The 56,003-nt window shown below is 72.7% G+C and carries 53 protein-coding genes (2 of these 53 running past the window's edge); 31 read left to right on the plus strand and 22 right to left on the minus strand.

All coding sequences use genetic code 11. The features are described from left to right. The 4 genes from LCN96_RS14260 to LCN96_RS14275 form a co-directional block, all read right to left on the minus strand. Positions 1–1,248, minus strand: the 5' portion of a protein-coding gene (locus LCN96_RS14260) for a phenylacetate--CoA ligase family protein (protein ID WP_225273092.1). It extends 282 nt beyond the left edge of the window; the window shows 1,248 of its 1,530 coding nt (coding positions 1–1,248); the start codon lies at positions 1,246–1,248; the stop codon falls past the left edge of the window. Further along, positions 1,245–2,744 (minus strand): pyridoxal phosphate-dependent decarboxylase family protein, encoded by a 1,500-nt coding sequence (locus LCN96_RS14265; protein ID WP_225273093.1) that lies wholly within the window; start codon positions 2,742–2,744, stop codon positions 1,245–1,247. The genes LCN96_RS14260 and LCN96_RS14265 overlap by 4 nt, the downstream gene beginning before the upstream one ends. Before the next feature lie 426 nt (positions 2,745–3,170). Beyond that, entirely contained in the window at positions 3,171–5,084 is a 1,914-nt protein-coding gene (locus LCN96_RS14270) for a primary-amine oxidase (protein WP_225273094.1), read from the minus strand. Between the two features lie 119 nt (positions 5,085–5,203). Next, a complete protein-coding gene (locus LCN96_RS14275; protein ID WP_225273095.1) occupies positions 5,204–5,809 on the minus strand; it encodes a TetR/AcrR family transcriptional regulator in 606 nt (201 codons plus the stop codon). 217 nt (positions 5,810–6,026) lie between these two features. On the opposite strand from LCN96_RS14275, the gene LCN96_RS14280 reads away from it, so the two are divergent. From LCN96_RS14280 to LCN96_RS14290, 3 genes are all read left to right on the plus strand, one after another. Next, positions 6,027–7,082, plus strand: a complete 1,056-nt coding sequence (locus tag LCN96_RS14280; protein WP_225273096.1) for a TerC/Alx family metal homeostasis membrane protein — start codon at positions 6,027–6,029, stop codon at positions 7,080–7,082. Between the two features lie 369 nt (positions 7,083–7,451). Further along, complete coding sequence (locus LCN96_RS14285) at positions 7,452–8,081, plus strand: RNA polymerase sigma factor (RefSeq protein WP_225273097.1); 630 nt, start codon at positions 7,452–7,454, stop codon at positions 8,079–8,081. A gap of 79 nt (positions 8,082–8,160) precedes the next feature. Beyond that, the gene (locus LCN96_RS14290) at positions 8,161–8,406 is read left to right on the plus strand and encodes an anti-sigma factor family protein (RefSeq protein ID WP_225273098.1); all 246 of its coding nucleotides are present in this window, start codon (positions 8,161–8,163) and stop codon (positions 8,404–8,406) included. Here LCN96_RS14290 and LCN96_RS57385 read toward each other — a convergent pair. Beyond that, complete coding sequence (locus tag LCN96_RS57385; protein ID WP_225273099.1) at positions 8,366–8,770, minus strand: zf-HC2 domain-containing protein; 405 nt, start codon at positions 8,768–8,770, stop codon at positions 8,366–8,368. The genes LCN96_RS14290 and LCN96_RS57385 overlap by 41 nt on opposite strands. A gap of 123 nt (positions 8,771–8,893) precedes the next feature. On the opposite strand from LCN96_RS57385, the gene egtA reads away from it, so the two are divergent. From egtA to LCN96_RS14320, 5 genes are all read left to right on the plus strand, one after another. Then, a complete protein-coding gene (egtA, locus tag LCN96_RS14300) occupies positions 8,894–10,309 on the plus strand; it encodes an ergothioneine biosynthesis glutamate--cysteine ligase EgtA (RefSeq protein WP_225273100.1) in 1,416 nt (471 codons plus the stop codon). Then, positions 10,306–11,598, plus strand: a complete 1,293-nt coding sequence (gene egtB, locus LCN96_RS14305) for an ergothioneine biosynthesis protein EgtB (RefSeq protein WP_225273101.1) — start codon at positions 10,306–10,308, stop codon at positions 11,596–11,598. The genes egtA and egtB overlap by 4 nt, the downstream gene beginning before the upstream one ends. A gap of 1 nt (position 11,599) precedes the next feature. Beyond that, positions 11,600–12,307 carry an ergothioneine biosynthesis protein EgtC gene (gene egtC / locus LCN96_RS14310; protein WP_225273102.1) on the plus strand — a complete coding sequence of 236 codons (708 nt, stop codon included), beginning with the start codon at positions 11,600–11,602 and terminating at the stop codon, positions 12,305–12,307. A 20-nt stretch (positions 12,308–12,327) separates the two neighbouring features. Then, positions 12,328–13,308: an L-histidine N(alpha)-methyltransferase gene (gene egtD / locus LCN96_RS14315; RefSeq protein ID WP_225273103.1), complete on the plus strand. Its 981-nt coding sequence runs from the start codon at positions 12,328–12,330 to the stop codon at positions 13,306–13,308. 167 nt (positions 13,309–13,475) lie between these two features. After that, a complete protein-coding gene (locus tag LCN96_RS14320) occupies positions 13,476–14,762 on the plus strand; it encodes an aminotransferase class V-fold PLP-dependent enzyme (protein WP_225273104.1) in 1,287 nt (428 codons plus the stop codon). Positions 14,763–14,861: 99 nt separating this feature from the next. On the opposite strand, the gene LCN96_RS14325 is transcribed toward LCN96_RS14320, so the two are convergent. After that, complete coding sequence (locus LCN96_RS14325) at positions 14,862–15,569, minus strand: TetR/AcrR family transcriptional regulator (protein WP_225273105.1); 708 nt, start codon at positions 15,567–15,569, stop codon at positions 14,862–14,864. Positions 15,570–15,659: 90 nt separating this feature from the next. Between LCN96_RS14325 and LCN96_RS14330 the strand changes: the two genes are divergently transcribed. Both LCN96_RS14330 and LCN96_RS14335 read left to right on the plus strand, forming a co-directional pair. Then, positions 15,660–16,343, plus strand: coding sequence for an NAD(P)-dependent oxidoreductase (locus LCN96_RS14330; RefSeq protein WP_225273106.1), 684 nt, complete (start codon positions 15,660–15,662; stop codon positions 16,341–16,343). 59 nt (positions 16,344–16,402) lie between these two features. Continuing rightward, positions 16,403–17,626, plus strand: coding sequence for a sialidase family protein (locus LCN96_RS14335; protein WP_225273107.1), 1,224 nt, complete (start codon positions 16,403–16,405; stop codon positions 17,624–17,626). Positions 17,627–17,699: 73 nt separating this feature from the next. Here LCN96_RS14335 and LCN96_RS14340 read toward each other — a convergent pair whose 3' ends face one another. Next, complete coding sequence (locus LCN96_RS14340) at positions 17,700–19,151, minus strand: hypothetical protein (RefSeq protein WP_225273108.1); 1,452 nt, start codon at positions 19,149–19,151, stop codon at positions 17,700–17,702. 182 nt (positions 19,152–19,333) lie between these two features. On the opposite strand from LCN96_RS14340, the gene LCN96_RS14345 reads away from it, so the two are divergent. Together LCN96_RS14345 and LCN96_RS14350 are read left to right on the plus strand one after the other, a co-directional pair. Next, complete coding sequence (locus LCN96_RS14345; protein ID WP_225273109.1) at positions 19,334–20,686, plus strand: hypothetical protein; 1,353 nt, start codon at positions 19,334–19,336, stop codon at positions 20,684–20,686. A gap of 156 nt (positions 20,687–20,842) precedes the next feature. Beyond that, positions 20,843–22,069 (plus strand): IS701 family transposase, encoded by a 1,227-nt coding sequence (locus LCN96_RS14350; RefSeq protein ID WP_225275962.1) that lies wholly within the window; start codon positions 20,843–20,845, stop codon positions 22,067–22,069. A 31-nt stretch (positions 22,070–22,100) separates the two neighbouring features. Here LCN96_RS14350 and LCN96_RS14355 read toward each other — a convergent pair whose 3' ends face one another. The 3 genes from LCN96_RS14355 to LCN96_RS14365 form a co-directional block, all read right to left on the minus strand. After that, positions 22,101–22,946, minus strand: coding sequence for an LLM class flavin-dependent oxidoreductase (locus tag LCN96_RS14355; RefSeq protein ID WP_225273110.1), 846 nt, complete (start codon positions 22,944–22,946; stop codon positions 22,101–22,103). Positions 22,947–23,134: 188 nt separating this feature from the next. Beyond that, positions 23,135–25,036: a S41 family peptidase gene (locus LCN96_RS14360; RefSeq protein ID WP_225273111.1), complete on the minus strand. Its 1,902-nt coding sequence runs from the start codon at positions 25,034–25,036 to the stop codon at positions 23,135–23,137. 112 nt (positions 25,037–25,148) lie between these two features. Beyond that, complete coding sequence (locus LCN96_RS14365; RefSeq protein WP_225273112.1) at positions 25,149–25,748, minus strand: amidohydrolase family protein; 600 nt, start codon at positions 25,746–25,748, stop codon at positions 25,149–25,151. 158 nt (positions 25,749–25,906) lie between these two features. Here LCN96_RS14365 and LCN96_RS14370 point away from each other — a divergent pair, with 158 nt between their 5' ends. From LCN96_RS14370 to LCN96_RS14380, 3 genes are all read left to right on the plus strand, one after another. Beyond that, the gene (locus LCN96_RS14370; protein WP_225273113.1) at positions 25,907–26,650 is read left to right on the plus strand and encodes a hypothetical protein; all 744 of its coding nucleotides are present in this window, start codon (positions 25,907–25,909) and stop codon (positions 26,648–26,650) included. Between the two features lie 36 nt (positions 26,651–26,686). Next, positions 26,687–28,321, plus strand: a complete 1,635-nt coding sequence (locus LCN96_RS14375) for an FUSC family protein (protein ID WP_225273114.1) — start codon at positions 26,687–26,689, stop codon at positions 28,319–28,321. Positions 28,322–28,430: 109 nt separating this feature from the next. Next, positions 28,431–28,934 (plus strand): MarR family winged helix-turn-helix transcriptional regulator, encoded by a 504-nt coding sequence (locus LCN96_RS14380; RefSeq protein ID WP_225273115.1) that lies wholly within the window; start codon positions 28,431–28,433, stop codon positions 28,932–28,934. Positions 28,935–29,056: 122 nt separating this feature from the next. On the opposite strand, the gene LCN96_RS14385 is transcribed toward LCN96_RS14380, so the two are convergent. Together LCN96_RS14385 and LCN96_RS14390 are read right to left on the minus strand one after the other, a co-directional pair. After that, positions 29,057–29,785, minus strand: a complete 729-nt coding sequence (locus tag LCN96_RS14385; RefSeq protein ID WP_225273116.1) for a maleylpyruvate isomerase family mycothiol-dependent enzyme — start codon at positions 29,783–29,785, stop codon at positions 29,057–29,059. Between the two features lie 43 nt (positions 29,786–29,828). After that, entirely contained in the window at positions 29,829–31,292 is a 1,464-nt protein-coding gene (locus LCN96_RS14390; protein ID WP_225273117.1) for a carboxylesterase/lipase family protein, read from the minus strand. Between the two features lie 186 nt (positions 31,293–31,478). On the opposite strand from LCN96_RS14390, the gene LCN96_RS14395 reads away from it, so the two are divergent. Both LCN96_RS14395 and LCN96_RS56550 read left to right on the plus strand, forming a co-directional pair. Further along, the gene (locus LCN96_RS14395) at positions 31,479–32,804 is read left to right on the plus strand and encodes an L-lactate MFS transporter (protein WP_225273118.1); all 1,326 of its coding nucleotides are present in this window, start codon (positions 31,479–31,481) and stop codon (positions 32,802–32,804) included. Continuing rightward, positions 32,801–32,923: an MFS transporter small subunit gene (locus tag LCN96_RS56550; RefSeq protein WP_263657480.1), complete on the plus strand. Its 123-nt coding sequence runs from the start codon at positions 32,801–32,803 to the stop codon at positions 32,921–32,923. The genes LCN96_RS14395 and LCN96_RS56550 overlap by 4 nt, the downstream gene beginning before the upstream one ends. Before the next feature lie 40 nt (positions 32,924–32,963). Here the strand turns inward: LCN96_RS56550 and LCN96_RS14400 are convergent, their stop codons facing one another. Then, the gene (locus tag LCN96_RS14400) at positions 32,964–33,878 is read right to left on the minus strand and encodes an alpha/beta hydrolase (RefSeq protein WP_225273119.1); all 915 of its coding nucleotides are present in this window, start codon (positions 33,876–33,878) and stop codon (positions 32,964–32,966) included. Positions 33,879–33,971: 93 nt separating this feature from the next. On the opposite strand from LCN96_RS14400, the gene LCN96_RS14405 reads away from it, so the two are divergent. Further along, a complete protein-coding gene (locus tag LCN96_RS14405) occupies positions 33,972–34,850 on the plus strand; it encodes an FRG domain-containing protein (RefSeq protein ID WP_225273120.1) in 879 nt (292 codons plus the stop codon). A 1-nt stretch (position 34,851) separates the two neighbouring features. On the opposite strand, the gene LCN96_RS14410 is transcribed toward LCN96_RS14405, so the two are convergent. Both LCN96_RS14410 and LCN96_RS14415 read right to left on the minus strand, forming a co-directional pair. Then, positions 34,852–35,301 (minus strand): hypothetical protein, encoded by a 450-nt coding sequence (locus LCN96_RS14410; RefSeq protein WP_225273121.1) that lies wholly within the window; start codon positions 35,299–35,301, stop codon positions 34,852–34,854. Between the two features lie 129 nt (positions 35,302–35,430). Continuing rightward, positions 35,431–35,865: a MarR family winged helix-turn-helix transcriptional regulator gene (locus tag LCN96_RS14415; protein WP_225273122.1), complete on the minus strand. Its 435-nt coding sequence runs from the start codon at positions 35,863–35,865 to the stop codon at positions 35,431–35,433. Between the two features lie 29 nt (positions 35,866–35,894). Between LCN96_RS14415 and LCN96_RS14420 the strand changes: the two genes are divergently transcribed. The 3 genes from LCN96_RS14420 to LCN96_RS14430 all read left to right on the plus strand — a co-directional run bounded on the left by LCN96_RS14420 (position 35,895) and on the right by LCN96_RS14430 (position 39,978). After that, on the plus strand, positions 35,895–36,302 hold the full coding sequence (locus LCN96_RS14420) for an NUDIX hydrolase (protein WP_225273123.1): 408 nt from the start codon (positions 35,895–35,897) through the stop codon (positions 36,300–36,302). A gap of 67 nt (positions 36,303–36,369) precedes the next feature. Beyond that, on the plus strand, positions 36,370–37,188 hold the full coding sequence (locus LCN96_RS14425; protein WP_225273124.1) for an SAM-dependent methyltransferase: 819 nt from the start codon (positions 36,370–36,372) through the stop codon (positions 37,186–37,188). A 90-nt stretch (positions 37,189–37,278) separates the two neighbouring features. Next, positions 37,279–39,978 (plus strand): S8 family serine peptidase, encoded by a 2,700-nt coding sequence (locus tag LCN96_RS14430; RefSeq protein ID WP_225273125.1) that lies wholly within the window; start codon positions 37,279–37,281, stop codon positions 39,976–39,978. A gap of 49 nt (positions 39,979–40,027) precedes the next feature. Here the strand turns inward: LCN96_RS14430 and LCN96_RS14435 are convergent, their stop codons facing one another. Further along, on the minus strand, positions 40,028–40,369 hold the full coding sequence (locus LCN96_RS14435) for an STAS domain-containing protein (RefSeq protein WP_225273126.1): 342 nt from the start codon (positions 40,367–40,369) through the stop codon (positions 40,028–40,030). A gap of 117 nt (positions 40,370–40,486) precedes the next feature. Here LCN96_RS14435 and LCN96_RS14440 point away from each other — a divergent pair, with 117 nt between their 5' ends. Genes LCN96_RS14440 through LCN96_RS14450 form a run of 3 tightly spaced genes read left to right on the plus strand, consistent with a single transcriptional unit; the run spans position 40,487 to position 42,467 of the window. Beyond that, positions 40,487–40,975, plus strand: coding sequence for a MarR family winged helix-turn-helix transcriptional regulator (locus LCN96_RS14440; protein WP_225273127.1), 489 nt, complete (start codon positions 40,487–40,489; stop codon positions 40,973–40,975). A 56-nt stretch (positions 40,976–41,031) separates the two neighbouring features. After that, positions 41,032–41,772, plus strand: a complete 741-nt coding sequence (locus LCN96_RS14445; protein WP_225273128.1) for a phosphatase PAP2 family protein — start codon at positions 41,032–41,034, stop codon at positions 41,770–41,772. An 11-nt stretch (positions 41,773–41,783) separates the two neighbouring features. Further along, complete coding sequence (locus tag LCN96_RS14450; protein WP_225273129.1) at positions 41,784–42,467, plus strand: phosphatase PAP2 family protein; 684 nt, start codon at positions 41,784–41,786, stop codon at positions 42,465–42,467. 1 nt (position 42,468) lies between these two features. Here LCN96_RS14450 and LCN96_RS14455 read toward each other — a convergent pair whose 3' ends face one another. The 4 genes from LCN96_RS14455 to LCN96_RS14470 all read right to left on the minus strand — a co-directional run bounded on the left by LCN96_RS14455 (position 42,469) and on the right by LCN96_RS14470 (position 46,719). Next, positions 42,469–44,649 (minus strand): xanthine dehydrogenase family protein molybdopterin-binding subunit, encoded by a 2,181-nt coding sequence (locus LCN96_RS14455; protein WP_225273130.1) that lies wholly within the window; start codon positions 44,647–44,649, stop codon positions 42,469–42,471. After that, entirely contained in the window at positions 44,646–45,650 is a 1,005-nt protein-coding gene (locus LCN96_RS14460; protein WP_225273131.1) for an FAD binding domain-containing protein, read from the minus strand. The genes LCN96_RS14455 and LCN96_RS14460 overlap by 4 nt, the downstream gene beginning before the upstream one ends. A 3-nt stretch (positions 45,651–45,653) precedes the next feature. Then, on the minus strand, positions 45,654–46,175 hold the full coding sequence (locus tag LCN96_RS14465; RefSeq protein WP_225273132.1) for a (2Fe-2S)-binding protein: 522 nt from the start codon (positions 46,173–46,175) through the stop codon (positions 45,654–45,656). Positions 46,176–46,257: 82 nt separating this feature from the next. Further along, entirely contained in the window at positions 46,258–46,719 is a 462-nt protein-coding gene (locus tag LCN96_RS14470; protein ID WP_225273133.1) for a hypothetical protein, read from the minus strand. A gap of 222 nt (positions 46,720–46,941) precedes the next feature. Here LCN96_RS14470 and LCN96_RS14475 point away from each other — a divergent pair, with 222 nt between their 5' ends. The 3 genes from LCN96_RS14475 to LCN96_RS14485 all read left to right on the plus strand — a co-directional run bounded on the left by LCN96_RS14475 (position 46,942) and on the right by LCN96_RS14485 (position 50,235). Beyond that, a complete protein-coding gene (locus LCN96_RS14475; RefSeq protein WP_225273134.1) occupies positions 46,942–48,612 on the plus strand; it encodes a purple acid phosphatase family protein in 1,671 nt (556 codons plus the stop codon). Between the two features lie 232 nt (positions 48,613–48,844). Then, positions 48,845–49,450, plus strand: coding sequence for a hypothetical protein (locus LCN96_RS14480; protein WP_225273135.1), 606 nt, complete (start codon positions 48,845–48,847; stop codon positions 49,448–49,450). Then, positions 49,447–50,235 carry a nickel/cobalt transporter gene (locus LCN96_RS14485; protein ID WP_225273136.1) on the plus strand — a complete coding sequence of 263 codons (789 nt, stop codon included), beginning with the start codon at positions 49,447–49,449 and terminating at the stop codon, positions 50,233–50,235. The genes LCN96_RS14480 and LCN96_RS14485 overlap by 4 nt, the downstream gene beginning before the upstream one ends. On the opposite strand, the gene LCN96_RS14490 is transcribed toward LCN96_RS14485, so the two are convergent. Beyond that, the gene (locus LCN96_RS14490) at positions 50,230–51,207 is read right to left on the minus strand and encodes an NAD(P)-dependent alcohol dehydrogenase (protein WP_225273137.1); all 978 of its coding nucleotides are present in this window, start codon (positions 51,205–51,207) and stop codon (positions 50,230–50,232) included. The genes LCN96_RS14485 and LCN96_RS14490 overlap by 6 nt on opposite strands. Positions 51,208–51,227: 20 nt before the next feature. After that, positions 51,228–52,706, minus strand: coding sequence for an IclR family transcriptional regulator domain-containing protein (locus LCN96_RS57100; RefSeq protein ID WP_311132288.1), 1,479 nt, complete (start codon positions 52,704–52,706; stop codon positions 51,228–51,230). Between the two features lie 173 nt (positions 52,707–52,879). Between LCN96_RS57100 and LCN96_RS14505 the strand changes: the two genes are divergently transcribed. The 4 genes in view from LCN96_RS14505 to pcaH are tightly spaced (at most 4 nt apart) and all read left to right on the plus strand, a layout consistent with a single transcriptional unit that may run on beyond the window. After that, the gene (locus tag LCN96_RS14505) at positions 52,880–53,659 is read left to right on the plus strand and encodes a CoA transferase subunit A (protein WP_225273138.1); all 780 of its coding nucleotides are present in this window, start codon (positions 52,880–52,882) and stop codon (positions 53,657–53,659) included. Then, on the plus strand, positions 53,656–54,285 hold the full coding sequence (locus LCN96_RS14510; protein WP_225273139.1) for a CoA transferase subunit B: 630 nt from the start codon (positions 53,656–53,658) through the stop codon (positions 54,283–54,285). The genes LCN96_RS14505 and LCN96_RS14510 overlap by 4 nt, the downstream gene beginning before the upstream one ends. Further along, entirely contained in the window at positions 54,282–55,430 is a 1,149-nt protein-coding gene (locus LCN96_RS14515) for a thiolase family protein (RefSeq protein ID WP_225273140.1), read from the plus strand. The genes LCN96_RS14510 and LCN96_RS14515 overlap by 4 nt, the downstream gene beginning before the upstream one ends. A 4-nt stretch (positions 55,431–55,434) precedes the next feature. Further along, positions 55,435–56,003: the 5' portion of a protocatechuate 3,4-dioxygenase subunit beta gene (pcaH, locus tag LCN96_RS14520; protein ID WP_225273141.1), read on the plus strand. It continues 172 nt past the right edge of the window; only the first 569 of its 741 coding nucleotides appear in the window; its start codon is at positions 55,435–55,437; the stop codon falls past the right edge of the window.

Raw genomic sequence — 56,003 nt, forward strand, 5'->3', positions numbered from 1 at the left:
GAACTGCACCTCGTGCGCCACCTCGTCCAGGTCCACCGGCGTGATGCGCCGCAGGTCCTCGCGCACCGCCTGGTAGGCGCGCGCGGCCGAGTACTGGCTGTCGGCCAGGTGCAGCACCTCCCCGGTCCGCCCGGCGAACTCGAAGCGCTCGGCGCGCGGCCCCGGCCCGTCCAGCCGGGGGCGGCGGATCATCCGGTCCCCGAGCTTGAGCCGCAGCAGCGGCGCCTCGTGCGCGTGCAGCCGGGTGACGACCAGCTCGCCCTCCTCGTTCTCGCCGACCCAGCGGCCCTGCTCGTCCACGATCTCGACGAGGTGCAGGCCCGGCACCGCCGTCAGGCACGGCGAGGACTCCTCCAGTTGCAGGCCGACGGTCTCGGCCTGGGTGGCGGCGAAGTAGCTGAGGATGGTCAGGTTGGGGTAGAGCGCCTTCAGCTCGGCCCGCTTGCGGTGCGCCAGCACGCCGCTGCCGTACAGCGCGACCCGGAAACTCTCCCTGGCCTCGGCCTTCAGCCCCTGCCCCAGGTCGCTCAGGATCGCGATGCCGGCGCTGATCCCCATGAGCGCCTTCGGCCCCGGATAGGAGAACATGTGCTCCAGCACCCCGGCGGTGACCGGCCCGGCGCCGATGTAGTTCACGCCGGGCACGTGCTGCAGCACGCCGCCGACCATGGTGCCGCTGCTCCACATCTGATAGTCGGCCAGCGTGGTGTACAGCCAGCGCGGGCCGTCGCCCGTGAGGTGCCGGTCGAGCTGGTAGGTGCCGAGGAAGCGCCCGGCCACCCGGTAGGTGTCGTGCAGCTCGCGCAGCGCGTACACGATCTCCAGCGGGGCGCCGCCGCTGGTGCCGCCGCTCGCCACGACCTCGAACCCGCCGTGGTCGAGCGGCACCACCAGCCCGGGCCGCCCCTCCATGTACAGGTCGCGCTGCACGTCCTTGTCGGCGAGCGGGACGGCCTGCCAGTCCTCGAACGTCATCGGCCCGCCCCCGTCGGGACCCCAGGCGAGCAGCCGCTCGCGCCAGGCCGGGTTGAGCCGCACGGTGTTGACGAGCTGGCGCAGGCGGCGCAGCACCAGCGCATCCTGCGTCTCGTGCGGCAGCTCGCTGTACGGCGTGCGCAGGGCCCGCTCGAACTCCCGCATCTTGCCCGCGAAGGACGGCAGCCCGCGCACCGCCTCCACGGAGGCCGGCGCCAGCTCCTCCTCGGGGATCAGCTCGGCCGCCAGCGTGCGCGGGTCCGGCGTGCTCATCGGCGTCCTCCCACCCGTTGCTGGTCGTCCTGCCGGCCGGACAGCTCCCGCCCGGCCGCCCTGATCTCGGCGAGCAGCATCCGGAAGTGCTCCTCGGTGATGAGGTGGTTCATCATCACGACGCGCAGCGCCGCGACGCCGCCCACGTCCACCTTCGAGATGAAGAACGTGCCCTGGCTCTTGATGCGGTCCCTGATCGCCACCTGGAGGCGGTGCACGTCCGCGTCACGGACCCAGCCGGGGCGGTAGCGGAAGCACAGGATGTTCGACTCGGGGGTGTGCGTGGTCTCGAAGTCGGGCTCGGCCAGCAGGATGCGGTGCACGTCCCTGGTCAGCCGGCACAGGTACTCGATCTTGTGGGCGAACAGGGCCCGGCCGTACATGGCCCACAGGACCCACAACGGCATGATCATCGGGCGTTTGGTGCACTCGATGGTCTTCCCGCCGCTGTCCAGCGCGGTGTAGACGTCCGGGTCCTCGTCGAAGACGTAGCTGGCGCGCTGCCGGAAGGCGCGGCGGCTCTTGTCCTTCTCCCGGTAGAACAGCAGCGTGCACGGCGCCGGGGTGAACATCATCTTGTGCGCGTCCCAGGTCAGCGAGTCGGCCAGCTCGATGCCCCGCAGCCGGTGGCGGAGCTGATCCGACACCAGCAGGCTGGCGCCGTGCGCGCCGTCCACGTGCAGCCAGATGTCGCGCTCCCTGGCGACCGCGGCGAGCCGGTCGATCGGGTCGAACGCGCCGACCGACGTGGTGCCGGCCGAGGCCACGAGGCAGAACACGCGCAGGCCGCGCCGCTCCGCCGCGTCCAGCGTGGGGCGGACCTGGTCCATGTCGATCTGCTGCTCGCCGTTCAGCGGGAGCCGGACGATCTGGGCCTCGCCGACGCCCATCACGCCCGCCGTGCGGGAGACGCTGTAGTGCACGTCGTCCCCGACCGCGATGGCGGGCCTGGCCTGGCCCAGGTACGCCGCCCCGCCCTCGGACCAGAAGCCGGGGAACCTGTCGTTCCTGGCGGCCAGGATCGCGGTCAGGTTCGCCAGCGAGCCGCCGGACGTGGTGACCATGGTGAAGCTGTCCTGGGGCCAGCCGATGAAGCGGTTGAGCTCGTCGGCCATGATCTTCTCCACCACGTTGGGGAGCTGGCCGGCCTCGTAGAACGAGGACGGCTGGTTCACCACGGAGCTGACGAAGTCGATGACGCCGGCGAGCGGGACGGTGCTGGAGAACTGCCGGCCCATGTAGCCGGGGGAGTGCACCTGGATGCCGGTCCTGACGTACAGGTCGATGATGGCCGCGAGCCGGTCCTCGTCGTAGCCCGCGACGTGCTCGCGTTCCGTCGTCATCAGGGCCCTGGCCGCCCGCGACAGCGCGGCGGGCTCGGTCAGTGACAGCCCTTTGACGGACAGGTCGGAGAGGTGTTTCTCGAGCTTGGCCACCGTCGTCTCGGAGCTCTCGCGGAACAGCCGGACGTCGAACGGTTTGAGCCAATGTGTCAACGCAGCCTCCGTTGGAATGTGCAGCTTGATTGCGCGCACGGCGGCCGAACCTCCGAAAAGGATTTCAAGGTGCCTTGCGATTAATGGCCGGCCGGTTCCGGGCGTGCGCGCCCATGACCGTTCCCGCATGGAAAAGGGTCCTCCAATTCCCCCGGGCGGAGGTCCGGGTGATACAGCAGAGAAGTGCCGTACATCCTTACCGTGACCCGGCCGATGGAGGGGAGGAAGGCCGGCGATGCAAACAAGCCGGATCAAAACATGGATCCGGGGGCAACGCAATAGCGCGGTTCACCTGAATGGGCATTATGGTCGGCGCCCGTGAAAATTGTTTTCGGCGGCCGTGGTTTCCCGATGACGGAAGTGCCGAATAAAAAGCGGGCCGGAGCGGTCCGAAAAGAACCGGGCCGCTCCGGCCGGGGAAATCGGTCAGGCGCCGTGCCCGTGGTGCCCCGGGACGTCCAGGGTCGGATTGCGGTCGAAGAAACCGACGGGCTTCAGCGTGAAACCGGTGCGGTCCACCGGCATGACGGGCCAGTCCTCCGGCCGGGGCAGGTGGGTGAGCCCGAAGACGTGCCAGACGACGAGCGAGCGGCCGTCGAGGTCGCGGTCGGCGGCGGCGAAGGCGGGCAGGCCCGCACCGCCCGGGTGCTGGTTGACCAGGAAACCGGCCGGGTAACGCTCGTCCGGGTCGTAGGCGGTGACCCACAGGTGCCTGGTCGCGAACGCGGCCCGCGCCGCGATGGAGGACCCGGGATCGGCCAGCAGCACCGGCTTGCCCTCGGGCAGCAGCGCGTAGGCGACCGGCCGGCCCATCGCGTTGTGCGAGGCCGGGTTGGTGATGTGCCAGGCGCGCTGGACGGAGGTGTCGGCCAGGCGCTGGGCCTGGCTCTCCCTCAGCAGCGGGGTGCGCCGGTAGGTGAAGGCGTTGCCGCGCTCGTTGCCCGGCCCCATCGGCAGCCTGGCCAGCTCGACCTCCTCCACCCGGTTGACCGGCCCGTCCACCGCCATGTCCAGGCGGGCGCAGAACAGGTGCTGGTGGTAGGGCGCGGCCAGCCCAGGCGCGACCTCCGTCGCGTACGCGGACTCGCCCTGCGGGTGGGCGGAGGTGAACAGCACGCCGGTCGCCTTGGCCTCGAACGCGATGGCGCCGTCGAGGTAGAGGTACCAGTAGAAGCCGTAGTCGTAGTTGCCGACCGTGGCGAAGAACGACAGCACCAGGCGGCGCTGGCGGCGCACCTCCGCGGAGCCGGTCCACAGGTCCGTGTGCTTCCACAGGATGCCGTGGTCCTCCTCGTGCAGGCAGATCGCGTTCGGCAGGGTCCGCGCGGCGCCGTGCTCGTCGGCGATGACGGCGTCGAGGTAGGTGATCTCGCCGACGCAGTCGCAGCCCCGTTCGAGGGCGTTGGCGTACTGGCCGAGGAGGTACTCGCCGACGTCGAAGTAGTTCTGCCAGGAACGGATCGGGGAGGGGTCGGCGTAGGGCACCACCATCTCGGCGATCGAGGCCCGGTGCACGATCGGGCGCTCGCGGCCCGCGTCCCTGTCGTGGAAGGCGACCTGGTGCAGGACGAGCCCCTCGCGCACGTCGAAGCCGATCCGCAGCGACCAGTTCTCCCAGCGCAGCAGGTTGCCGTCGAGGGTGAAGCTGGGCCCCTCCGGCTGGGTGAGCTCGATGGGCCGCTGCGTGGTGCGCGCGGGCCCCGTGACGGCGGCGTCGTCGAAGTTGCCCGAGACCGACGGGATCGGCACCGGGCCCGAGTCGATCACCTGGTCCACCGTGCGGTTCAGCACGTCCACGTAGGCGACGAGGCCGTCCACGGGGTGCGCCCAGGCGTGGTCCTTCTCGTGCTCCTGCACGAAGGCGAGCCCGCGCAGGATGCGGCGGCCCGCCTCGCCCGGATACTCCTCGGCGTACACGCCGGCGGACAGCGGGGCCACCCTGACCTTGGCGACGTCCAGCCCCCGGCTCTTGAGCGCGGCCAGCCACCGCTCGTCGGTGGCCAGCACCTCCTCCACGACGCCGAACTCCGCGTCCAGCACGGGCGGCTGGCCGTCGACCGCGGGATCCAGCGTGCGGTCGCTCTCGACGGTCCCCCGGGTGAGCGAGACGACCACGTCGCGGGGCGCCGCCCCCGCGGTGTCGAGCAGCAGGACCCGGACCTTGCGTTCGAGCCGGACGCCGGGCGAGTAGGTGAGCAGCGCGTCCTTGGGCGGCTCCGCCAGCCCGGTGTAGGCGAACCTGGTCGTGTCCTTCACCAGCCCGGCGGCGGCCAGCACGGCCCTGGTGGCCGCGATCTCGCCTGGCGTCAGCGGGTCGAGCGGGTGCGGCGTGGCGGTCATGGCTTTCTCCCTCTGCGGAGGAACGTCGCCGTCAGCGAACACCACCACGACAGTGATTTCCAGGGCCGGGAAGTTCCGCAACCGATTGTCTTCCCCGCGGTCCGGTGTCAGACCCCCGGCTAGTCGTCGCGGTCGTCGTGCCGGGGGGCCAGGGCGGTGACGATCCGGGACAGCAGCGCCGCCCACTCCTCGTCCCCGACCTCGTGCAGGTCCGGCGTGATCAGCGCGCTGCCCATCCCGAGCAGCAGGCAGAAGTGCGCCACCGCGTCCGGCGACAGCCCGGGGTCCAGCTCGGCGTCGCCCTGCGCGACCCGGACGAGCTCGGCGATCCAGGTGGCCCGCTCGCCGACGTAGTCGCGCATCGGCCCGGCCACGTCCTCGTCCCTGCGCGCCGCGACCAGCGCCTCGACGATGAGGTATCCGAGAGGGTCGCGGCGGCGGGTCAGCGTGCGCCCGATGGCCAGCAGCAGCTCCGTGGCCGACCGGTCGGGGTCGGTCACGAACAGGCTCGCGAGCTGGTGCCTGCCGTGCGCGCGCAGGGCGGCCACGAGCAGGTCGGCCTTCGAGCCGAAGTGCGCGTACAGGGCGCCGTTGCTCACCCCCGCGGCCGCGGCGATGTCCGCCACGCGCGTGCCGTCGTACCCGCGCTCGGCGAAGACCTCGGCGGCGGCGAGCAGCAGCCGTTCGCGCGTCTCCGCGGCGGTGACTCCAGCGATGCGTCCCATGACCGAATTTAAAATTTCGTTCAATTGTCTCGTCAAGCGGGGGGTGGAAGAAGCTTCGGGGTGGAGGGATGTCCCCCTTTGATCTACTCTGAACCCGCGAGGGGAGTACTTCACAAGAGTCGGCCCGGTCAGTACGGACGTCCCGCGCGTCCCCGGACGGCCACCCGTTGGGTGAAGGAGACCTCGAACGGTTGACCTGTTCGAGGGAGGTATTCCCATGTCCGCGGGGACATTTTCGCATGCCGTAGAGCTGCGCACCATCGCTTCACCCACACTGTGGACCATCACGGTCGCGGCCCTGTTGCTGCTCCTGCTGGTGGACCTGCTGATCACCCGTCGGCCGCGCGAGGAGAGCATGCGCGAGTCGATCGGCTGGTCGGTGTTCTACCTGCTGCTGCCCGTGCTCTTCGGCGTCTACCTGTGGGCCGGGTACGGGGGCGGCGTGGCGGTGGAGTTCTTCACCGGGTTCGTGGTGGAGAAGTCGCTGTCGGTGGACAACCTGTTCGTGTTCATGCTGCTGCTCGCGGCCTTCGCGGTGCCGTCCGCGCTGGCCAGGCAGGTGCTGCTGTACGGCATCGTCGGGGCGCTCGTCCTGCGGGTGATCTTCATCTGGCTCGGCGCGGCGGCGCTGCAGAGCGGCACCTGGGCGTTCCTGCTGTTCGGCGCGATCCTCATCGTGACCGCAGGGAAGATCGTCAAGGATGTGCTGAGCGGGGGCGAGCAGGAGGTGGACGTCTCCTCCATGCGGACCGTCCGGCTGGTGCGCCGCTTCGTCCCGGTGACCGACGACTACCGCGGCTCCCGGCTCGTCGTGCGTGAACGCGGCCGGCTCGCGCTCACGCCGCTGGCGCTGGCCGCCGTCGCGATCCTGGCCACGGACATCGTCTTCGCCGTGGACTCCGTACCGGCCGTGTACGGGGTGACCGAGGACCCGTTCCTCGTCTTCGCCACCAACGCCTTCGCGCTGCTGGGGCTGCGGGCGCTGTACTTCGTCCTCCAGGGCGTGCTGACCAAGCTCCGCCACCTCAACCACGGGCTCAGCGTCATCCTCGCGTTCATCGGGGTCAAGCTCATCCTGCACTGGGCGCACGGCGTCTGGGCGTGGGTGCCGGAGATCCCCACGCCGGCCTCGCTCGGGGTCATCGTGTCGGTCCTGGTCATCGTCACGGTGACGAGCCTGCTCGCCAACCGCCGCGACCGCCTGCGCGCCGAGGCGGCCGGGAGCGGGGACGAGCTGCCGGAGCCGGTGCAGGAGCCGGCGGGGGAGCGGTAAGTCCGCATCCGGGTCGTGCCCGCGGGGCATCCGCATCTCGCCCCGCGGGCATCCGCATCTCGCCCCGCATGCTTCCGGACGGGTGTCGCCACGCTGGGTCACACGGCCGCCACACTAGTAGCACCCGCGCGCCACGGAAGACCACCGCTCCGGCGTACCGAACGGGCCTTCGCCCGAGCGCGCCAGCCCGCCCGCGACCTCCACGTCCGCGCCCGCAAGGCCGTGCCCGCCGCGAATCCGGGCCAGGCAGGGCTACACCCGGTGGACCCGGGAAAACGTCAGTGGGGGAGATTAGCCTGAGCGGTGCCGGGCTCGAGTCCGGCTCGTCGAGGTGTGACGTCCCAGCGTTCGACCGGAGGGGGAGCGATCGTGGGGTCTTTCGAGGGCGGTGGGCTGCCCCCGGATGACATCGTCGTCGGGGCCCTGCGCGCCGGCGACGAGGCGATGTTCGCGGCACTGCTCGACACCTGGTCCAGGGGCATGCTCCGGGTCGCCAGGTCCTACGTGTCCACCGACCACTCCGCGGAGGAGGTCGTGCAGGACACCTGGCTGGCGGTGATCGACGGGATCGACGCCTTCGAGGCGCGCGCCTCGGTCAAGACGTGGGTCTTCCGCATCCTGGTCAACACCGCGAAGAAGCGCGGCGTACGGGAGAGCCGCACGCTGCCGTGGAGCACGTTCGAGCGCGACGGCGGCCCGTTCACGGAGTTCGGCGAGGGGCGGGGCGGCCGGTTCGACGGGGTCGCGGCCTGGCCGACGCCCGAGGGCGAGGCGCTGGCGGCGGAGGTGCGGGTGCTGATCGCCGAGGCGCTCGGCCGCCTGCCACCCCGGCAGCGGGTCGTGATCACCCTGCGCGACGTGGAGGGATGCTCCTCCGACGAGGTCTGCGAGATCCTGGAGATCTCCGCGGCCAACCAGCGGGTGCTGCTGCACCGCGCCCGCACCGCGGTACGCGGCTGGCTGGCGGACTACTACGAGTCCGTCAAACAGCCTGAATGACTTCACGCGGCCCATCGGGGCCGCACAACGGCGACAATGAGTGAAACGGTTCATCCCAGAGACGAGGGCGGTCAACGTCGTGAAGCGGTTCACCTGCGACGAGCTGGCGGAACATCTCACCGCCTACCTGGAGGACGCCCTCGACCAGCCGTCCCGCGACGGCATGCGGGCACACCTGTCCTGCTGCGAGGGGTGCGGGCGCTACCTCGAGCAGTTCCGCGCCACCATCAAGGTGCTCGGTGACCAGCCGCCGGAGAAGCTGTCGGCACCCGTACGCGACCGGCTCATGTCCGCTTTCCGCGAGCGCCACCACCGCCACCCGTAGCACCTCCGCCACCCGTAGCACCTCCGCCACCCGTAACGTCCGGACGAGCGCCACCACCGCCACCCGCAGCACCCCCGCGAGCCGCACCGCCGTCCCCCTGGCACCACCCGCCCTTCTCCTGAACGCCGCCCCGTCCTGCGAAGCTCTCCCGCAACGCGGCCAGCACCGGCGCCGAGAAGACCCCGTCGCGCAGGCAGCCCAGGGCCGCGATCGTCGCCATCAGCTGCGTCAGCCACGCCGAGCAGCCCGGGCACGCGTCCAGGTGGCCGGCCACGGCCCCGTGCCGCCCCCGGGGAAGCGCCTCCTCCAGGTAGTCCGTGACCAGCGCGAGCACCTCGGCGCAGCCCAGTGAACCCTCCTCCATGTCACACAGTCCCCTCCGGGCCCCGTCCGTTACGCGGAAATTCGTCTGTAACGATCGAGCGCCTCCCGGGTCTGTAGTCCCGTGCGCATCAGCACGTCCTGCGGGGCCGGCGAGAGGGAGACGATGATCGGGGTTACCGCCGAGAGCACGCCGCTGCGCGACGTCACGGAGGTGGCGGGCTACGCGCGCCGGTGCTTCCGCCCCGCCGCTGACCGGGTGGGCGTCGAGCTGGAGTTCCTCGTCTTCGACCGGACGGACCCGGGCAGGCACGTCCCGATGGAGCGGACCCGCGAGGCGCTGCCCGCGCGGCTGCCGGGTGGCAGCCGGGTGACGTTCGAGCCGGGCGGGCAGCTGGAGCTGTCAGGGCCCGCGGGCGCGCTGCCCGACACGGTGGCCCGCCTGACCGCTGACGTGGCCGCCGTGCGCGACGGCCTGCGCGCCGCCGGGCTGGCGCTGGGCGGGGTCGGGCTCGACCCGGTGCGCCCGCCGTGCCGCCAGCTCGGCTCGCCCCGGTATGAGGCGATGGCGGAGTTCCTGGGGGCGCCGTACGGGCCGCTGATGATGTGCTCCACCGCGTCGATCCAGGTCAACCTGGACTTCGGGCGGCAGCCCGGCGTCCGCTGGGAGCGGGCGCACGCGCTCGGGCCCGTGCTGCTCGCCGCCTTCGCCAACTCCCCGCTGAGCGGCGGCAGGCCGTACGGGTGGATGTCGGGCCGCCAGGACGTCTGGAACAACCTCGACCCCAGCAGGACCCGGCCGGTGCCGGTCACGGGCGACCCCGTCGCCGACTGGACGGAGTACCTGCTGGACTCCCGGCTGATGCTCATCCGGGAGGACGAGGAGCACTACCGGCCGGTACGAGACGGCTCGACGTTCCGTGACTGGCTGGAGGGCGGGAGCCGCGCGGCACGGCCCACCCTGGAGGATCTCACCTACCACGCCACCACCGTCTTCCCGCCGGTCCGGCCCAGGGGGTGGCTGGAGATCCGGTACCTGGACGCGCAGCATCCGGAGACGTGGGCGGTGTGCGTGGCGGTGACGCATGCCCTCATCACCGACGACCGTGCCGCCGACGTCGCGATGGCCGCCGTCGAGTCCCGCCGCACTGCCCTGCCCCAGGAGGGGCGCGCCGCCCCGTACCAGAAGGGAGGCGCCGCCCCGTACCGGGAGGAATGGGATAGGGCCGCGCGGTGCGGGCTGGCGGACCCGCGGCTCAGGAGCGCCGCCGAGGCGTGCTTCCGCGCCGCGCTGGAGGCGCTGCCGCGACTCGGCGCGGACGCCGCCCTGGCCGGGGCCGTGGCCGCGTTCGCGGACCGGCATGTGAGCACCGGCCGCTCGCCGGCGGCCGATCTGGTGGACCCGGCACCACGGCACCCCGCCCCGGCCTGGCTGGATGCCACCCCAGACCACCACCGACCCGACGACCACGCACCCGACAGCCGCGCAGCCGACAAGCACGCAGCCGACGGCCGCGCATCTGACGACCACGCATCTGACGACCACGCAGCCGACGATCACGCACAGCAAGGACACGCATGACGGACATCAAGGAACGCATCGCCAAGGAGCTCCAAGCGGTGCGCGACCGCTCACTCACCTACACCGAAGCCGAGGACGACCTCCTCGTCCGCCAGCACTCCCCCCTCATGTCCCCCCTCGTCTGGGACCTCGCGCACGTCGGCAACTACGAGGAGCTGTGGGTCCTGCGAGCCGCGGCAGGCATCACCCCGCTCCGCCCCGAGATCGACGACATCTACGACGCCTTCAAGACCCCCCGCAAGGACCGCCCCACCCTGCCGTTCCTGCGCCCCACCGAGGCGCGCGGCTACATCGAGGGCGTACGCGGCCGCGTCCTCGACGTGCTCGACCGGATCGACCTGGAGGGCCCGTCCCCGCTGCACCGCGACGGTTTCGTGTTCGGCCTGGTGATCCAGCACGAGCACCAGCACGACGAGACCATGCTGGCCACGTTGCAGCTCTCCGGCCAGCCGGGCCTGGTGCGCGACGGCGACCTGCCGCCGGGCCGCGCCGAGGGGCCCGAGGAGGTGCACGTCCCGGCGGGGCCGTTCCTGATGGGCACCGACACGCTGCCGTGGGCCTACGACAACGAGCGCCCGGCGACCTGGGTGGACCTGCCGGGCTACTGGATCGACCGGCTCCCGGTCGGCAACCGCGCGTACCTGGCGTTCATCGAGGACGGCGGGTACGACGACCCGCGCTGGTGGACGCCCGAGGGCTGGCAGTGGCGGCAGCGGCGCGGCATCACCGCCCCGCTGTTCTGGACCAGGGACGGCGGCGCCTGGCACCGCGACCGCTTCGGCCGCGTCGAGCCCGTCCCCATGGACGAGCCCGTGCAGCACGTCAGCTGGTACGAGGCCGACGCCTACGCCCGCTGGGCGGGCAAGCGGCTGCCCACCGAGGCCGAGTGGGAGAAGGCGTGCGGCTGGGACCCGCAGGCGCGCCGGTCCAGGCGCTACCCGTGGGGCGAGGCCGACCCGACCCCCGCCCTGGCGAACCTCGGCCACCGCGCCTCCCACCCCGCCCCGCTCGGCGCCTACCCGGAGGGGGCCAGCGCCTACGGGGCCGAGCAGATGGTGGGCGACGTGTGGGAGTGGACCGGCACCTGGTTCGACGGGTATCCGGGGTTCCGGAGTTTCCCGTACAAGGAGTACAGCGAGGTGTTCTTCGGGCAGGAGTACCGCGTGCTGCGCGGCGGCTCCTGGGCGGCGGACCCGGCGGCGGTGCGCACCACGTTCAGGAACTGGGACTACCCGATCCGCAGGCAGATCTTCACCGGCTTCCGCTGCGCCCGGTCGGAGCTGGTCTGAGGTGTGCAGGCACGCCGCCTGGCTGGGCGCCGAGCGCCCGCTCGCCTCGCTCATCGACGAGCCCGAGCACGGCCTGCTCAAGCAGTCGTACGCGCCGCGCCGCCAGCGTCACGGGCTGATCAACGCCGACGGGTACGGCATGGGCTGGTACGTCAGCGGACGCCATGAACCGGTGCGCTACCGCCGTTCCGTGCCCATCTGGACCGACGCCAACCTGCCGGGGCTCGCCGCCACGGCCCGCTCGACGTGCCTGCTGGCGGCCGTGCGTTCGGCCACCGTGGGCATGCCGGTCGAGGAGAGCGCCACCGCGCCGTTCACCGACGGGGCCTGGCTGCTCAGCCACAACGGCCGCGTCGTCCGCGACGCTGTCAGGGACCTCTGCGACGGCGCCGAGAGCACCTGCGACGCCGCCTGGGTGGCCGCCGCCGTGTTCCAGCGCGGGCGCGCCGGCGCCGACCTGGGCGAGGCGCTGTCCGAGGTCGTCGTACGGGCGGGGGAGAAGGACCCCGCCGCCCGCCTGAACCTGCTCGCCGCCGACGGCACGACCATCGTCGCGACCGTCTGGGGCGACACCCTCTTCCACCACCGAACCCACGACGGCGTGCTGGTGGCCAGCGAGCCGCTCGACGACCTGCCCGGCTGGCAGGCCGTGCCCGAGCGCAGCCTGCTCACCGTCACCCGCGACGACATCGCCGTCCAGCCCTTGTGAACCCATCTCCAGGAGACCTCGTGCCCGTCACCCAGTCCACCGTGCATGTGATCAGCCATCTTGACCGCGACTACCTGCGCCAGGCCCTCGAACACGACGTCACCACCGGCCTGACGTCCACCCCCAAGTGGCTGCCGCCCAAGTGGTTCTACGACGCCGCCGGCAGCGAGTTGTTCTCCCGTATCACCCGGTTGCCCGAGTACTACCCGACCCGGCGCGAGCTGGCCATCCTGCGCGCGCAGGCCACCGACCTGGCGGCAGTCTCCCGCGCGGACACGCTGGTCGAGCTGGGCTCCGGCACCAGCGAGAAGACCGTGCTGCTGCTGGACGCGCTCTCGGCGGCCGGCACCCTGCGCGGCTACACGCCCGTGGACGTGGACGCCGTCACCCTGGAGGCCGCGGCACGCCGGCTGGCGGGCCGCTACCCGGGGCTGGCCGTACGGGCCGTGTGCGCCGACTTCGAACGCCACCTGGCGCTGCTGCCCCGCAACGGGCGGCGGATGGTGGCCTTCCTCGGCGGCACCATCGGCAACCTCGATCCGGCCGCCCGCGCGGTGTTCCTCAAGGAGCTGCGGGCCACGCTGCGGGTGGGCGACACGTTCCTGCTGGGGGCCGACCTGGTGAAGGACACCGGGCGGCTGGTGGCCGCTTACGACGACACGGCGGGGGTGACGGCCGAGTTCAACAGGAACGTGCTGCGCGTGATCAACCGGGAGCTGGACGCCGACTTCGAGCCCGAGGCGTTCGAGCACGTGGCCCTGTACGACGAGCGGCACGACTGGATCGAGATGCGGCTGCGGGCCTCGCGGGCCATGCGGGTGCGGGTCGGGGGGCTGGGGCTGGCGGTGTCGTTCGAGGCGGGGGAGGAGATGCGTACCGAGATCAGCGCCAAGTTCCGGGCGGAGGGGCTGCGGGCGGAGCTCGCGGCGGCCGGGTTCGGGGTGCGGCGCCATTACACCGATCCCGCGGGTGACTTCGCGCTGGTTCTGGCCGAGGCGTGAAACCGCCCGCGATGCCCGGCGCCGGGTCCGCAGAGCGGCGTGCGACATGTGAGGCCGGCACCGCAGACTTGCCTGCGACGTCATGTGGGGCCGGCACCGCAGACTTGCCTGCGACGTCATGTGGGGCCGGCACCGCAGACTTGCCTGCGACGTCCGGCGCCCGGTCCGTGGCAAAGCTGTGGCGGGCGGCGCGGCGTGTGGTGCCGCCCGGGCATCTGGACGCGGCCGGCTGCAACGTGCCGGGCGACCGGGTGCTCGACGTGATGACGGCGCATCTGCGGCTGGAGCGCGAGCGCGGCGGCTACGGCGCCGTCCCCGACCTCACCGCCGCCCGCTCCGCCTTGGCCGCCCTGGTCGCCTTGGTCGCGGCCGCCCCAGACGATGGCGGGCCCGGGGGCGGGATGGCCGGGCCGGGCGGTGGCGCGTCCGGAAGGGCGGCGGCGAGGGCGGAGCAGGTGGCGTTCCTGGAGAGCGGGACGGCGGCGACGGCGGCGCTGCTGGGCGGCTGGCGGCTCGCGGCCGGCAGCCGGATCGGCTGTGCCCGCACCGAGTACGGCAGCACGCTGATGCTGCTGCGCCACCTCGCCGCCCAACGCGGCTGGCGGCTCGTCGAGCTGCCCGTGGACGGCGACGCCCGCATCGACCCCGACGGTGTACGGGCCCGGCTGGCGTCCGGGCTGGACCTCGTGGTCGTCTCGCACATCGGCTCCCACCACGGCGTCGTGCAACCAGCGGCGGAGATCGGCGCCCTGTGCCGGGCGGCGGAGGTGCCGTTCGTCCTGGACGTCTGCCAGTCGCTGGGCCACGTCGAGGTACGCGGAACGGGCGCCACCGCCTACGTGGGCACCTCCCGCAAGTGGCTGGCGGGCCCCCGCGGCGTCGGCTTCCTGATCGTGCCCGGCCTGACCCCGGCCATGGACTCCCCGGCCCCGTCCCTCAGCGGCCACCTGTGGAACGGCTCGGCGACCTCCGGCGTGTGGGACGAGCCATGGCCTCAGGATGGCGATGCGGCGCGGGGCGAGGCGATGCCCGAGCGGGGCGGGTCGGTGCCCGTGGACGGGGCGGCGCGTTACGAGAGCTCGGAGGGTGCCATCGCCGCCCGGGTCGGCCTGGGCGTCGCCGTCCAGGAGCACCACGCGCTCGGCCCGGCCGCCGTCCACGCCCACCTGGCGGAACTGGGCCGCACGGCGCGCGACCTGCTCGACGGGGCGGGAGGCTGGCGCGTGGCGGAACCGCTCGACGAGCCCTCAGCCCTCATCACCCTCACCCCACCACCCGGCGACACAGCCGAACGCGCCGCCGCCCGCGCCGCGCAGGCGTCCCTGCTGGTCGGCGTCGTCCCCACGGCCCGCGCCCCCCTGCACCTGCGCGAGCCCGTCCTCCGCGTCTCCCCACCCCCGGGCACCTCGCCGGACACCCTCCGAGCGCTTGCCCGCATCCTCGCCCAACCCTGACGCACCATTCCTGACGCGTCGCCCCCGACGCGTCACCCCCGACGCGTCAGCGCTGGCCCGGCGAGTCCCCAGCACCCACCGCACTCCGCCTCACCCGGCTCACTCGCCGACGACCAGCCCCAGCGACGCGATGAGGTCCAGAATCTCCTCGCGATACAACTTCTCCGGATGCCGCGCCTGCGCCCGCAGATGCCCGTGCACCTCCAGCGCCACCAGCCCGTGCATCCGCCCCCACACCCGCAGCGCCACCGCCACGGCAGCAGGTGGCAACTCCGGATGGGACGCCCGCACCTCATCGGCCAGCCCAGGCCCGAAGTCCCCCCAGTCGTATCCGCCGTCGCGCTGCCGCCCCGCCGCGTACGGCCACGCGGCGGCCACCAGCGAGACGAGCCCCGCACAGGCCCGCCGCTCGGCCTCCGGCGCGGGCCCGCCCGGCGGCGGCCGGTAGTCCGGGACCGGCTCCCCGTAGACCAGCCGGAACCCCTCGGGATTGGCGGTGGCCCACCCCCGGAACGTCTGCGCCCACGCCATCAGCCGTCCCGCGGCGTCGTCGGCGGGCAGGACGCCGCACGCCCGGTCGATCTCGTCCATCAGCCCGGTGTACACGTCGTCGATGAGCGCCGTGAGCAGGTCGTCGCGGGTGGCGTAGTAGCCGTAGAGCGCCCCGGCCGTCATGCCCATCCGGCGGCCGATGGCGCGCAGCGTGACCGCGCCCGGCCCGCCCTCCGCCAGTAGCGCCATGGCGGTCTCCTTGATCTCCCGGGCCGTCTGCGCCCGGAGCCGCTCCCGCCTGCTCCCCTCGATCACGTTGACACCCTACCGCGTTCAGTGTCTAAGCTATGTTCATCTACTACACACCGTTCAGAAAATGAACGCCGTATGGAAGAGGAGTGCGCCATGCGCATGGGAGTGTTCGGGGCCACGGGGATCATCGGGTCGCGCGTCGTCGCGGAGGCGGTGCGGCGGGGGCATGACGTCACCGCGTTCACCAGGGACGCCTCCCGCATCCTCGCCGATCCGGGGCAGGTCGGGTGGCGGGTCGCGGACGTCCTCGACGTGTCCGGCGCGACGAGCGCCATCGCCGGTCAGGACGTGATCGTGAACGCGCTGAACGCCGGCCGCGACATCCCCGACACGATCGCCAACGCCCACGTGCTGCCCGCCGCCGCCCGGTCGTTGCTCGAAGCGCTGGAGTCGCACCCCACCGCCAGGCTGATCGTCGTGGGAGGGGCGGGCAGCCTGGAGGTAAGCCCCGGGCTGCAGGTGGTGGACACCGAAGGCTTCGCGGAAGGGCTGCCCGAGCACCTCGGCGTCCCGGTGGAGTACGTCAAGGTCGTGCTGGCCCACCGCGAGGCGCTGGCGCTCTACCGCTTGTCCAACCGCAACTGGACCTACCTGAGCCCGTCGGCGGGCCGCGTCGAGCCCGGCGAGCGTACCGGCCGGTTCCGGGTGGGCGGCGACCAGCTCCTGGTCCGCGCGGACGGCACCAGCGACATCTCCGCCGAGGACCTGGCCGTGGCCGTCGTGGACGAGGCCGAGCTGCCCCGGCATGTTCAGCGACGCTTCACCGTCGGTTACTGATCACAAGGGTTGATCATCGCGTCCCGCGCGGAGATCATGACCGCGAGAGGGAGGCAATCATGCGGAGGTTACGCACGCTGGGTGCCGCGATCGGCGCCGTCGTGGCCGTGGCGGTGACCGCCTCGCCCGCCGCGGCGGCGCAGCCGCCCACGTACACGTGGCACAAGCAGACCCTGTGGAAGCAGTACACCAGCACCGACCCGGCCACCGGAGCGACGGTCACCACCTGCTACCGGCTCCCGGCCGTCGTCAAAACCGGGAACAACGTGCTGCTCGCCTTCGCCGAGCGGCGCAACAGGAACAACTGCGCCGACCACGGCGCGTTCGACGTCGTCATGCGCCGCTCCACCGACAACGGCGTCACCTGGGAGGCGAGCAGGACCGTCCTGGCCAGCACGGCGGGGGCGGCCCTGCAGGGGAACGCGACCGTGGTGGCCGACTCGGCCGGACCGGTGTTCCTGTTCACGACCTCCGAGCCGACCGCGACCCAGACCACGCCCCGCACCCCGAAGGTGCAGGTCAGCAACGACGACGGGCGTACGTGGTCGGCGCCGGACGACCTGTCCGCCGAGATCAAGGCCCCTGCCGGGGCGGGCGACTGGTTCGCGACCGGCCCGGGGCACGGCATCCAGCTCACGCGTGGCGGCCACGCGGGCCGGCTGGTCGTGCCCGTCTACTTCGCCGTGGGGAGCCGGCAGAGCGTGCGGCTGGTCTACAGCGACGACCACGGCGTCACCTGGCGGATCGGCGCGACGGCCACGTACGACAAGGCGACGCTCAAGCTGGGCGAGCAGACGCTGGTCGAGCGGACCGACGGCAGCGTCCTCGTGATCGCCCGCAACGGCGCCGTCCCCGACGACCAGACCTCCGTCCACGGGCTGGCCCGCGGCGTGAGCCGCGACGGCGGCCTGACCTTCGACGGCGACTTCCGCGCCGACGGCGCCATCACCGCCCCGCCGACCCACCCCGCTCTGCTCCGCCAGCGCTGGGACGGCGGCCCGTACACCCGCATCCTGCTGTCGGCGCCCGCCACCCCCAAGACGAACAACAACCCTGTGGGCATGAACGTGCGCTCCTCCTTCGACGAGGGCGCGACCTGGCGCAACTACGACGGCAGCACCGGGAACGCGGGGGTGCGCATCGACGGCGACCACGCGGGCTACTCCGACATGACGCTTCTCGGCAACGGGGCGATCGGGGTGCTGTACGAGGCGGGGGCGGCTCGCTTCCGTGACGAGATCCGGTGGAACTGGTTCTGGGAGAGCGCCATCGGCCTGCGCTGAACCTGCGGGCCGGACCTGCGTCGGACCTGCGCCGGACCTGCGCCGGACCTGCGCTGAAAGGGGCGGTCGCGGCTCACGCGGGGACGCAGAGCCGTTCGACGGCCGCCGCCACCCGGCGCGTGAACGGTGACGCGCTGGCCGGACCGTGGAAGGGCTGGGTGGCACCATCCGTGACGGCCTCGACGGTGGCGAGGTCCGCGCCGGGACGGCACACCACGCCCGCGGCCGGCAGGTCGGCGATCAGGAACTCGCCCTGGTCGGCCCGGGCCTCGGCCGGGTGGGCGGCACGGCGGACCCAGCGCGGCCGGTCGTCGGGATCGAGCCGGTAGACGCCGGGCCCCTGGCCGCCCGCGACCCGTACGGCGGAGGTGCCGCGCAGCCGGACCCGCACGGAGAAGGGGCCGCCGCGCTGGGTGGCGCGCAGCAGGCTGACGTGGTTGAACTCCTGCGGATCGGCGAGCCAGCCGACCCGCCCGCCCAGCATCACCACCAGGTGGGCCAGCACGAACGGCGGCACCCCGACGGCCTGCTGGTTGACCGCCGAGACCTCGGTGCTCGCGTCGTGACCCCACCTGATCGCCGACAGGTAGACCCGCTCGCTCGGTGTGATCAGGCCACGCAGGCTGAACAGCCCCGCGACGCCGTACCGGCGCCAGCCCCAGACGGCGATGCGCTCGGCGCACTCGATGAGCAGCGCGGCGGCCGGCACCGGCCACGGGCGCGACCAGTCGTGGCCGGCGCTGCGCAGCGGGCCCACGCCCAGCTCGGTGACGCCGGTCGTCTCGTGCGCGGGCCGGTCCACGTACACGCTGACGCCGCCGGAGCCGTCCGGGACGCTGAGCACGGTGACGGCGCACGGCCAGCCGTCCACGTACGCGGCCACCCGGTACGGGCCGAGCAGCCGGGCGACCCTGGCCATGTCGTCGTCGCCCGACACGATCACGGTGCCCCGCCCGCCGGAGGCGCCGCCCGCCTGCACCACCACGCGTTCGGTGCCGACCGCGCGCCGCAGCTCCGCCAGGCTCGGCAGCCGCTCGGCCGGGACGCAGCGGATCCGCGCCACCGCCGGGACCCCGGCCGCCCGCAGCAGGTCGTCGAACAGGTGCCTGGCCTCGATCGTGCCCCGCACGCCCGCGTCGATCGCCGCGACCGTGCCGCCCGGGCCCGCCAGCTCGTCAAGCTGGGCGCTCGCGTGGCAGGCGGCGATGACGGGCGGGCGGTCCAGCTTGACCAGGTGCCTGGCGGCGTCGTGGCGTACGCGCCGCAGCCAGCCGCGCCGCTCCGGCACCGAACGGCTGCCGCTGTGCTCCTCCGCCGCGACGACCATGCCGGGCAACGCCGGCTCCCACGCCGCGTAGCAGCCGATGCCCAGCGCGGGGCGCAGCGCCTCGACGGGCGCCGGCCCGGTGTAGCCGGTGCGCAGGGCGCTGCTGTACCGGTCGACGACGACCAGGGGCCTGCCCGCCAGCGCGGTCAGCAGTTCGGCGTTGGCCACCTCGGCCGCCGCCCCGTCCATGCCTGCCATCCGGTCTTCCTCTCGTCCGCCCGCTTCGGAGCCCGCTCTCCCTATTCGCCGACATCCGCCGACATCCGCCGCCCGCACACATCCGTCCGACATCCGCCGGCCTCACGCTCCGTTCTCTTGACGGTGCTCCCCGTACGGCGCATCGTCGAGGGCACCGCGATGTGAAGCGATGTGAACCTGAGATGCCGCCACGGCGCACCCGCCCGGTCGTGAACCGGGCCCTGGCCGCGCTGATCGAGCAGACCGGCTGGACACACGCGGCCATCGCGCAGCACGTCAACGCCGTCGCCGCGGAGAGCGGCGAGCGGCTGCACTACGACCGCTCGGCGGTGGGCCACTGGCTGACGGGCACCGTTCCCAGGCCGGAGGCGGTGCACGCCGCGGTGGAGGCGTTCCGCCGGCGGCTCGGCCGGCCGGACCTCGCACCGCGGCACCTCGGCTGGCCCGACCCCGACCCCGCCGCGGCGCCCGCCGACGACCCCTGGGGCGGCGACCCGGTCGCCCGGCTGGCCACGCTGGGGGAGGACGACCTGCTCAACCGCCGCACGGTGCTGACGGTGGGCACGTTCACGCTGGCAGCGCTGTCCGGCCTGGCCGCCACGCGTGGCAACCCGCACGGTCAGGCACGCGACCTGCGCGCCGGCGCCGGGGACGTGGTGCGCCTGCGCGGCGCCACCGCCGCCTTCGCCGACCTCGACGACCAGTTCGGCGGCGGCCACGCCCGCGCCGCGGTCGCCGCCTACCTGTCGCGCGAGGTGACACCGCTGCTGCGCCGGGCCAGCGGACGCACCCGCCCCGACCTGTTCGCGGCGGCGGCCGAGCTGAGCTACCTGGCCGCGTACATGGCCATGGACGCGGGCGCGAACGCCCTGGCCCAGCGCTACTACATCAGCACCGTACGGCTCGCGGACGAGGCCGGCGACCTGCTGCTGCGCGCCACCGCGTTACGCAGCATGGCCGTGCAGGCGGCCGAGCTGGGCCATGACGGCGAGGCGCTCGCGCTGGCCGACGCCGCCGCCTCGGCCCTCGGCGGGCACGGCCCCCGGCGCACGCTGGCCTGGATCACCGGCATGCGCGCCGAGGCGCACGCGGCGGCCGGCACCCGCTGGGACGCGCTGAACCTGCTGCGCCGCACCGAGACCCAGCTCGAACGCGCCGACTCCCCGCCGGAGACCGAGTGGCTGGGCAACTACCGGCGCGAATCCCTGGAGCACCAGATCGGGCTGACCCTCACCCAGCTCGGCGACCACGCCACCGCCGCCCGCCACTTCACCGCGTCCATGCGGGCGCGGCGGCCGGTGGAGCTGCGCACGCGGGTGCTCATCGGGCTGCGGGCGGCGCACGCCCACCTGCGGGCCGGCGACCCCGAGCAGGCCGCCGTCACCGCGCTGGGCCTCAGCGGCGACGTACGGCTGATCGCCTCGGCCCGGGTGCACGACGAGCTGCGCCGCCTCCGGGCGGGCTGGCAGCCTTACCGCACCAGCCCGCTCGTCGCCGAGGCGGACGCCGCCGTGTCAGGCCGGCACCCCGCCTAGTACTCCAGTGACACTTGGCGATCTTGAGGACTTGGGGTCACATGGCGACGGCCACCGCGTGATCATTCGGAGTTTGTGAGAACAACCAAAGATCGTGCGGTGGCCGCGAGCCACAGCGTAGACCCTGACAGCTGGATGGTCATCTTCAACGAGCTGATGGCTCGGATCGCCGGCCGGTTCGGCCGCGTCGAACCGCGGCGTGCGGCAACCGCCTATGTGCGTGGGCTACTGGCCGACATCGACCGCAAGAACTGCTGGAACCTGGCCGAACACGCCGGGCTGGCCGGGCCGCAGGCGCTGCAGCGGCTGCTGCGCACCGCCCGCTGGGACGCCGACGCGGTGCGCGACGACGTCCGCGATTTCACCGTCGACCGGCTCGGACCCGACGGCGTGCTGATCGTGGACGAGACCGGGTTCGTCAAGAAGGGTGTCGGTTCGGCTGGGGTGCAGCGGCAATACAGCGGCACCGCGGGCCGGATCGAAAACTGCCAGATCGGCGTGTTCCTCGCCTACGCCACCCCGGCGGGACGCGCGCTGCTGGACCGGCGGCTCTACCTGCCCGAGCACACCTGGCTGGCCGACCCCGGCCGCTGCCTCGCGGCAGGTGTCCCGGACGAGATCGCCTTCGCCACCAAGCCCGCCCTGGCCACGGCCATGGTGCTGGCCGCCCTCGAGGCCGGCGTGCCCGCCCACTGGGTAACCGGCGATGAGGTCTACGGCCAAGACCCGCGCCTGCGCGCCGCCCTGGAGGAGCGCCGGCTGGGGTACGTGCTGGCGATCGCGGGCAACCGGCGGGTCGAACTCGAGGGCGCCCAGGTGAGCGCGGCCGAGGTCGCCACGCGAGTGTCCGATCAGCACTGGCACCGCTACCGCGCCGGTCAAGGCGTCAAGGGCCCCCGCTGGTACGCCTGGGCCTGGGCACGGATCGACGAAAGCGACGCCCACGGATATCGGTGGCTGCTGATCCGACGCAACCTGGCCACCGGCGAGCTGGCGTTCTACCGCTGCTACGCACCCACCCGGCAACCCCTGATGGCCCTGGTAAAGATCGCCGGGAGCCGATGGGCGGTCGAGGAATCCTTCCAAGCCGCCAAGGGCCAGATCGGGCTGGACCATTACCAGGTACGCGGCTGGACGGCCTGGCACCGGCACATCACCTTGGCCATGCTCGCGCTGGCCCTGCTGGTGGCCGTCGCCGCCGCCCAGCCACCCAGTGACCAGGACCGCATCCCGCTGACACTGCCCGAGATCCGCCGGCTGCTCGCCGTACTCGTGCTGACCTGGCACCGCTCGATCACCCATGTCCTGCGCTGGTCAGACTGGCGCCGCCGACACCAAGCCACCGCCCGACGCTGCCACTACCAGCGCAGATCCGAGCCATGATCGCGAAATGTCACTGGAGTACTAGCCGAGATCAGAGGAGGCCGGCGAGGCGATCGACCTGCTCGGGATCGCGCCCGAAGCAGTAGAGCATCACCTCGTCCGCCCCCAGCTCCCCGAACTCGGCGATGGCGTCCCTGATCGCCCCAGGGGTGGTGCGCATCCCGGACACCATGTACTCCGCGACCCCGGACGAGGCGTAGTAGGCGCCCATCGCCGCCTTGGCCTCCTCGACCACCCGCTCGGGACCGACGGCCACCGAGACCTGGGCGACGATCCGCGGCGCGCCCGCGCGCCCGTGCTCCTTCCAGGCCGTGCGCACGGTGTCGAACAGCCCGCCCGCCCACGAGGGCGGAGCGGCGGCGAGGAAGCCGTCGCCCCAGCGGGCCACCCGGTCGAGCGCACGCGGCTTGAAGCCACCGACGAGCACCTCGGGCCCGCCGGGCCGGGCGGGAGCGGGGCCGATGGGACCGGCGCCGGGCCCGTACGGCTCGCCGGACCACAGCCGCCGCATCGCGGCGAGCTGCTCGTCCATGCGGCGCCCCCGGGTCCGCAGGTCGGTGCCGGCGGCGGCGTGGTCGTCCGCGCGCCCGCCGATGCCGACGCCCAGGACGAACCGGCCGCCGCTGAGCCGGTCGAGGGTCGCGGCCTGCTTGGCGAGCAGCGCGGTCGCGCGCAGCGGCGGCAGCAGGACTTCGGTCTGGAGCCGGATCCTGGTGGTGGCGCCGGCGAGGACGCCGAGAGTGACCAGCGGCTCGGGATTGTCGTAGACGAGCCGGTCGAGCAGGCCCAGAGTGGTGAAGGGGCCCGCTTCGGCGCGGGTGGCCCAGTCGAGCAGGGACTCGGGGTCGGTGACGGGCAGGCCGAGGCCGACGTGCATGAGGTGCCTCCGAAAGAAGAGACGGCAAAAGAACCGTGCCGCCCTCTTCTGCACCCCGTCGCCCGGGATGTGCGCTTCCGCTCTGCGGCGTTACTTCTGGGAAGCGCTGTTCGAATTGCGATCACCCTACAGCAACGGCGCGGAGCCCCGCGCACCGGTACGCGAGGCCCCGCGGGCCACCGTGGTGGTCAGGTCTGCAAGATCGTCCGGGCGGCGACCAGCTCCCCGCCCTGGAACCCCTCCACCCGGACCACGTGCGCCGACCCGGCCCCCGGCGCCGGCACGGTCGTGACCTGCTGCGTCACGTCCACCGACGCCACCGGCCTGCCGTCCAGGTAGACGTCGGCCCGGTCCACCAGCGCGGTCGTGAGCGTCACCTGGGCGGCCGACACCTGCACGTCGAGCCGCCGCACCGGCTGCCCGGACAGGATCTCGCCGGCCCGCGCCATCAGGTCCTCGTTGTCCTGGAGCACGTCCCTGCGGGTCATCCGGTGCTGGAAGTCGGGCACCACCCCGAGGTCCTCGACGGGCGTGCCGGCCAGGTCGTGCACCCGCAGCGTGCGCCGGATCGACACCCGCAGGCCCGCCCCGCCGGGCAGCGGCTTGTAGGGGGTCTCGGGGGCGGGCGAGGGCAGTTCGAGCAGGGCCTTGAGCAGGTCGTGCGTCCACACGTTGGCGCCGCCCGCGCCCGTGTTGTCGTCCGTGCCGAGAATCTTGCCGATCTTGTGGTCCTGGAAGCCGCCGGCGAAGATGTCGGTCGCGGAGTAGCAGAGCGCGTTGGTGATCAGCACGACCGGGCCGAAGTACTGCTGGCCGAGCGCGTTCGCGCCGCCGGGCGGCGTGATGGGGAACGCGGCGGAGAACACGGCGCCCGTCTCCAGCGCCTGCTCCATCGACGGGCACCAGGGGCCGAGGTCGATCTGACCGGTCGGGTTCTCCTGGTGCTGGCGGCAGATCCGCAGGTTGAGGTTCGTGGTGATGAACTGCGTCGGCTCCGGCACGATCGGGCGCGGCGTCATCGTCTGCAGCAGGAACTCGCTGGCGAAGATGTGCCCGCCGCCGTTGCCCCGGACGTCCAGGATGAGCCCGTTCTGCGGCAGCAGCCCGATGAGCCGGACGAACTCCTGGACGAACGCGTCCGGGTCGTTGACGCTGAAGCTGAACACCCGGATGTGGCCGAACGTGCCCGACGGCGTGACGACGCTCCTGGCACGGAAGAAGCCGGGCATGGACGTGACGAGGTCCGCGCCGGGAGCGGCGGGCTCGGCCGTCAGCTCGGCGGCGCCGCCCAGGCTCTCCAGCGGGGTGACGGCCTGCGGCACGTACAGCAGCTTGAGTGCCCGGCTGATCTCGTCGGCGCCCAGGTCGAGGCCCTGCGCCATGGCGGCGACGGACACCTCGTCGGCGTTCACGAACGGCGGCAGGTTCTCGCCGACGCGCCAGGTCTCGCTCAGCTCGCGGCGGATCCCGTCCTGGCCGACGTAGGTGAGCACCACCCACGACTCGTCCGGCGGCACGTGCACGCGCAGCGGCCTGATCGTCATCGACTGCAGGCCGCGGGCGTGCCTGGCCGCCGGGTTGCTGCCCGCGAACCTGCTCGCGTTGATGTCCACGGCCCGGTCGATCGGGATGCCGTTCCAGTGCGTCACCTCGACGCCGGGGCCGAAGCCGGGGGCGGAGAAGCCCTGCATCGTCCTGGTGATGACGTAGTGCCGCTGGTCGCCGTCGTAGTGCTCCTCGATGACGTACGGGAGGAAGGCGATCCTGCCGGAGAACGGCTGGGGCAGCAGGTAGTTCGTGTGCAGGTCGCGTACCGAGTGGAAGATCTCGGACAGCTCCGCGTGGAAGCGCCATTCCGGGCCCATGGTCTGCGGGGTCTGCCTGCTCAGGCGCACGGCGAGCAGCCGGAGCCGCTGCACCGGGTTCACCGCGTGCATCGCGGCCTTCAGCGGCAGATGCACGTAGTTCTGCTCGATGAGCACCAGCGCCTGCTGGACCAGGAGTCTCCTGTCGTCGAGTGTGAGTCTGTCAGCCGTGCGCAGGAAGTCGTCGAGCTCCTGCTTCGCGACCCCGCTCGTGGGCTCGGTCATCTTCGTCCACCCGTTCCGGTCGTCCGCGCGGACATCGCTACCGCGCTCGATTACCCGGCACGTTCCCACCGTGGGTGACAGGGACGCCACGGGAGGTGTCCTAGGGCTTTCCCTAGCCGGGGGCTGTGGCGCGCAGCGTGCGGCCTGGGCGGACCCCGGCTTCGAGCAGCCGGTCACCCTCGTCGCGCAGGTGGGTCGCGTACAGCAGGCCGCGCCCGGCCAGCTCGGCGGACAGCGCCTCGATCTCGTCGGCGGCAGCGAACGAGCCGGGCGCGTAGATCAGGCCGGTGGACATGCCGAACGCGCCCTGCTCCGCCGCCGTGGCGAGCAGGCCGCGCATGCGGCCCAGCTTCTCCCCACTCGGGGCGCGGCGCTCCTGGCCGAGCACGGCGGCCCGCAACGCGCCGTGGCCGACCAGCGGGGCGAGGTTGACGGCGGGACGCGCGGCGTCCACGGCGGCGGCGAACGCGGCGAGGCCGGGCCACGGGCTGCCGCTCGGGCCGGGGAAGGGGGACAGGCCGCAGTTGCCCGTGGCGAGCGTGGTCACGCCCTGGTGCAGGCACGCCTCGGCGGTGGGGGCGGCCAGGACGGTGAAGTCGGCGTGGGAGTGCAGGTCGATGAGGCCGGGGGTGACGAGGAGGCCCGTGGCGTCGATGACCTGGGCGGCGGTGGCGGGCGGCGCGCCGACCTCGGCGACGCGGCCCGACCGCACGGCGACGTCGGCGGGCCGGGGCGGGGCGCCGGTGCCGTCGACCAGAAGGCCGCCGGTGATCAGAAGATCGTACGAGGTGCTCAGCGGCTCTCCTCCTCATTGCGGCGCCGTGCTATTCAAAGATCGTAATCGTGGCTTTCGAGTGGATAGGGGCAGGGATGGAAGTCGGGTTCAACGAGTTGTACGCCGCTTGCCAGCCGATCGTCTACGGGGACCTGGTGCGCGGGCGGCAGGCGTTGACGGCGCTGCTGCCCGAGGCGTGGCGGCGGGGGCCGCGCTGGGGTCTGGCGATGATCCACGCCATGCTCGCCGACCTCCACGGCAGGCTGGGGGACGTGCCGGGCGGGATCGAGCACTTCCGGGCCGCGGTCGACCTGGGCTGGAACGACTGCCTGTCCATCTGGTCCGACCCCGGCTTCGCCGCCCTGGCCCGCAGCCCGCACTTCGCCGCCGTGCACGCCCGCGTGTGGATCTCGCCCGCCGACCTGGAGGAGCTGCGGTGGCTGCGTGCCGAGGCCGCCGCGATCTCCCAGGAGCTGAGCTGGATCGCGGCCGAGAACATCGGCCGCGTCGACCACCGCTCCACCGACGTCTTCCACTGCCCTCTGCCGACCCGGACCCCCGACGGCGGGGGCGTGCCCGCCGCCCGCATGTCCCTGGCCATCATGCAGCGCGTCGGCCTCGATCTCGTCGCCGCCTCCGACATCAGCCGCATCAGCGGGCAGATCGCCGTGGACGCCATCGGCACGTCCTCCTACGCCCAGGAAGACCTGTGGCGCTCCGCGCAGCTCGCCGACTCCCGGGCCGCCGCTCGCCGCGCCTCCGCCGAGGCTCGCGCCTTCCGGCCCACCCCGGGCCTGTCCACCGTCCCGGTCCCCGCCACCAGCCTCCAGCGGTTCTAATTATTTTACGAGTGAAATACCTGGTAAACTTTCTGGGTGAGTGCCATCCCCTTCCACCCGTTCAGGCCCCGTGTCCGCATGCCCGTCCGCGCCGCGCTGCGCCTCGCGCCGCTCGGCGACATCTGGCACAAGCCCGCGCTGAGCGGGGTGACCGCGCTCGCCGTGGTGCTGGTGGCGCTGCTCGTGGCGGGGCGGCTGGATCTGACCCTGTACGCCTCCGCCGGGGCGATGTGCGCCCTGTACGGCCACGGCCTGCCGTACGCGGCCCGGGGCCGGGCACTGGGGTGGGTCGTGCTGGGGATGCTGGCCGGGACCGGGGTCGCGCTCGTCACGGCGGCGCTGACCGAGTCGGTCGCCGTCCGGGTGGGGGTGGCGGCGCTGCTGGCGGGGGTGCACAAGGCGGTCTGCGACGCCACCAGGATCGGGCCGCCCGGCAACGTCGTGCTCACCTTCATCGCGGCCAGTGCCGCATTCGTGCCTGTGCAGCGGCTCGGTGATGTTCCGGTGCACGTGGGGGTGGGGGTTGCCGGTGGGGTGGTGGCCTGGCTGGTGGGGATGGTGCCTGGGCTCTTCCGGGCTGATGGGCCGGAGCGCATCGCTGTCGCTCGGGCGCTGGAGGCTGCGGCTCGGTCGGCGCAGGTGTGCGATGAGCGAGGTGGTGGCGGCGACGCTGCGCAGGCTCGGCATGCCGCTGCGACGGCCGTCAACGCGGCGTGGCAGACGGTGTTGCGTGCCGGGGACCGGCGTGACGGGTTGCGGCGGCTGCTGGTGCGGGCCGAGACGGTCGCCGCACGCGTCGGCCATGGCGAGCCCGGTGGCGGAGTCGATGCTGGGACCTTGCTGGCGTGGGCGCACGAGCTGCGCAAGGACCGTCCGGTGCCGGTGCCGCCGGCCTGCGACGCGCGGACGGAGGCCGCCGAGCGGGCGGAGCTGGCCGGGATCGCCGCCGAGCGCGTCGAAGCGCGGCGGCCCGCAAGGTCGCCGCTCGCGCTCCTGGCCCGCTGGTGGCGCGTCGTGGCGATGGTGTCGGCAGGGGCGGCGCTGGCCGGGTGGGTGTCGATGGCGCTCGGCGTGGGCAGGCCGTACTGGGCCGTCGTGACGGCGGCGGCCGTGTTCGCCGCCAACACCACCATGTCCTGGAGCCGCGCACTCCAGCGCGTGATCGGCAACCTCCTCGGCGTGGCCCTGTTCACCCTGATCGTCCCCGTCGCCAGGTGGGGTGCGGTGGCGCTGATCGTGGCCGTGCTGGTCATGCAGTTCGTCACGGAGGCGGCGATCACCCGCAACTACTGGCTGGGCAGCGTGTTCGTCGCCCCCACGGCCATGCTGATGACCGAGTTCGCCGGGTTCGAGCCGGTGTCCGCGCTCGTGGCCGACCGCTGGCTGGACACCTGTCTGGGGGCCGCCGCCGGGTTGCTGGCCTGCGTGCTGCTGCCCGACCGGCGGGCGTCCGTACGCGTACGGGATGGGCTGGAACGGCTGGAGCGGCTGGTCGAGGAGCCGCTCGGGGAGGGGCGGGCCGGTCGTGACCGGCTGCGTGCCGCCCTGGTGGAGCTGCGTGAGGCGGCCGACCTCGCGGCGGGCGAGTGGTGGAGCGCGACGCTGCCGCAGGAGCGCATCGCCGCCGCCGAGCGGGCCGGTCACCACAGGCTGGCGGAGCTGACCGCCTGACCGCGCGGGGCCGGCCACCACGGGCAAGCCGAGCTGACCACGTGACCGCGCGGGCCGGCGCGTACGATCGGAAGCCACCGAACACCGCAGGCACAGGAAGGACCGTGACGTGGAGGACGCCGTGGCGGTCGCGCTGCGCCAGTGGCGGAAGGTCCTCCCGGACGCCGACCTCGACACGATCGCCGTCATCGGCCGGCTCAACCGCTGCACCGCCCTGCTGCACCAGGCCACCGACGCCCCGCTCGGCCGCGCCGGGGTGAACAGGGCCGAGTACGACGTGCTGTGCGCCCTGCTCAGGGTCGGCGGCGAGCTGACGCCGGGGCGGGTGGCCAGGGAGACGTTCGCCTCGGGCGCGGCCGTGACCAAGCGGGTGCGGCGGCTGGAGGAGCTCGGCCTGGTCGCCAGGCGGGTGGACGACCGCGACCGCCGCGTGGCGCACCTGTCGCTCACCGAGCGGGGCAGGGAGTTCATCCTGCGGTTGATGCCGGAGCAGCTCGAGTACGAGACCGCGTTGCTGTCCGGGCTGCCGGCGGAGAAGGAGCGGGAGCTCGCCGCGCTGCTGGGGGAGTTGCTGCTGATGCTGGAGGGCCGCCTGGGCGGCATGCTCGGCTAGCGGCGCCGATGCCGGAGGGCCGCTTGGGCGGGATGCTCGGCTGGCGGCGCCGATGCCGGAGGGCCGCTTGGGGCGGAAGGCCTGCGACCCCGCAGCGAGCTTCAAGGGGCGCGATCGCAGGCTCAGAAGGCGTAGTTGCGCAGGACGGCCAGGGCTTCGGCGCCGTGCGGGCCGGTGGCCTTGAGCGCCGAGTCGGCGGGCGCGAGGCGCCGGGCCCCGACGCGGCAGAAGTCGCCCGCCGGCCCCGTGATGACGGACGCCGCGCCGGGCTCGCCGAAGTACCACGTGTCCCCGTTGGGTGCGGTGAGCTCGCAGTGCACGGGCCCGCCCGCCACCCCTTCCACGTCGAACGCGTACGGCAGCGTGCGGTGCCCCAGCCACGCGATGTGCCGCAGCCGCGAGGTGTCCGGGTAGGGGATGCCCAGCGGGGCGGTGATGTCGAGAGCGTGCGCCCAGTGCTCGGCCAGGCGGGTGGTGGCCAGCGTGCCCGGTGACAGGGTGGCGGCGACCCAGGTCAGGCGGTTGCCCCTGGGGTGGGCGCGCAGCGCCGCGGGCATGAACGCGGTGGCCGCGCGCCAGCGGGCCAGGAGGTCGCCGGGGGTGATGTCGCGTTCGGCGGCCACGGCGCTGTCCGCCATGGCGTCCACCTCGCCGCGGGAGCGCGGGCCCGCCAGCTCGCCCCGCAGGGAGGCGGCGGCGAGCTCCTCGGTCTGGGCGAGGTGGAGGACCACGTCGGAGACGGTCCAGCCGGCGGCGGCCGACGGGTGCGACCACTGCGCGGGCGTGAGAGCGGCCAGGACGGCGTCGAGTTGCTCGTACTCGGCCTGGAGGTCATCGAAGATGTCCGTCATACCCCATCACAGTACAGAACAAAGTTCGGTCTGGCTCGACCCCTCAAGCGAGGAGCGGAAGCTCGCCGAAGCGATGCGCCGCCCAGATGCGGCGGGAGGCCTCCTCCGGGTAGGGCACCACCGCGGGCTGGACGTCGAAGAGCCTGGTCGCCCGGCCCTCCGGCTCGTACGGCTGCCAGCCTGGCCCCTCGCCCGCCGCGAACGCGGTCCACGCGCGCCGGAACGCGGCCGAGACGGTGGCGGCCTCCGGCGGAGCGCTCTGGCCGAGGAAGAACGTGCCCATCCCGCTCCCGAGATTGCCGAACACCAGCGGCACGTCCAGCCCGTGGCACGCCCCGCCGAGCGCGGGGGTGGCCCAGGTCAGCTCGTACGCGTAGACCGTGCCGCCCCCGGCGGCCTGCGCGTCGGCCAGCCGCAGCGACGGCATGCGGAACAGCCAGTCCGACTGCACCAGCTCGTCCAGCAGCTCAGGCCCCGCCTCGGGGAAGGCGTCGCGGTAGCCCTGCTCCCGCCCCGGCGCGAACACCGAGAGGAGCCCGTCCCCCTCGACCCGCCCGAGGTGCGTGAAAAGCCGGTACTCGTCCCGCGTGTGCCCCACGACCAGCTCGACGTCCCGCCCGGCCCCGTCCGCCAGCGCGCTCCAGGGGTCGCGCGGCAGCACCTCGCCGTCCACGACCGGCGAGAACGGGGTGACGGTGTACGCGACGGGGCCCCAGCGGTCCGCGTACCGGCGCATCTGGGGAGTGGCCGCCTCGGCGGCCTCGACGAGCCGGCCGGGCTCGACGCCGGCCAGCGCGCCGGCGGCCGGCGGCAGGCCCAGCTCCGCGGTCAGGACGCCGGCGATGTCCGAAGCCAGCGCCCCGGAGAAGTACGTGCCGGGGACGCTCTGCGCGATCGCCCGCCCGAACAGCCCGGCGGCGCGCGGCATCACCATGAGCGCGATGATCGACCCGGCCCCCGCCGACTCCCCGAACACCGTCACCCGCCCCGGGTCGCCTCCGAACGCGGCCACGTTGTCGCGCACCCACTCCAGCGCCGCCACCTGGTCCAGCAGCCCCCGGTTCGCCGGCGCCCCCTCGACGTGGGCGAACCCCTCCATGCCGACCCGGTAGTTCAGGGTGACGACGACCACGTTCCCCTCGCGGGCCAGCAGCGCGCCGTCGTACACGGACTCGCCCGACTCGCCGCCCCGGTACGCGCCCCCGTAGATCCACACCATCACCGGCAGCCGCTCAGCCGTGCCGGGGGACGGCGACCAGACGTTGACCGTCAGGCAGCTGTCGCCGCTGCGCCCCGGCATCGGCCCGGCGACCGTGGACTGCTGGGGCGGCGGCGGTCCGAACGCCACGCAGTCGCGCACCCCGTCCCACGCCTCGGCGGGCTCGGGCGCGCCGAAGCGCGGCGGCCGGGCGAACGGGATGCCGAGGAAGACCGCCACCCCGCCCTCCATGCGGCCCCGTACGCGGCCCGGCGCGATCCTGACCTCCGGCTCTGTGGTCGTGCCCATGCTCAGCCCGCCTTTCTCGGAACACCACTCCAAGATTACGGGTCCGTTCGCCGACAAGATCGGACCGCTCGCCGTAGAGATCCGGCGCATGCCAAATACTGCATACCGTATGTGTGGTAGCCGTGATGCGTGTCTGTCAGTACGAGGTTCGCGAGTCCCACAGGTTTCCTCAGTCGTTCCCGTATCGTGGCGGCCCCCACCTGGAGCCGATGGCTCGTGCCGCCCGCGGCGCTCTCCGTCCACCTGGCCATCGGGCAGGCGTACGCGTGGAGCGTGTTCAAACCCTCGCTCGAATCCGCGCTCGGCCTGTCCGGCACCCAGAGCGCGCTGCCGTTCCAGCTCGGCATCGTCATGCTGGGCCTGTCGGCCGCCTTCGGCGGCACGCTGGTCGAGCGCAACGGGCCCCGGTGGGCCATGTTCGTCTCGATGACCTGCTTCTCCTCCGGCTTCCTGCTGTCGGCGCTGGGCGTGCTCACCCGGCAGTACTGGCTGGTCGTGCTCGGCTACGGCTTCGTGGGCGGCATCGGCCTGGGCATCGGCTACATCTCGCCCGTCTCCACCCTGATCAAGTGGTTCCCGGACCGGCCCGGCATGGCCACCGGCATCGCGATCATGGGGTTCGGCGGAGGGGCGCTGATCGCCTCGCCGTGGTCGGCGCAGATGCTGGCCTCCTTCGGGCCGACCACGACCGGCATCGCGACCACGTTCTTCGTGCACGGCGTGGTCTACGCGGTGTTCATGACGATGGGCGTGCTGCTCGTGCGGGTGCCGCCGGAAGGCTGGGCCCCGAAGGGCTGGTCGCCGGCCGCGGCCCAGGCCAGGCCGCTGATCACCTCGGCCGACGTCTCGGCGCGCAACGCCATCCGTACACCGCAGTTCTACTGCCTGTGGGTCGTGCTGTGCTGCAACGTCACCGCCGGTATCGGCATCCTGGAGAAGGCCGCACCGATGATCACGGACTTCTTCACCGGCACCCCGGCAGCCGTCGCGGCGGGGGCGGCGGCCGGGTTCGTCGCACTGCTGTCGCTGGCGAACATGGCGGGCCGGTTCGTCTGGTCCTCCACCTCCGACCTGATCGGGCGCAAGAACATGTACCGCGTCTACCTGGGCGTGGGCGCGCTGCTGTATCTCGTCATCGCGCTGGCGGGCGAGTCGTCCAAGCCGCTGTTCATCGTGTGCGCGCTGGGCATCCTGTCCTTCTACGGCGGCGGCTTCGCGACCGTGCCCGCCTACCTCAAGGACCTCTTCGGCACCTACCAGGTCGGCGCCATCCACGGCCGCCTGCTCACCGCCTGGTCAACGGCAGGCGTGCTCGGCCCGTTGATCGTCAACGCCATCGCCGACGCGCAGAAGGCCGACGGGCGCTCCGGGCCCGACCTCTACACCACCTCGCTGTTCATCATGATCGGGCTGCTGGCGGTGGGCTTCCTCGCCAACGAGCTGATCCGTCCCGTCCACGAGAGACACCACGAGCGGCCCGCGCGGGCGCTGGAGGAGGGACAGAGCGCATGAGCACCACGCAACGACGGCGCACCGGGCTGATGGTGCTGGCCTGGACCTGGGTGGGGCTGCCCTTCGCGTACGGGGTGTACGAGCTGTTCCTGAAGCTCACCCAGCTCTTCTCCGGCTGACCGGTGCGGCGTACCGACTCGTACAGGGCCGCGGCAGGGCTCACCCCAGCCGTTCCGCCACCCTCTCAGCCACCAGGGTGAGCGCGGCGGCGCTCCCCGGCAGCACGTTCACCAGCGTGAAGAACACATGCATCTGCCCCTCGAACCGCCTCAGCTCGACCGGCACCCCCGCCTCCCGTAACCGCTCCGCGTACTCCTCGCCCTCGTCCCGCAGCACGTCGTGCTCGGCCGTCAGGACGAGCGCGGGCGGCAGGCCGGACAGGTCGGCGGCGCGCAGCGGGGAGGCGTCGGGGTTGGCGCGCTGGGCGCGGTCGGGCGCGTAGTGGTCCCAGAACCAGGCGAGGCCGTCGCGGGTGAGCATGAGCTGGTTCTCGGGGTCGAGGTAGGAGTCCCTGTCGAGGTCGCAGTCGGTGACCGGGTACACGAGGACCTGCAGCGCGATGGCCGGGCCGTTCTCGTCCCTGGCGCGTTGCGTCACGACGGCCGACAGGTTGCCGCCCGCGCTGTCGCCCGCCACGACGATCGGCCGGCCGGGCATGCGGTCGGCGACCCAGCGCAGCGCGGCGTAGGCGTCGCGGGCGGCGGTCGGGTAGCGGTGCTCGGGCGCGAGCCGGTAGCCGGGCAGGACGACGGTGCAGCCCGTGCGCGCGGCCAGCTCCCTGGCGAGCGTGTCGTACTCGTCGAGCGTGCCGAGCACCCAGCCGCCCCCGTGGAAGTAGAGCAGGACGCCGCGCGGCGTGCCCATGGGGACCAGGACGCGGGCGGGGAACGAGGCGCCGTTCCCCGCCGCGATGGTGGTCTCCTCGACGCGGGCCATGTCGGGGCCCTTGCCGCACAGCTCCCCCAGGGAGGCGCTGAGCGTGCGGGCCTCCGCCACGGTCATCTCGTGCAGCGGCTTGCCGCCCGCGTCGGCGAGCTGCTTCAGGAAATCGGTCGTCGCGTGGTCAAGGGCCATGGGACGTCACCTCACACCCAGGGGGAACGACGTAGGTCACCCCGAACGTAGGGGGCGCCGCCGAAGTTGTCGAGAGCGGCGGGTGTGAAGCGGATGACCAGGGGCAACGCAATCAGGATGAAGGTGGAGACGGTGTCGTCCTGGCGGGAGCTGGACGACTCGGTGGGTGAGGCGGGGCGCCGCGAGGGGGCCGGTCACGCGCATTCGACGCTGGTCTTCCGCGGCCTGGCCCGCAGCTCGTACACGCACATGTCCGGGCTGGCGAGGCTGCGCGGCGACTACGCGGCGGTCGAGTCCCACCTGATACGAAATTTCCGCAAATATGCGCACCGGCAGGCCCCGGGGCCGACGATCTGGGACTGGCTCGCCCTGGGTCAGCACCACGGCCTGCCCACGCGCCTGCTCGACTGGACGTTCTCCCCGCTCGTCGCCCTGCACTTCGCCACCGCCTCCTGGCCGGAGGACGACGGCGTGCTGCTCGCGATCGACTGCGCGGGCACGCACGAGCTGCTGCCGGAGCCGCTCAGCGAGGTGCTGGCCGGCGAGGGCGCGCTGCTGTTCACCACCGAGATGCTGGCCAAGGTCGCGGCCGACCTGCCCTGCTTCGACGAGCTGGGCGGCGACCAGCCGTTCCTGGCCTTCTTCGAGCCGCCGTCGCTGGACGAGCGGGTGATCAACCAGTCGTCGGTGCTGTCGACGCTGTCGGATCCCGCGTTCCAGCTGGAGCAGTGGCTGGAGGAGCACCCGGGCCTGGCCCGCGCGTGGCTGATCCCGTCCGAGGTCAAGGCCGAGATCAGGCAGCGGCTCGACCAGGCGAACATCACCGAGCGCGTCCTGCTGCCCGGCCTGGACGGGCTGGCCGACTGGCTGCGGCGCTACTACTCGCCCGGCTCGATCGAGGACGGGGGCGGCGGCGCGTCGATGGCGGGCCAGGAGGACCGCCACCGCCAGGACGGCCGGATGGCCGGGTGACTCACGCCCCTTCGGCGGCGCCGGGGCGGACGATCATCAGCACGACGACCACCGTCCACAGCACGTTGTAGATCCCCGCGAGCATGGCCAGGGAGCGCAGGCGGTCGCGCTCGCCGGGGGTCGCCAGGGCGTCGCGCTGGCGCGGGTAGATCTGCACGGCCAGCAGGAGGCCCGCCGCCGCGGTGAGGACCATGGCCAGGATGATCCAGATCTCGCCCATGCGGCCCTGCACGGAGGCCAGGACGATGCCGGCCGCGGGCACGATCAGCCCGGCGACGCTGTAACCGCGGGTGATGCGGTGCAGTGCCGCGGCCACGGCCCGGCTGCGCTCCTGGGCCTGGTCCGGGCCGGTGATCGGCACGTACCGGGGGAACAGGCTGGTCGCGATGGCGGAGCCGCCCACGAACACGATGCCCGCGAGCACGTGGATGGACAGCAGCAGAGGCTCCACGAACGTTCTCCTCTCGAACCTTCAGGTGGCCTGAAGCCTAACACGCATCCTTCAGGGTGACTGAAGGTGGTGGGACGCGGGGGTCCCAGATCCGTACGAGATGTTCCAGCGCGGCGCGGACGCCCTGCGTCAGCCCGAGAACGCGGTGCGGATCGTGTCGCCCACCCGCCGCCGGATCGGGTCGGCGCCCTCCCCGAACAACCGCTCGTCCACCCCGGCCACCGCCGCCCGCGCCCGCTCCATCAGCAGCGCCCCGTCGTCCGTCACCTCGATGGCCGACGCCGAGCCCGCCCGGGCGGTGTGGTCACGCACCAGCCCCGCCGCGGCCAGCGCCTTCACCGCCGTGTGCACGCTCTGCACGGTGATGCCCGACATCCGCGCCAGCTCGCTGAACGAGACGCCCGGCATGGCCGCGATGTGCCCGAGCAGGCCGAGCCTGCTCACTGTCAGGTCGAGCGGCGCGAGGGCGGCGTTGAGCTCGGTCTCCACCTGGCGGGCGAGCGTGAGCACCACGATGGAGGCGCTGGTCACCGGGGGAGCGGGGCGGTCGTTCTCGGAGCTCACCCCCCAAGTCTCCACTAGGGTTCGGCGTCATGGCGAACGATGACGGCGTGCCGGAGAAGGTGGCCTGGGTGCTGGTGCGCGACCAGCGGGTGCTGATGACGCGCAGCCGCGGCAGGGAGGTGTTCTACTTCCCCGGCGGGATGCGCGAGCCCGGCGAGTCCGACAGCCAGACCCTGGTCAGGGAGATCGACGAGGAGCTGCTGACGGCGATCGACGCGGAGTCGATGGTGCATGTCGGCACGTTCGAGGTGCCGGCCGGGCATCCGGAGCACGGGCCGTTCCGGATGATCTGCTACACGGCCGACCATCAGGGGCCGCTCACCCCGTCCATGGAGATCGCGGAGAAGGCGTGGCTCGGCTACGCCGACCGGCACCGGGTGTCGTACGTCGACGCGCTGGTCCTCCAGGCCCTGTACGAGGGCGGCCTGCTGCGCTGAAACCGGCACTTCACCCCTACCAGACTGATCGCTAGGCTGGCGGGACCTCGGTGCAGGGAGACGACACGTGAGCGCTGCTGAGCCGGACGTGCCCGGTGTTGACCCCACGGTCCCCAGCGTTGCCCGCATGTACGACTACTACCTCGGCGGCAAGGACAACTTCCCGTCGGACCGGGCGGCGGCCGAGAAGATCATCGCGATCGTCCCCGAGGTGCGCGAGACGGCCCGCGACAACCGCGCCTTCATCGGCAAGGCCGTCCGCCTCATGGCCGAGCAGGGCGTGCGCCAGTTCCTCGACATCGGCGCCGGCCTGCCCACGCGGGAGAACGTCCACCAGGTCGCCCAGCGCGTCGTCCCCGACGCCCGCGTGGTCTACGTCGACAACGACCCGATCGTCCTGACGCACGCCCGCGCCCTGCTCGCCGACAACCCGCACACGCTGGCCGCCTGGGGGGACATCACGGACCCCGCCGCCATCCTGGGCGACCCCCGAGTGCGCGGGCACCTGGACTTCACCCGGCCCGTTGGGCTGCTGGCGTCGGCGGTGCTGCACTTCGTGCCGGGTGACCAGCGCACGAGCGACATCGTCAAGGCCCTGCGCGCCCCGCTGGTGCCCGGCAGCCACCTGCTGATCTCGCACTTCTACGCGCCGGACGCCGACGACCCCAAGGTCAGGGCGGGCCAGCGGGTCTACGCGGGAACCAGGCCGGGCGCGCTGATCGCCCGCTCGCTGCGGCAGCTCGCCGCCTACTTCGACGGGCTGAGCGTGCTGGAGCCGGGCCTGGTGCCTGTCAAGTCGTGGCGGCCTGACTCCGAGCTGGACCGGCAGGTCACGGTGGATCTCGGCGTCCCCGCGCTCGTCGGAGCGGTCGGCCGGGTGCCTTAGGGACTTCCCTAGGCCACGCCCTGAAGACAGGGCCCGGCCGGTTGCATAGTGTCAGCACCTCTCATCTCCTTGTGAAGAAGGTGTCGGGCCATGGGCACTCCCCGTTCGGAAGAGAGCGCATACAGCTACGTCGACAAGACCAGCGGCCGTCTCACGTCCTTCGCCGCCAAGCCCGACGAGGCCATGGTGAGGTTCGCGCCGCGGACCCGGGCGGAGATCGGCACGATCGACCGGATCGTCGCCGACCCCGCGCTGCTGTCGGTCAGCCAGGGCTACGACCTGGAGCGGGGCTTCGCCGCCGTCTACGTCAGCCCTGCCCGCATGGGCGACGTGGCCGCGCAGGACGAGGTCGCGAACGCCCTCCCGGTGATGATCGACGAGCACGGCGCCTCCCGGTACTTCCTGCCGGACGAGCTCACCGTGCAGTTCCGGGCCGGCGTCGACCCGGCCCGCGCCGAGGAGCTCCTCGGGCAGCACGGCAGCCGGGTATTGGTCCGGCAGCGCACGCCCGGCTACTACGCGGTGGCGGTGCCCGAGGGCCGGGGCCTGTTCGAGGCGATCCGCGACCTCGCGGCCCTGGACGAGGTGGCCTTCGCGGAGCCCAGCGAGGTGGGCTTCAACAGCAAGCTGCTGTTCATCCCCGGTGACGCGGACTTCGGCAGGTTATGGGGCATGCGCAACACCGGCCAGCCGGTGAACGGCACGACCGGCGCCGCGGGCGCCGACATCCACGCCTGCGAGGCGTGGGAGATCACCAGGGGCGACCCCGAGGTGATCCTCACGGTCATCGACACCGGCACCGCGATCACCCACCCCGACCTGCAGGCCAACATCCTGCCCCGCGGCGCGGAGGACTGGGACTTCGGCGACCCGAGCGACCCCGTGCCGGAGGACGAGGACGGGCACGGCACGCACGTCGCCGGCACCTGCGCCGCCGTGAACGACGCGATCGGCGTCGTCGGCGTGGCGCCGCTCTGCCGCGTGATGCCGCTGCGCGTGGACCTGACGACCGGCATGAACCAGAACCGCGCCGACGCGATCAACTACGTGGCCGCCCAGGCCACCGCCCACGCCGAGCGCCGCTACGTGGTCAACTGCAGCTGGCGGATGAACGGCGACCACGCGGGCGTGCGGACCGCGATCCAGAACGCGGTGGCCGCCAACGTGGTCGTGGTCTTCGCCGCGGGCAACGCCAACACCAACACCGACGTGACCCCGCAGTTCCCCGGCGTCTACCCGGACGTCATCGCGGTCGCCGCGCTCGACCAGACCGGCCGCAAGGCCACGTTCTCCAACTTCGGCACGAACGTGGACGTCTCCGCGCCCGGAGTCAACATCTGGTCCACCTTCCCGAACGGCGGCTACGCCTTCCTCGACGGCACGTCCATGGCCTCGCCGCACGTGGCGGGGGTGGCCGCGCTGATCTGGTCGCGCAACCGCAACCTGACGAACCTTCAGGTCCGCCGGATCCTGGAGAGCACCTGCGACCCCGTGGACGCGGTCAACGCGGGCTTCGCCGGCATGCTGGGCGGCGGGCTCGTCAACGCGATGAGCGCGGTCACCTCGCCGTTCATCTTTCCCGCCCACGTCGAGTACACCGCCGACCTGACGGGGGACAGGAAGGCCGACGTCGTCGGCTTCGGCGACGCGGGCATGTACGTCTCCAGGAACCAGGGCAACGGCAACTTCGAGGCGCCGCAGCTCGCGATCCCCGACTTCGGGTACGAGGCGGGTGGCTGGCGGGTGGAACGCCATCCGCGCTTCCTGGCCGATCTGACCGGCGACAGGCGGGCCGACGTGGTCGGGTTCGGGACGGCGGGCGTGTGGGTGTCGCGTAACAACGGCAACGGCACGTTCCAGGCCCTGCAGCTCGCGGTGCAGAACTTCGGGTACGAGGCGGGCGGCTGGCGGGTCGAGCGTCATCCGCGTTTCCTGGCGGATCTGACCGGGGACGGCCGGGCGGACATCGTGGGGTTCGGCGACGGCGGCGTGTGGGTGTCGCGTAACAACGGCAACGGCACGTTCCAGGCCCTGCAGCTCGTGGTGCAGAACTTCGGGTACGAGGCGGGCGGCTGGCGGGTCGAGCGTCATCCGCGTTTCCTGGCGGATCTGACCGGGGACGGCCGGGCGGACATCGTGGGGTTCGGCGACGGCGGCGTGTGGGTGTCGCGTAACAACGGCAACGGCACCTTCCAGGCCCCGCAGCTCGTCGTCCCCGACTTCGGCCACGACGCGGGCGGCTGGCGCGTGGAGCGCCATCCGCGCTTCCTCGCGGACCTGACGGGCGACAGGCGCGCCGACATCGTCGGCTTCGGCGACGGCGGCGTGTGGGTGTCGCGTAACAACGGCAACGGCACGTTCCAGGCTCCGCAGCTCGTGGTGCAGAACTTCGGGTACGAGGCGGGCGGCTGGCGGGTCGAGCGCCATCCGCGTTTCCTGGCGGATCTGACCGGGGACGGCCGGGCGGACATCGTCGGGTTCGGCAACGCGGGCGTGTGGGTCTCGCTGAACAACGGCAACGGCACGTTCCAGGCTCCGCAGCTCGTGCTCGGCAACTTCGGCTACGACGCCGGTGGCTGGCGCGTCGAGCGTCACCCGCGCTTCGTCGCCGACCTCACGGGCGACGCCCAGGCCGACATCCTCGGCTTCGGCCACGCGGGCGCGTGGGTGTCGTTCAACAGCGGCAAGGGCGCGTTCGGCGGGCTCGACCTGAAGATCGCCGACCTCGGCCACGGCGCCGGCGGCTGGCGCGTGCACAAGCACCCGCGCCACGTCACCGGACCGCGCTGATCAGACGGAACCGCCGCAACGGGGCCCGCGGGCCCCGTTGCGATCCGCCTCACGACCCTGCCGGCGTGAGGCAGAACCGTTTGTCCAGGCCGGTCATCCGGAGCAGCCGCGCCACCCGCGGCTGAGCCCCGCTCAGCCGGACGGAGCCGCCCACGGCCTCGGCGGCGTTGGCGGCCCAGATCAGGGTGTTCAGCCCCGAGGAGTCGCAGAAGGCGACGTCCTGCAGATCGACGATCACGGACGGCGGCCTGAGACAGGACATCGCCTCGGCCAGCCCGTTGCGGAACTCCTCCTTGGAGGCCAGATCCAGCTCACCCGCCAGACGCAGGACAGCCGAGTCGTCACCCTGGGTGACGACCCAGGAGAAGCCGGTGCGGTCTGCGCTTCTCATTCCACCCCTCCGCTTTGCAACGGTTCGCACTTTTATCATTGCACAGTGCAATGGAACTCGGAAGTTACACTCGGGGGCCCTCGGGCCGGCCCTGTGGATACGTGTACAACAGGGGCCATGGCGACAGACGAGAGCCCGGCGGGCGGTGAGGACCTCGACGCCGTCATCACGGCGGTGCTGGCGGGCTCGCGGCTGCTGGTCTCCGTCGCCGCGCGGTCGCTGGCTGCGGTCGAGGACAAGATCACCCTGCCGCAGTTCAGGATGCTGGTGGTGCTGGCCGGCCACGGCGGCACCAAGCTGGTCACGATGGCCGAGCTGCTCGACGTCAACTCCTCCACGGCCATGCGGATGGCCGACCGGCTCGCCGGCGCCGGCCTGATCGTACGGGAGGTCAACCCGCACAACCGGCGGGAGAGCATCATGCGGCTGACCGGGGAGGGCCGCCGCATCGTGGACGAGGTGATGGCGCGCCGCAGGAAGCAGATCGGCGAGATCGTCTCGCGCATGTCCGCCGCCCAGCGCCAGGCGCTGATCTCGGCCATGAACGCCTTCAACGAGGCGGGCGGCGAGCCCGCGGCGGACCTCCCGCACTGGCCCGGGTTCTGAGACCGGCGTCGGCCCTCACAGGAATCAAAGCGTCCTCATGGGGTAGCCGAGCGCGGATGCGCAACGAGGGAGAGCAGCGTGGCCGGCCCGGGATCCGCGGTCTGGGGCCGCGGTTGACCCTGGCCGGCCTCGCCGCGTGGCTCATCATGATCCCGTTCAGCGTGCTGCTCGTCGTGGCGAAGATGCCGCTGAACGAGCTGGACGCGGGGGTCGCCGCCGAACTGCACGCGTACGCGCACGCCAACCCCGGCATGACCAGGGTGCTCATCGTGTGGACCGACGCGTTCGGGCCGTGGCCGTGGCGGATCGCCGTCGTCGGGTGCGCCCTGTGGCTGCTGCGCAAGGGCGCGACCAGGGTGGCCGCCTGGGCGGTCACCACCGTGACCGTGGGCGGGCTGCTCGGGCTGGCGATCAAGGTGATCGTCGACCGGGCCCGGCCCGTCCTGCCCGACCCGGTCGCGCTGGCCCCCGGCGACAGCTTCCCGTCCGGTCACACGGTCAACGCGACGCTCGGCGCGGGCGTGATCGTGCTGATCCTGCTGCCCGTGCTGCCCCGCTGGGGACGGCGGGTGGCCTGGGCGGTGGCGGCCTTCCTGGCGCTGTCGGTCGGTTACACCAGGGTCGCGCTCGGCGTGCACTGGGTGAGCGACGTGCTGGCGGGGTTCGTGCTGGGTGTGGCGGTGATCGCGGCGACGACGGCGGCGTTCGAGACGTGGCGGCGGGACCAGGGCCGCAGGCCCTCCTCGCCGGTGGACGAAGGAGTGGAGCCCGAGTCGGTGCGGGCGCTTCGCGAGTGAAGGGGTGCTTGGTGATCAGAGCCGAGGACGTGAAGTACTACGGGCTGACGATCTTATCGCCGATGCTGCTGATGGCGGCGGCGACGTTCGGCGCCGGCCAGGCGGTCCTGGCCTGGCCCAGCGGCGAGGCGGAGCTCAACCGCGAGCTGGCCGCGGGCCGCGACCCGGTGTGGAACGCCGCGACCGACTTCGGCAGCAGCCTGTCCGACACCCCCTACATCGTGGCGCTCACGGCGGCGCTCGCGATCGTCTTCAGGCTCTGGTTACGGCGCTGGCGCGAGTCGGTCTTCCTGGTGGCCGCCGTGTGGAGCCAGTCGCTGATCTTCCTGGCCACCACCGAGCTGGTCGGTCGGCACCGGCCGCCCGTACGGCACCTCGATCCGGCACCACCCACCTCCAGCTTCCCGTCCGGGCACGTCAGCGCCGCCGTAGCGTTCTACTGCGGGGTGGCGGTCGTCCTGGCCGCGCGCGTCCGCAGCACGGTGGCGCGGGTGGCCATCTGGACGCCCGCCGTCGCCGCGCCGCTGGCCGTCGGCTTCTCCCGGCTCTACCGGGGCATGCACTTCCTCACCGACGTCATGTGGGGCCTGCTGCTCGGCGCCGGCTGCGTGGCGATGGCCACCTGGGCGATCCTGCGCCACCGCCCCGCCCGGAGCCCGTCCCGCGTGGCGGAGCCGCTGGTACGGGCGGGCTGACCTACAGCAGGTCCTCCACGAGGATGGGCAGGCGGCGCAGGCGGTGGCCCGTGGCGTGGAAGACGGCGTTGGCGATGGCCGGGGCGACGCCCACCAGGGCCACCTCGCCCAGGCTCTTCACGCCCATCGGGTTGAGCGTGAAGTCCGGCTCGTCGACGAACTCCACCTGGATCGTGCCCACGTCGGCGTTGACCGGGATCACGTAGTCGGCCAGGTCGGCGTTGACGAAGCCGCCGAAGCGGGGATCGACCTCGCTGTGCTCGCTCAGCGCCGCCCCGATGCCCCACACCACCGCGCCGCGCACCTGCGCGTCCGCGGTGACCGGGCTCGCCACCCGGCCGCAGTCGGCCACGCTGACCACCCGCGAGACGCGCACGCGCGGCGCCGCCGGGTCCACCCGCACCTCCACGAAGTGCGCGATGAAGCTGAACGCGACATGGCCGGGATAGTCGGGGCCCGCCGGGACGACCAGGCCCGCGCGCATGCGCTCGATGGCCTCGGGCGGCTGCCCCGGCCCCTGGGTGACGGCCTCGGCCACCACCTCCTCCGCGCCGGTCGCCCGGATGGCGGCGGCCACGTCCACGGGGCCCTCCGGTGGCACGCCCAGGCGTTCGCGCAGCTCGCGCAGGGCGGCGTGGATCGCGAGCAGCGAGCTGTTGGTGCCCCACGCGCCCGCCGTCAAGTGGTGGGGCACGACCCGGGTGTCGCCGACGACGACCCGCACGGAGCCGGTGCCGATCCCGAGGTCGCCGGCGACCGCGCGGGCCAGGGCCGTCGTGATGCCCTGCCCCATCTCGTGCCCGCCCACCTCGGCTTGCACCTCGCCGCTCGCGGCGGCGCGGAGGCGGGCCAGCACGGGCACCGTCATCACCGGGTACGCCCCGGCCGCCACGCCCCAGCCCACCGCCGTACCGTCGGGGTCGCGCATCGAGCCGGGATCCGGTGAGCGGCCCGCCCAGCCGAACAGCTCCGCGCCCCGCCGCAGGCAGGCCGCCAGATGGCGGGAGGTGAACGGCTTGCCCGTGACCGGGTCCGCGCCGGCGTCGCTGGCCAGGCGCAGCTCCACCGGGTCCCGCCCGGCGGCGTGGGCCAGCTCGTCCACGGCCGACTCCAGCGCGAACGCGGCCGGGTGCTCGAACGGCGCCCGCATGTAGCCCGGGGTCTGCGCGTCGGTCCTGACGTGGCGCTGGCGGCCGCGGAAGTTCCTGATGTCGTACAGGCGGGAGGTGATCTCCGTGTACGAGGCGGGCAGCAGGTCGTGGCGGGAGGCCTGCTGGTCCACCTCGTGGATCGCGGCGAGCAGCCGGCCCGACCGGTCGGCGCCCAGGCGCACGCGGTGCCGGCTCACCGGGCGGAAGCTGGCCGCGTGGAAGGTGTGGGCGCGCGGCAGCACCAGCTTGACCGGGCGGCCCAGCCGGCGGGCGGCCACCGCCAGGGGCGCGAGGTGCGGCTGCAGCGAGTTCTTCTGGCCGAACCCGCCGCCCACGTACGGGGCGACGACCTCGACGTTCGCCGGGTCGACGGCGAGCTGGCGGGCCACGCCGCCGCGCAGCGCGCCGACGCTCTGGGAGCCCTCGTGCACGACCAGGGTGTCCCCGCGCCACTCGGCCACGCCGCCGATCAGCTCCATCGGCACCTGGTGCTGCGGGCCCGCCTCGTAGACGGCGTCCACGCGCAGCGGGCTGCGCTCGTACGCGCCGTCGGCGTCGCCCACCACGACGTCGGCCAGGAACGGCAGCGGCAGCGCCTCCTCCTGCAGCACGGTCTCGGTGCCGTCCGCGTCCAGCTCCACCGCGAACGGCTTCTCCTCGTACGCGGCCCGCACCAGCCCGGCGGCCTCGGTGGCGGCGACCAGGGTGTCGGCCACGACCAGCGCGATCGGCTGGCCGCGGTAGGCGACGCGGTCGTCCAGGAGGGGCTGGAGGCTCTGGAAGGCGTAGCCGCCGGCCATGATGTAGCCGGCCGGGGTGATGCCCAGGTCGTCCAGGTGCGACAGGATGAGCAGGACGCCGGGGACGGCGGCGGCCTCCGCCGTGTCGAGGCGGGTGATGCGGCCCTTGCCGACGGTCGCGACGACCGGCATGGCGTAGGCGAGGCCGGGCGGGGTGTGGTCGGCGCCGTAGCGGGCCGTCCCGGTGACCTTCTCGCGCGCCCCGACGCGCGGTGTCCCTGCGGGTGTCATCGCACGGCCCGCTCTCCGGCGATCCGCAGCGCCTCGGCGACGGTGCGGATGCCCAGCTCGATCCGGAACGCGTTGTGCGTGCCAGGGCGCGCGCCGGCGAACGCGGACTCCCCGGCCCGCCGGGCGCTGCGCCTGTCCAGCACCGTCCCCACCAGCTCCCGCTCGGCGGAGTGACAGCGCCACGGCCGGGTGGCGACGCCGCCGAGGGCGAGGCGGCACTCCTCGACCGTCCCGCCCTCGCCGAGCGTGACGGCCACGGCCGCCGACGCCAGCGCGAACGCGTACGACTCCCGGTCCCTGACCTTGTGATACGTCGATCCGCGACCGGCGGCGGTGACCGGCACCCGGATGCGGGTGATGATCTCGTCCCAGGCCAGCGTGTGCTCCTGGTCCGGCCTGTCCCCGGGCTCGACGTGCAGGCCGGCGAGGGGCAGCGTGCGCGGGCCGCGCGGCCCCGCCACGTCCAGCGCGGCGTCGAAGGCGATCAGCGCGACCGCCCAGTCACCCGGGTAGGTGGCGATGCACGCCTCGCTGCCGCCCAGCAGCGCGTGCCCGCGGTCCAGCCCGCCGATGGCCGCGCAGCCGCTGCCCGGCCGCCGCTTGTTGCACGGGAACGCGTGGCCGCCGCGGAAGTAGGCGCACCGGGTGCGCTGCAGCAGGTTGCCGCCCACGGTGGCCATGTTGCGCAGTTGCTGGGAGGCTGCCTTGGCCAGGGACTCGGCCAGCGCCGGGTAGTCGCGCCGCACCATCGGGTCCGCCGCCACGTCGGCCATCAGCGTGCCGGCGCCGAACGACAGCTCCTGCTGGCCCGCCGTGTCGATCCCGGTCAGCTCGGGCAGCGCGCGGATGTCCACGACGGCGGCCGGGGTCTCGATGTCCAGCTTCATCAGGTCGTACAGCGTGGTGCCGCCGGCCAGCAGCCTGGTGCCGGGGCCTGACTCGGACAGGGCGCGGACGGCTTCGTCGAGGGTGGCCGGCGCCGTGTAGGCGAACGGGCGCACGCCTCAGCCCTCCCGCCGCCCGGCGGCCCCACGTTCCTGTGGAGTCTGCGGGTCCGGGCGGCCGGCCGCCGCGCGGATCGCCGCCAGGATGCCCGTGTACGCCCCGCACCGGCACAGGTTCCCGCTCATGTGCTCGCGGATCTCGTCATCGTCCCCGGCGTTGCCCTCGGCGATGCACGCCAGCCCGGACATCACCTGCCCAGGCGTGCAATAGCCGCACTGCAACGCGTCGTGCTCGACGAACGCCTGCTGCAGCGGATGCAGCCCCCCATCGGTCCCCGCCACGCCCTCGATGGTCCGTACCGACCTGCGATGGGCCTGCACGGCGGGCAGCAGGCACGACACCACGCGCCGCCCGTCCACATGAACCGTGCACGCGCCGCACTGCCCGTGATCGCAGCCCTTCTTCGCCCCGGTCAGCCCCAGCCGCTCGCGCAGCACGTCGAGCAGCGACTCCCGCGGGTCGAGGTCGAGGCGCACGTCCTGACCGTTGACCGTGAACTCGGTCGCTACCTGCGAGGTCATACGCGCCACGCTAGTGCGGAACGCCGCTTTTATCCCCATATGGTCGGATAAAGGCCGGTCAAGAATGGCCCCACCCACCGGCCTACGGCAGCACGGAAGCGGTGAGCCGGCCGGTGCGGCGGTACACGGCGCACATGATGTCGCGATCGCCGTCCGCCCACGTCTCGGCGGTCGGCATGATCGGGAAGTAGGGCAGGTCCGCCCGCTCCCGTCCCCACAGCCCGGCGTGCCGCTCGCCGCAGCTCTTCCAGGCGAACGCCGACAGCGCCGCCCGGTCGTACGGGCCGTCGGGGGCGTGGGTGAAGCCGTACGACTGGTTGTCGGCCCCGGCGGCGCACGGCGTGTAGAGCACGATCCGCTCGCCCGCCCCCGGCGAGTACGTCGGATCGCTGAAGCACTCGCCACCCTCGATCAGCAGGACCCCGGTCGTCTCCGCCGTGATGAACGCCTCGTTCTTGGTCACCGGCTGCGCGGGCGGCACCACGAACAGCGTGCCGAGCGCGGCCACGGCGGGCAGCAGGCTCCAGCGGCGGGTCGCCGCCATCCGTTCACCTCCCGCTCACACACCCGATCATCCGCGGTGATCGTAGGCGGTGCCCGGCGAACGGCGGGCCAACGCCCGATGACCGCCACATTGCCGATCATGAATTCATCTCGCGGACAGTCCCGGGACAGACGAGCGTCAGCGATGCCTGGGTGAATGCGCTGGCGCCCATCTCGCGCTCGCGGATGGGCGATCACCGCTTCTCGATGGAGTGAACAAGAAGTGAATCAGCCCACGAAGCCGCGGATCCCCGGCTCCCGGCGGACGAAGCTCGCCGCGGCAGGCTCCGGCGTGCTGCTGGCCGGCGCGTTAGCGTTCGCCCCGGCGGCCGTCGGCGCGGCGGCACCGCCCGTCTATCCGGCTGCCGAGGTGCACAAGCCCACCCCGATCCCCGACCGCGTCATCCTCATCCCGACGACCACGCCGGCCACCAGCCAGCGCGTGTCGTGGCGCGCGGAGGCCACGGCCGACACCGCGCAGGCCCAGATCCTGGAGGCGCCGCGCGCGCTCGGCCAGGTGCAGCCCGCCGCGGGCGCCGTCGCCACCGTGCGGGCGCTGGCCAGCACCCCGGTCAACACCACGCTCGGGTACGCCTCCACGTACCACACCGCCGAGTTCACCGGCCTCAAGCCGGACACCCGCTACACCTACCGCGTCGGCGACGGCACGAACTGGAGCGCGTGGACCGACTTCACCACCGCCGCCGAGGGCTTCGAGCCGTTCTCGTTCATCTACTACGGTGACGCGCAGAACTACCTCGACTCGGCCGTGCCGCGCGTCTTCCGCCAGGCGTTCGCCGACCGGCCGCAGGCCAAGGCCATCGTCAACGCCGGCGACCTCATCGACTCCGCCAACAGCGAGGAGCAGTGGGGCCAGTGGTTCAAGGCAGGCGGCTTCATCGACGGCCAGGTCAACAACATCTCCATCCCGGGCAACCACGAGTACAGCGGCGGGCTGTCCACGTTCTGGCGGCCCCAGTTCCCGTATCCGGACAACGGCCCCGGTAACGCGGAGCTCAAGCAGACCGTCTACACCCTCGACTACCAGGGCGTCCGCTTCATCGGCCTGGACACCAACCACCAGAGCAACGCCACCCTCATGGCCGCCCAGACCGCGTGGCTGGAGAGCCTGCTCAAGGACAACCCGAACAAGTGGACCGTGGTGACCTTCCACCACCCCGTCTACTCGACCACGGGCACCCGCAACAACCCGAACGTCCGCGCCCAGTGGGCGCCGCTGTTCGAGAAGTACGGCGTGGACCTGGTGCTCCAGGGCCACGACCACTCGTACGGGCGCGGCAACCCGGTCTCGGCCCGCAAGTCGGCCACCGTCCACAACGGCGTCGCCTACGTCGTGTCCGTCTCGGGCGGCAAGATGTACGCCCTCAACGGCGGCGAGAACTGGACCGGCAACGGCGCCGAGGTACGCAGCACCAGCCAGAACACCCAGCTCTACCAGCTCATCGACATCACCGGGGACACCGTCACCTTCGAGGCCCGCTACGCCGACGGCGAGCACCACGACGGTTTCGTGATCCGCAAGAACGACCGCGGCGAGCGTACCGTCAACGACCTGCGCACCCCGGAGAACACGGTCGGCGAGCAGGTCACCGTCGACAAGACCGCCGTCCGGCGGCTGGAGACCCTGAAGGTGTCGGCCTACGGGTACGACCCGGGGGAGAAGGTCGCCATCCGGTGGCGCGAGCGGGCGGACGACGCCGCGCGCCACGGGCGCGACGGCACGCTGATCGGGTACGAGAAGGCCGATGAGCTGGGACGGGTCGAGGAGACCGTCCGGGTGCCCGCGCTGGTGAAGAAGGGCGGGGTGTACGAGGTCTATCTGGACAGCCAGAACCAGCAGATCACCAGCCCCGCCGTCACCGTGACCAAGTGATCCGTCCTGGGTGGAGCCGCGGCCGGCCGCTTCGGTGCGGCGGGGCGGTGTCCCGGCCGCCGCTTCGCGGCCGGCCCCGCCGTGCGGTGGCGCGGCTCCGCTCAGGCTTTCGCACAGGAGCTTCCCCTTGACCTCTTCGTTCTCAGCTCGCCGATGGTGCGTGCTGGTCGTCGTCGCTGTTGCGGCTGTGGTGCCTGCGTGTGCGGCGGTGGTGCCCGCGCACGCGGGTGTGATGCCTGTGCGCGCGGCCGTGGTGCCCGCGCGTGCGGCTGTGGCGCATCCGTTCGGGCCGCCGTCCACGGCGAGGGTCGGTGCCGACGGCAACCGGGTGACCCTCGCCTGGCTGCCGGCCGAGGACGACTGGGTGGCGCTCGGCCGCTCGGTCGGCGCGTTCGAGTCCACGGCCACCGACACCTCCTTGACCGGTGAGCAGAAACTGGCCCGCTCCACCGCCGTACGCGACTACCTGCTCGCCCACGTCGGCGTCACCCAGGCAGGCCGCCCCTGCGCAGCCGAGCTAGCCCCGCTGGAGCGGCTGCTCGCCGAGGGCGCCCGGTTCAGCTTCGCATGCCCGGACCAGGTGGTGGACGTGGACGTGCGCGTCGGCGCGCTGACGGACCTGCACGAGGCGTACCGCACCATGCTCACCGCCGAGACACCGGCCGAGCCCGCGAAGGCGCTGCTCACGGCGGAGGCCGACACCCGCAGACTGCGCTTCGGCCCGTCCGCGACCGGCGGCACGTCACTCGTGGTGCCCGCCGTCGCGCTGGTGGCCGTGCTCGGCGTGCTGGCCCTACTCCTCGTACGCCGGCGGCGTTCCTCGGACGTGCCCGCATGAGCGGCGTCACCGGCCCCGAGAGCTACCTGATCGGGCTGTTCGACGGGGCGGGCGCGTTCTGGCTGGCGCTGGTCGTCGCGCTCGGAGTGGGCGCGCTGCACGCGGTCGCGCCCGGGCACGGCAAGAGCGTGACGGCCGCGTACCTGATCGGCACGCACGGGCGATACCGCGACGCGCTGCGGCTGGGGGTGGTCGTGGCGCTGATGCACACGGTGTCGGTGCTGGCGCTCGCGCTCGCGTGGGTCGGCCTGAGCAGCGCTGCCGCCGTGGGGACGGAGGCCGTCACGGCCTGGTTGCAGGTGGTGGCAGGGGTGGTGGTGATCGGCGTCGGCGCACACCTCACGTACCGTCACCTCCGCAACCGCAGGACGCACTCGCACGGTCACGGGCATGGTCACGGTCACGGGCACGGTCACGGGCACGGGCATGGGCACGGGCACGGGGAGTTGGACGATCCCTGGTCGGCGCGCGGGCTCACCGCGCTAGCCCTGTCCGGCGGCCTGGTCCCCTCACCCTCTGCCTTCATCGTGCTGGTCAGCGGCCTGCTGACCGGCCGATCGCTCGACGCGGTCGCGCTGGTGCTGGCCTTCGGGCTAGGGATGGCCCTCACCCTGACCGCCGTCGGAATCGTCACCGTCAGAGGCGCAGCGGTGCTGAACACCCACACATCCCGCATCCGCCTGCTGCGAACCCTGGCGGCCTGGACACCGGCACTGGCAGGCGTGGCCGTGGCGATCGGCGGCTGCCTCTACCTGGCCACCGCCGTCACAACCCTGGCCTCATGAGGACCCCGCCGCCGAGACCGTGATCACCACGTTCCCCGTCTTCTGCCCCGTCTCGACATAACGATGAGCGGCAACGATCTCGTCCAGCGGATAATGCCGGTCGATGACGGGCCGGAACGCACCCGACTCCATCAGCCCCTGCAATTCCCGCGCCATTTCGGCGTCATGCCGGGGATAAGGAAACCTGACCCGCCGGCCGCCGAACAACGGAGTCACCACCGTCAGAGCCAGGTTCTGCCATAACGGCCCCACATCGGAGGCGATGAAACTGCCGCGCGGCTTCAACAGCCGCCGGCACCGCCCGAACGTGCTCTTGCCGACCGCGTCGATGACGACGTCATATCGCTGCTCGCCGGCGGTGAAATCCGTGGCCGTGTAATCGATCACCTTGTCCGCCCCGAGCCGGCTGACCAGGTCGAGATGTTTCGTGCCGCAGACGGCGGTGACCTTCGCGCCGAGGTTCCGCAGCAGTTGCACCGCCGCCGACCCGATGGCCCCGGTGGCGCCGTACACGAGCACGTCCTGCCCGGCACGCACCTTGGCGGTCCTGATCAGCGACAGCGCGTAGTGCGCGCCTTCCGTGCCGGGCGCGGCCTCCTCGTACGTCAGGCCCTGCGGGATCGGCGCCAGCGTGCCGCTCTGCGGGATCACCAGGTATTCCGCGTGCGCCCCGAACCGCGGGTCGTTGTAACCGAACACCCGGTCGCCGGGCTTGAACGCCGTGACGCCGCCGCCCACCGCCTCGACGGCACCCGCGAATTCCGTGCCGAGAACGGGGACGCGCGGCCTGACGAGCCCCGTGAAGAACCGCCAGAGAAAGGGCTTGGCGGCCCGCATCGCGCAATCCGTACGGTTGACGGTGGTGGCCCGGACCTTGACGAGCACGTCACCGTCCTTGACGGCCGGCATTTCGACCTCTGCGACACTCACCACTTCCGGCGGGCCATATCTGGCGCGCACTGCGGCCTTCATGCCGGGATTCTAACCACCGATCACCCGTCGATGGAGGCGTGCACGTGGCCGAGATCGGCTTCCATGCGGGCAGCCGTCTCCCTGAGCGCCGGCAGGACGTCCCGCAGGAGGGTCGCGTTGGAGGCGCGGCCGGCGTGCGTGGCCACGTTCACCGCCGCCACCGTGCGCCCCGACCGGTCGCGGATCGGCACCGCGATGGACCGTACGCCCTCCTCCAGCTCCTGGTCGACCAGGGCGTACCCGTCCACGGCGGCCTGCCGCAGCGCGGCCCGCAGCTCGGCCGCCGAGGTGACGGTCCTGGGCGACAGGCGCCGCGGCACGATCGTGGCCAGCCGCTCCTCGGGCAGCTCGGCCAGCAGCACCCGGCCCATGGACGTCGCGTACGCGGGGAACCGGGTGCCCACCGTGATGTTGATGCTCATCAGGCTGACCGTCTGCACCCTGGCCACGTACACCACGTCGTCCCCCGCCAGCACGGCCACCGACGCCGACTCCCGCACGCGGGCCACCAGGTCGGCCAGATGCGGCTGGACGACCTCACCGAGCGTCAGCCCGGACAGCCGCGCGTACCCGAGCTCCAGCACCCGGGGCAGCAGCACGAACCGGGCCCCGTCGGCGCCCGCGTAGCCGAGGCGCTCCAGCGTCTGCACCGCCCGCCGCACCGTCGCCCTGGGCAGCCCGGTGACCTTGGCGCAGTCGGCGAGGGTCAGGCCGCCGCGGGCCGTGCCCAGCGCGACCATGACGGCCAGCCCGCGTGCCAGGGATTGCAGGAAGCCCATGCCCAGCTCCTGCTTGGCGCTGCGCGAGTGATCGACCGAGCCGCCAGGCCGCGGGGCGGCCGGCTCCGGCACGGGCCGCGCGCCGGCCAGCGTCGCCTCCATCTCGGCCACCGTCTTGCGCAACGCGACCAGGCAATGCTCCCGCAGCTCCGCCACACCATGCCGGCTCGTATGACTCACCACACTGACCGCACCAACAGCCCGCCCCTCCCCATCCCGCACAGGCATGGCCACCGCGATCAGCCCGGGCTCGATGAGCTGATCATCCTCAGCCCACTCCACCCCCGGCTCCAGCAACGCCAGCCCGGCCGCGCACCGATCGGCGGGCAGCAGGTCGCCGACCCGGAAGGTGACCGACATGGTGCGCCGCCGGGTGCACTGCACGATGAAACGCACCCCGTCGCCGTCCCGCACGGCCAGCGACACGGACTCGTCCAGCTCGTCGGCCAGCCGCCCCGCCAAGGGGGCGAGCGCGTCGCGCAGCCCGCTGCCCGCGAGGTACGCCTCGCCCAGCTCCATCAGGCGCGGCGCGGGTGACACGTCGCGGCCCTCCGCCCGTACGTAGCCGAGATGCGCGAGCGTCCCCAGCACGCGATCCACGGTCGACCTGGCCAGGCCGGTGGCGCGGACCAGGTCCGTCGCCCGGACGGGCCGCCGGGGGTCGGCGGCCAGCGCGCGCAGGACGGCCAGCCCGCGCTCCAGGGTTCCGGCCGCTTCCATCGAGCTCCTCCTCCAAGACGGCGGGGACGATCGAGGCGCCGCCGTCCCGCTCCGACGGTACGCATGACACCACGAGAGAGACCTTTGACAGCCCACCCCTCGATACACATACTGAAAACAGATAATAGTGAACTAAAGTTCGCAGAGCGAACGCATCTGAGGAACGGAGCGTCGTGCGCAAGGACAAGGTGGTCGCCACGGCCGCGGAGGCGCTGGCCGGCGTGCGCGACGGCGCGTCGTTCGCCGTCGGCGGCTTCGGCCTCAGCGGCATCCCGAATGTGCTGATCAAGGCCCTCTACGACACCGGAGCCACCGGCCTCGGCGTCGTGTCCAACAACTGCGGCGTGGACGGCGGCGGCCTGGGCATCCTGCTGGCGGCCGGGCGCATCGCCCACGTGACGGCGTCCTACATCGGCGACAACAAGGAGTTCGCCCGCCAGTACCTGAGCGGTGAGGTGGAGGTGGAGCTGACGCCGCAGGGCAGCCTGGCCGAGCGGCTGCGCGCCGGCGGCAGCGGCATCCCCGCGTTCTACACGCCCGCCGGGGTCGGCACGCCCATCGCCGACGGCGGCCTGCCGCTGCGGCACCACCCCGACGGCTCGATCGCGGTGGCCTCGCCGCCGAAGGAGGTGCGGGAGTTCGACGGCCGCGAGTACGTGCTCGAACGCGGCATCCGTACGGACTTCGCGCTGGTCAGGGCCGCCAAGGGCGACCGCTTCGGCAACCTGGTCTTCAACAAGTCCAGCAGGAACTTCAACCCGCTCGCCGCCATGGCCGGGCGCGTCACGATCGCCGAGGTCGAGGAGCTGACCGAGCTCGACCCCGACGAGGTGCACCTGCCGGGCGTCTTCGTCCAGCGCGTGCTCGTCCTGACCCCCGAGCAGGCGGCCGACAAGGGCATCGAACGGCGTACGATCTCTGCACCTCCGGCACAAGGGACGATCACCGAATGAGCTGGACCCGTGACGCGATGGTCGCGCGGGCGGCGGCCGAGCTGCGCGACGGCGACTACGTCAACCTGGGCATCGGCCTGCCCACCCGCATCCCCTCCTTCCTGCCGCAGGGCGTGGACGTGGTCCTGCACTCGGAGAACGGCGTCCTCGGCGTCGGCCCGTACCCGAGGGCCGAGGACGTCGACCCCGACCTGATCAACGCCGGCAAGGAGACGGTCACCGTGCTGCCGGGCGCGTCGTTCTTCGACTCGTCGCTGTCGTTCGGCATGATCCGCGGCGGCCACATCGACGTGGCGGTGCTCGGCGCGATGCAGGTCTCCGCCCGCGGCGACCTGGCCAACTGGATGGTCCCCGGCAAGCTCGTCAAGGGCATGGGCGGCGCCATGGACCTGGTGCACGGCGCGCGCAAGGTCATCGTGATCACCGACCACAACGCCAAGGACGGCTCCCCGAAGCTGGTCGCGGAGTGCTCGCTGCCGCTGACGGGCAAGGAGTGCGTGCACCGGGTCATCACCGACCTCGGCGTCTTCGACACGACCGAGCGGGGGTTCGCGCTGGTGGAGCTGGCGCCCGGGGTGGGCCTGGACGAGGTGCGCGAGCGCACGGGCGCGGAGGTGGCCGCATGAAGGACGTCTACATCGTCGATGCCGTACGCACCCCCTTCGGCCGCTACGGCGGAGCCCTGGCCAAGATCCGGCCCGACGACCTGGCGGCGCACGTCGTCAAGGCGCTGGCCGAACGCAACGGCCTGGACAGCGCCGACGAGGTCGTGCTCGGCAACGCCAACGGCGCGGGCGAGGAGAACCGCAACGTCGCCCGCATGGCCGCGCTCCTCGCCGGCCTGCCCGTCACCACGCCCGGCGTGACGGTCAACCGCCTGTGCGGCTCCGGCATGGAGGCCGTCATCCACGCCTACCGCGCCATCGCGGTCGGCGACGCCTCCACCGTGATCGCGGGCGGCGTCGAGTCGATGACCCGCGCCCCGTGGGTGCTGCCCAAGCCGGAGCGGGCGTTCCCGGCAGGCGGGCAGGAGCTGGTCTCCACCACGCTCGGCTGGCGGCTGGTCAACCCGCAGATGCCCGCCGAGCACACGGTCGCGCTCGGCGAGGGGGCCGAGCTGATCGCCGACAAGCACCGGATCACCCGGGCGGAGCAGGACGCGTACGCGCTGGCCAGCCACCAGAAGGCGGCCAAGGCGTCGTTCGAGCGCGAGATCGTCCCGATCGCCGGGGTGACCGCCGACGAGGGCATCCGCCACGACACCTCCCTCGACGCGCTCGCCAAGCTCAAGCCCGCCTTCCGCAAGGACGGCGGCACGGTCACCGCGGGCAACTCCTCCCCGCTGAACGACGGCGCCGCGGCCCTGCTGCTGACCGACGAGGCGGGCCTGCGCGGGCGCGAGCCGCTGGCCAGGATCGTGGCCGGCGGGGTCAGCGCGCTGGAGCCGCGTTACTTCGGGCTGGGCCCCGTCGAGGCGGCGAACAAGGCGCTGGCCAAGGCGGGCAAGCGGTTCGGCGACCTCGACACCGCCGAGCTGAACGAGGCGTTCGCCGCCCAGGTGCTGGGCTGCCTGGCCGAGCTGCCCGACCTGGACCCGGCGATCGTCAACCCCGACGGCGGCGCGATCGCCATCGGCCACCCGCTCGGAGCCTCCGGCGCCCGCGTGACCGGCGCGGTGGCCCACCGGCTGGCCGCCGCCGGCTCCGGCACCGGTCTCGCCTGTCTCTGCATCGGCGTCGGCCAAGGGCTGGCCGTCGTACTCGAAAGGTAGCGTGATGTCCGAACCTCTCAAGCAGGCCGACATCGATCAGGAGATCGCGGAACACGCCGGACGGCAGGGCGACCACCCCGCCCGCGACTACGCGCCCTACCGCAGCACCCTGCTCCGCCACCCCAAGCAGCCGCTCGTCGCGATCAAGGACCCGGAGGCGGTCGAGCTGTCGGGGCCGGTGTTCGGCGTGAGCGACGTGACCCCGTTCGACAACGACCTCACCAAGCAGCACCTCGGTGAGCCGCTGGGCGAGCGGATCACGGTGCGCGGGCGCGTGCTCGACCGCCAGGGCCGCCCCGTACGCGGCCAGCTCGTCGAGATCTGGCAGGCCAACTCCTCCGGACGCTACCTGCACCAGCGCGACGACCACCCCGCGCCGCTCGACCCCAACTTCTCCGGCGTGGGCCGCTGCCTGACCGACGACGACGGCAACTACGTCTTCACCACGATCAAGCCGGGCCCGTACCCGTGGCGCAACCACCTCAACGCCTGGCGCCCGGCCCACATCCACTTCTCGCTCTTCGGTACGGCGTTCACGCAGCGCCTGGTGACCCAGATGTACTTCCCGGGCGA

Origin of the sequence: Nonomuraea gerenzanensis (genome assembly GCF_020215645.1) — a bacterium.
GTDB lineage: Bacteria > Actinomycetota > Actinomycetes > Streptosporangiales > Streptosporangiaceae > Nonomuraea > Nonomuraea gerenzanensis.

Coding starts and splice junctions, on each gene's coding strand:
- LCN96_RS14340 (WP_225273108.1), bottom strand. CDS start 19,151: ATGGCAGGCATGGACGGGGCGGCGGCCGAGGTGGCCAACGCCGAACTG.
- LCN96_RS14515 (WP_225273140.1), top strand. CDS start 54,282: ATGAAGGACGTCTACATCGTCGATGCCGTACGCACCCCCTTCGGCCGC.
- LCN96_RS14435 (WP_225273126.1), bottom strand. CDS start 40,369: ATGAGAAGCGCAGACCGCACCGGCTTCTCCTGGGTCGTCACCCAGGGT.
- LCN96_RS14330 (WP_225273106.1), top strand. CDS start 15,660: ATGCGCATGGGAGTGTTCGGGGCCACGGGGATCATCGGGTCGCGCGTC.
- LCN96_RS14390 (WP_225273117.1), bottom strand. CDS start 31,292: ATGGGCACGACCACAGAGCCGGAGGTCAGGATCGCGCCGGGCCGCGTA.
- LCN96_RS56550 (WP_263657480.1), top strand. CDS start 32,801: ATGAGCACCACGCAACGACGGCGCACCGGGCTGATGGTGCTGGCCTGG.
- LCN96_RS14335 (WP_225273107.1), top strand. CDS start 16,403: ATGCGGAGGTTACGCACGCTGGGTGCCGCGATCGGCGCCGTCGTGGCC.
- LCN96_RS14360 (WP_225273111.1), bottom strand. CDS start 25,036: ATGACCGAGCCCACGAGCGGGGTCGCGAAGCAGGAGCTCGACGACTTC.
- LCN96_RS57100 (WP_311132288.1), bottom strand. CDS start 52,706: ATGGAAGCGGCCGGAACCCTGGAGCGCGGGCTGGCCGTCCTGCGCGCG.
- egtA (WP_225273100.1), top strand. CDS start 8,894: ATGATCGGGGTTACCGCCGAGAGCACGCCGCTGCGCGACGTCACGGAG.
- LCN96_RS14510 (WP_225273139.1), top strand. CDS start 53,656: ATGAGCTGGACCCGTGACGCGATGGTCGCGCGGGCGGCGGCCGAGCTG.
- LCN96_RS14470 (WP_225273133.1), bottom strand. CDS start 46,719: ATGGCGGCGACCCGCCGCTGGAGCCTGCTGCCCGCCGTGGCCGCGCTC.
- LCN96_RS14355 (WP_225273110.1), bottom strand. CDS start 22,946: ATGCACGTCGGCCTCGGCCTGCCCGTCACCGACCCCGAGTCCCTGCTC.
- LCN96_RS14385 (WP_225273116.1), bottom strand. CDS start 29,785: ATGACGGACATCTTCGATGACCTCCAGGCCGAGTACGAGCAACTCGAC.
- LCN96_RS14465 (WP_225273132.1), bottom strand. CDS start 46,175: ATGACCTCGCAGGTAGCGACCGAGTTCACGGTCAACGGTCAGGACGTG.
- LCN96_RS14400 (WP_225273119.1), bottom strand. CDS start 33,878: ATGGCCCTTGACCACGCGACGACCGATTTCCTGAAGCAGCTCGCCGAC.
- LCN96_RS14485 (WP_225273136.1), top strand. CDS start 49,447: ATGAGCGGCGTCACCGGCCCCGAGAGCTACCTGATCGGGCTGTTCGAC.
- LCN96_RS14440 (WP_225273127.1), top strand. CDS start 40,487: ATGGCGACAGACGAGAGCCCGGCGGGCGGTGAGGACCTCGACGCCGTC.
- LCN96_RS14270 (WP_225273094.1), bottom strand. CDS start 5,084: ATGACCGCCACGCCGCACCCGCTCGACCCGCTGACGCCAGGCGAGATC.
- LCN96_RS14420 (WP_225273123.1), top strand. CDS start 35,895: ATGGCGAACGATGACGGCGTGCCGGAGAAGGTGGCCTGGGTGCTGGTG.
- LCN96_RS14280 (WP_225273096.1), top strand. CDS start 6,027: ATGTCCGCGGGGACATTTTCGCATGCCGTAGAGCTGCGCACCATCGCT.
- LCN96_RS14490 (WP_225273137.1), bottom strand. CDS start 51,207: ATGAAGGCCGCAGTGCGCGCCAGATATGGCCCGCCGGAAGTGGTGAGT.
- LCN96_RS14455 (WP_225273130.1), bottom strand. CDS start 44,649: ATGACACCCGCAGGGACACCGCGCGTCGGGGCGCGCGAGAAGGTCACC.
- LCN96_RS14345 (WP_225273109.1), top strand. CDS start 19,334: ATGCCGCCACGGCGCACCCGCCCGGTCGTGAACCGGGCCCTGGCCGCG.
- LCN96_RS14405 (WP_225273120.1), top strand. CDS start 33,972: ATGACCAGGGGCAACGCAATCAGGATGAAGGTGGAGACGGTGTCGTCC.
- LCN96_RS14370 (WP_225273113.1), top strand. CDS start 25,907: ATGGAAGTCGGGTTCAACGAGTTGTACGCCGCTTGCCAGCCGATCGTC.
- LCN96_RS14350 (WP_225275962.1), top strand. CDS start 20,843: ATGGCTCGGATCGCCGGCCGGTTCGGCCGCGTCGAACCGCGGCGTGCG.
- LCN96_RS14480 (WP_225273135.1), top strand. CDS start 48,845: ATGCCTGTGCGCGCGGCCGTGGTGCCCGCGCGTGCGGCTGTGGCGCAT.
- LCN96_RS14445 (WP_225273128.1), top strand. CDS start 41,032: ATGCGCAACGAGGGAGAGCAGCGTGGCCGGCCCGGGATCCGCGGTCTG.
- egtB (WP_225273101.1), top strand. CDS start 10,306: ATGACGGACATCAAGGAACGCATCGCCAAGGAGCTCCAAGCGGTGCGC.
- LCN96_RS14275 (WP_225273095.1), bottom strand. CDS start 5,809: ATGGGACGCATCGCTGGAGTCACCGCCGCGGAGACGCGCGAACGGCTG.
- LCN96_RS57385 (WP_225273099.1), bottom strand. CDS start 8,770: ATGGAGGAGGGTTCACTGGGCTGCGCCGAGGTGCTCGCGCTGGTCACG.
- LCN96_RS14430 (WP_225273125.1), top strand. CDS start 37,279: ATGGGCACTCCCCGTTCGGAAGAGAGCGCATACAGCTACGTCGACAAG.